This is a genomic window from Pseudomonas sp. NY8896, assembly GCF_039634505.1.
In genome coordinates this window covers 5,377,234-5,431,486 of record NZ_CP132350.1, presented here as the reverse complement: position 1 = coordinate 5,431,486, position 54,253 = coordinate 5,377,234, and the positions used below count along the sequence as shown (strand labels likewise).

Below are 54,253 nucleotides of genomic sequence, written 5' to 3'. Positions count from 1 at the left end.
CTCTAGCCGTGACCCGTACGATGAATGTGTCCAGCCCAGTTCCCTATGTAAAGCAACAGCTGATCTACCTCCTTTATGGCGAGCGCCGGATCTATCAGCTGGAGGCCAAACTCAGCATCCTCACCGCCATGGCGCGTTGCAAACCGGCTGAGCTGCCAGTGATCCGTGTACTTACCGATCAGCCACAGGCTTTTGCTGGCTGGCCGGTGGAAGTGATCACGCTGGACGAGCAGACCTTGCAGGCCTGGACCGGCGACGGCGGCTACACCCACCGGCGCAAGGCCTGCGCCATTGCTCAGGCCGGGCAGTGGGCGGACAAGACCGTGTTCATCGATACCGATACGGTGTTCCTGCAATCGCCGTTGAAGCTGTTCAGCCAGGTCGATGCCGGCCAGTTCCTGGTCGATGAAGTGGAGACGAGCTGGGCCGAGGCGTCGCGCAGCAGTGACTACCTTCGCTTCAGCGCCGGGCTGGCCGAGGCTGGAAATGCGCCGGCCGATGATTTGCGGCTCTGCAACAGCGGCGTCATGGGTTTCACCCGCTGCAATGTCGGCATTGCCGAGCGCGCCATCCCCCGCATCGATGCCTGGACGCCCTACACCGGTGACCTGCACACCATCGAACAGATCGCCTTTTCCTTCGAATTGCACGGGGCGCAGGTCAACGAAGCGCGTGGGGTGATCAGCCACTACTTCGCGATGAAACAGTACGTGCATGCCATCCTGGAAATCTTCTTCGCCAAGCACGGCGAGGGCTTCCATCCGCAGATGCCAAGCCTGGCCCTCAAGGTGCCGGCGTATCGTCCTGTGCCTTCGTGGCTGGCGCGGTTGTCGGTGAAGTGGAGCCTGAAGCGGGTGCCGCGCGAGCTGCGGGGCATCGGCCGCAAGCTGCTGTACGGCAGCGTGATGAGTAATGATGACTATCAGCGCGCGTGCAAAGTGATCTGGTGGCGTTCGGCAATCGAAGACATGCGCAAGCTGGACGGCTTCGACTGGCGCGAGGAGTGGCCTGAAGGGCTGCCGCGCCTCGGTCGGCGCGACGAGCGTGCGTTCAGCGAAATTGCCCGGGACAGCCTGTAGGTTTCCTGAGCCAGGGCCCGACGCGGGGTGATAGGGTAGAGGGCCGTTTACAAGGAGCCCCGACATGGACCCGATCACCACGCTTGCTACCCGCCTGGGTGAACACCTGCGCCGTTTCAATGCGCAGGTGACCACCGCCGAATCCTGCACTGGCGGTGGCATTGCCGAAGCCATTACCCGCGTACCTGGCAGCTCGGCCTGGTTCGAGGTTGGCTACGTGACCTACTCCAACGCCCAGAAAACCCGTCTGCTGAGTGTGCCCGAGGTGTTCTTCGGCCAGGTAGGCGCGGTCAGCCAGGAAGTCGTCGAAGCCATGGTCCGCGGGGCCCAGGTTGCCAGCGGGGCGCGCTTTGCCGTGGCGGTGAGCGGGGTGGCCGGGCCCGACGGCGGCTCGCCAGCCAAACCGGTAGGTACCGTGTGGCTGGCCTGGGGCGATGGCAACCGGGTGTTCAGCGAGCGCCGCCAGTTTGACGGTGACCGCGAAGCGGTGCGCCGACAGACGGTGATCGCCGCGTTAGACGGCTTGTTACAGCTTGGTGCCGAGTAAATCGACGACAGGGGTTTGCGCGGGCGCCGGCCTGTGGAATAATACTGGCTACTTATACAGGTATTCCGGCCGTCAGGGCCAAGTCGAACACGTGAGGATTTCAATGGACGACAACAAGAAGCGCGCCTTGGCTGCGGCCCTGGGTCAGATCGAACGTCAATTCGGTAAAGGCGCGGTCATGCGCATGGGTGACCAGGAGCGTCAAGGCATTCCGGCCATCTCCACCGGCTCGCTGGGCCTGGACATCGCCCTTGGCATCGGCGGCCTGCCAAAAGGCCGTATCGTCGAGATCTACGGCCCGGAATCGTCGGGCAAGACCACGCTGACCCTATCGGTCATCGCCGAAGCTCAGAAAAACGGTGCCACCTGCGCCTTCGTCGACGCCGAACACGCCCTCGACCCTGAGTACGCCGGCAAGCTGGGCGTCAACGTCGACGACCTGCTGGTTTCGCAGCCGGACACTGGCGAACAGGCCCTGGAAATCACCGACATGCTGGTGCGCTCCAACGCCGTTGACGTGATCATCGTCGACTCCGTGGCCGCGTTGGTGCCGAAGGCCGAGATCGAAGGCGAGATGGGTGACATGCACGTCGGCCTGCAGGCTCGCCTGATGTCCCAGGCGCTGCGCAAGATCACTGGTAACATCAAGAACGCTAACTGCCTGGTCATCTTCATCAACCAGATCCGTATGAAGATTGGCGTGATGTTCGGCAGCCCGGAAACCACCACCGGTGGTAACGCCCTGAAGTTCTACGCCTCGGTGCGTCTGGATATCCGTCGTACCGGCGCGGTCAAGGAAGGCGACGAAGTGGTCGGTAGCGAAACCCGCGTCAAGATCGTCAAGAACAAGGTATCGCCTCCGTTCCGTCAGGCCGAGTTCCAGATTCTTTACGGCAAAGGTATCTACCGTAACGGCGAGATCATTGACCTGGGTGTGTCTCAGGGCCTGGTCGAGAAATCCGGTGCCTGGTACGCCTACCAGGGCAACAAGATCGGTCAAGGTAAAGCCAACGCTGCCAAGTATCTGGCGGAAAACCCGGCTATTGGTGCCGAGATCGAGAAGCAGATCCGTGAAAAGCTGTTGAAAGCCGGTGCTGCCGCTGAAGCCGGCAAGGCTGCCGCCGTTGATGCCAGTGCCGACGATGTGGCTGACGCCGAAGCCGGTTATTGATTGCGCGGTAGATAGCCAATATGTCCGCCGTACTCGACACCCCCGTCGCCATCCGGCGGACAGCCATGGACCTGCTCGCGCGACGTGAGCACGGTCGCGTCGAGCTGACGCGCAAGTTGCGTCAGCGCGGCGCTTCGGACGAGTTGATAGAGCCTGAGCTCGACCGGCTCGCCGAAGAAGGGCTGCTGAGTGAAGCCCGTTACCTCGAAAGCTTCATCCGCTATCGTTCAGGCTCTGGCTACGGTCCTTCGCGTATTCGTGAGGAGCTGGGGCAGCGTGGCTTGGCGCGTGCTGATATCGAGCAGGCATTGCGCGAGAGCGAAGTGGATTGGCGCGAGCGTATGCATGACGTATGGCAGCGCAAGTTTGCCGGGCAGCGCCCGCAAGACCCGCGCAGTCGTGCCCAGCAGACCCGGTTTTTGGCATACCGTGGGTTCCCCATGGACATGATCGGCCGCCTGCTCAGTGGGCGTGATCTCGACGATTACTGAGCATTGCTGAAAGGCTGAGGCCGCTTTGCGGCCCCCCTGCAGCAAACACCTATGAACTGACCTTCAACGCCTCCCTGGCCCGCTGCGTGGTATGCATGGGTTGCGGCTTGGCCCAGTTCTCGGGCAAGTTGATGAAATCCACCAACTCGCGCAGCCTGCCCTGGTCGCGGCCATTGAAGGCGAATGACAGGCGGGTCAGGTGATTGAAATTGCCTACTTCATGCTCGGCACTGCTATCAGCTTGCTGGTGATATTTGCCACTCAGGCGCAAGTCGGCAAAGCCTTCTTGGATGTCATACAGCGCGGCCTCGCTGAGCGGGTGATGCATGCGGATAACGAACTGGCTCTTGAGCCAGCGGCTGGAATGGTAGTTGCTGTAGAACTGGTTGATTTCCTCCACTGCCTCGTCGGCACTGTGCACCAGGCGCACCAGCTTCAGATCGCTGGGCAGGATGTAGCGGTTTTCTTCCAACTGGCGGCTGATGAAGTCCAGGCAGTCGCGCCAGAAGCTACCGCCTGGCGAGTCCAGCAGTACCACCGGTACCAGCGGGCTCTTGCCAGTCTGGATCAGGGTCAGGACCTCCAGCGCTTCATCAAGGGTGCCGAAGCCGCCGGGGCACAATACCAAAGCGTCGGCTTCCTTGACGAAGAACAGTTTGCGGATGAAGAAGAAATGGAACGGCAGCAGTTTGTCGGTGCCATCCACCGTGGGGTTGGCATGTTGTTCGAAGGGCAGGGTGATATTGAAGCCCAGGCTGTGGGCACTGCCGGCACCCTCGTGAGCGGCGGCCATGATACCGCCGCCGGCGCCGGTGATGACCATCAAGTCGGAGCGCGCCAGGGTGGCACCCAGCTCGCGGGCCAGGGCGTACATGGGGTGTTCCAGCGGGGTGCGCGCCGAACCGAACACGGTCACCTTGCGTCGGCCTTTGTAGCGCTGCAGGGTGCGGAACGAGTGGTCCAGCTCGCGCAGGGCCTGCAGGGTAATCTTGGCGTTCCAGCGGTCGCTGTCGTCGTGGGCCATGCGCAGGATGGTCAGCATCATGTCGCGGTACAGCGGCAGGTTGGGGCTGTCGGGTGCAACCAGTTGCAGTTGTGCGTCGATGTGGTTCAAGTCGATGTTGTTGTCACGGAAGTGGCTGAACAGCAGTTCATTCGATTGGTAAGGCATGCAACGTCTCCTTCTGCACCAATACCTCTGACCTCAATCTAGACCCTCGCGACCGATTGTGCCGGGCTGTTTGCCACCGCCGCCCGTCGGCATGCGGCCACCGGCCGCATGGGTTTGGTTAACTGGTAGGGCGAAACGTATCGATGCAGGAGGTGGCGGTATGCATCGCTTGATCATCGAGGTGGACCGGCAGCTCTTTCAGCAGCTGGAGAACGCGGCCCAGGTGCATCACCTGAGCCTTGAGGCCGAGTGCCGCCGCAGGTTGGCGGGGCTGGAGTGTCAGTCGCGCTATTTGCAGGCGTTATTGGCCGAGATGCGCGCCGACGCCGCCGAAGGGCACTGGAGTGCCCGCGAGGACGAGAAGGTATAGCTGGGAGGGCTGCCTTTACTTCTTCTTGTTGCCGGCAACGCAACTGGCACTGTCGAAGGCCTGGTCCATGATTGGCTGGTTGGTCTTGTAAACCGTGAAACGGTAGACCATCACCGCGCCCTTGGACATCAGGTTGCGAAAACCGCTATTGCGGCAGACGCTGTCGCCCAGTTGGCTACGCACCTGTGCAGGGTTGGCCTGCATGCGTTCAGCGTGGCTCTGGCGCACGCTCAGGTGGTTGACCAGCGCCTTGCCTTCAACGGTGTAACCCTGATCGAGGATGTCCTCGTTGATCGCACGCGGGGTGCCGACGCTGCTCTCTTTGGCAACCTTCTCCAGCATCTTGTTCAGGTCGTAATCCTGCTTGGAAGCCGCCTGGGCTGCCAGAGGCAGGGCGAGCAACAAGCTCAGGGCGGGGGCGATAAGGCGCAGCATGAATCTCTCCTGGTTCGATGACTGGCGCTTTGACATGCGCGGGTCGACGGCGTTCCGTGAAATCGCGCGGTGGTGACTACCGGGCGCGATAAAACCCCGATTATAAGGGCCACCTTGCCGCCTGCACAGCAATTGCCCCCTGTTCTGGTAGACTGGCACCCTTGTTTTCTCCGAGTCATCCTTGTGCCCATTTCCAACCTGTCCAGAGGCCTGCCGGCATGAGCCATGCGGTAGCGCGCCTGCGCGCCGAACGCCTGGCCCGCAGCAACAAGCCTTTCATCGCCCGTGGCTCGCGAGCAGAGCGTTGCCCGGATTGCCGGGTCATCGCTACCCATTGCCTGTGTGCCTGGAAGCCCCGGGTGAAGGCTGACGCCGGTGTATGCCTGCTGATGCATGACACCGAGCCGCTGAAGCCCACCAACACCGGCTGGCTGATTGCCGACCTGATCGAAGACACCGCGGCCTTCGGCTGGTTGCGCACCTCGGTTGACGAGCGCCTGCTGGCCTTGCTCGACGACCCGCGCTGGCAGCCCTATATCGTTTTCCCGGGCGAGTTCGTTGCTCAGGAGCGGGTGGTCAGCGAGGTGGTGCGCGAGCCTGGCAAGCGCCCGCTGTTCATCCTGTTGGATGCCACCTGGACCGAAGCACGCAAGATGTTCCGCAAAAGCCCGTACCTGGACCGTTTTCCGGTGCTGAGCCTGCAGGCCGAACAGATGTCGCGCTACCGCTTGCGTCGCTCCAAGCGCGACGATCATTTCTGCACGGCGGAAGTCGCGGCCATGTGCCTGGACCTGGCCGGCGACAGCCAGGCCTCCCAGGCGCTGGATGCGTACCTGGATGTGTTCAGCCTGCATTACCTGAGCGGCAAGCAGCGCCTGCCGCTGGACGAGCAGGACGACACCCACCAACGTTTGCATACCTTCCTATAGTCCAAGGGGCACAACCCCTGCTTTGGTTCATAATGACGGAGCTGGCAGCCAGGGTGGGCGAGACGGCAGGGCGATTGGCTTGACCACCCTTGACCGTGCTCGGCATCCTTGGCGCCGATTCCCCGCCGGGCGCCTCCTTTACCCCCAAGCGCCTGGCACAGAACAGGATCCTTAGATCGATGGCCACTTACGAAATCCTGATTGCCGATGACCACCCACTGTTCCGTGGCGCCCTGCGCCAGGCCGTTACCCTTGGCCTGGGCCCGGATGTACGCCTGGTCGAAGTCGCGAGCATTGCCGAACTGGAAACCCGCCTGAGCGAAAAAGCCGACTGGGACCTGGTGCTGCTGGACTTGAACATGCCGGGTGCCTACGGTTTTTCCGGGCTGGTGCTGTTGCGTGGGCAATACCCGCAGATCCCCGTGGTTATGGTTTCGGCGCAGGAAGAGGCCGCCGTGGTGGTCAAGTCCCGCGAGTTTGGCGCCAGTGGTTTCATTCCCAAATCCAGCCCCCTGGAAGTGATCCAGGATGCGGTGCGCAAGGTGCTCGATGGCGAGGTCTGGTGGCCGCCGCAGGCGTTCGAGAAGGTGGATGTCTCGGCCGAGGCCAAGGCCGCCAGCGAGGGCTTGGCCAGCCTCACGCCGCAGCAGTTCCGCGTACTGACCATGGTCTGCGAAGGCCTGCTGAACAAGCAGATCGCCTATGAGCTGAGCGTGTCGGAAGCGACCATCAAGGCCCACGTTACCGCGATCTTCCGCAAGCTGGGCGTGCGTACCCGGACCCAGGCCGCGCTGCTGCTGCAACAACTTGAATCGGTTGCCAGCAACTGACTGCGCGTGGCTTCACGCTTTTTTGACCCGAGCCGGTCTAGTCTGCTGGCCTTTCTGTTGTGAAGTGACTCACATGACATCGCCATTCAAAGGCCAGACCGGCCTCAAACGCATCTTCAACGCCGCCGGCTACTCGCTGGACGGCCTGCGCGCCGCCTTCAAGGGCGAGGCCGCATTCCGCCAGCTGGTGCTGCTCAACGTGCTGCTGATCCCGATAGCCTTCTGGCTGCCGGTCAGCCGTGCCGAGCGGGCAATCATGATCGCGGTGTGCCTGCTGGGGCTGATCGTCGAGCTGTTCAATTCGGCGGTAGAGGCGGCCATCGACCGCATTTCGCTGGAGCGCCACCCACTGTCGAAAAATGCCAAGGACATGGGCAGCGCCGCACAACTGGTGGCACTGACCATGGTGGCGCTGGTGTGGGGCGTGATCCTGCTTTAAGCGATTGGCGGCAACACAATTTCGTCACTGCGGGTAAAGCCCGCAGTGAAGTTGCGGCATAGCTCGAGAAACTCACGCATGGCCGACGTCTGGTATTTCTGTTTGTGCCAGATGAAGTAGAACTGGCGCATCAGGTCCAGTTCCGGGGTTTCCACGGGTACCAGGCTGCCACGGCGGAAGGCGTCACGCAGGGCCAGGCGTGAAATGCAACCGATACCCAGGCCCGACTCCACTGCGCGCTTGATCGCTTCGGTGTGCTCCAACTCCAGGCGGATATTGAGGTTGGCGCGGTGATGGCGCATGGCCTGATCGAAGGTCAGGCGTGTGCCTGAGCCTTGCTCGCGCAGGATCCACGCCTCTTGCGAAAGGTTGTCTATATCGGCACGGCCCAGCTTGGCCAGCGGATGCTGCGGCGCGCAGAACACCACCAGTTCGTCCTCGACCCACGGCTGCACTTCCAGGTCCGGGTGGTTGCAGTCGCCTTCGATTAGACCTAGATCAATTTCGTAGTGCGCTACCTGTTGCACGATATGCACAGTGTTCTGTACGTGCAGCTTTACCTGGCTTTCCGGGTGGGTCTGCATGAAGCTGCCAATCAGCAGGGTGGCCAGGTAGTTGCCGATGGTCAGCGTGGCGCCGACCGCCAGCGAACCGAAACCGGACTTGCCGTTGAGCAGGTCTTCGATTTCCTTGGCCTGGTCGAGCAGGGCCACCGCTTGTGGCAGCAGTTGATGGCCCAGGGCATTGAGGGCCAGGCGTTTGCCGGCACGGTCGAACAGTTGGCAGCTCGATTGCCGCTCCAGTTCGGTGATGGAGGTGCTGGCGGCCGACTGCGACAGCGACAGCAGGCTAGCGGCCCGAGAGACGCTTTGGTGCTGAGCGACGGCGACGAAGACTTGCAGTTGACGAAGTGTGAATCGCATATCGATATAACCGATAACACATATCTTGATAATCCAGTTAACAGATATTGTCGCTGCCCCTAAACTATCGCGCAACTGCGCGTTTTGCGCGCCGCGTTTTTCTTCAGGAGCCCCATCGATGAGCAACATGAACCACGAACGTGTCCTCAGTGTGCACCACTGGAACGACACCCTGTTCAGCTTCAAGTGCACCCGCGACCCGGGGCTGCGCTTCGAGAACGGTCAGTTCGTGATGATCGGCCTGCAGCAGGAAAGCGGCCGCCCGCTCATGCGTGCCTATTCCATCGCCTCGCCAAACTGGGAAGAGCACCTGGAATTCTTCAGCATCAAGGTGCCGGACGGCCCGCTGACCTCGCAGTTGCAGCACTTGAAGGAAGGCGATGAGATCATCATCAGCAAGAAGCCTACCGGTACCCTGGTGCTCGACGACCTGAACCCAGGCAAGCACCTGTACCTGCTGAGCACCGGTACTGGCCTGGCGCCGTTCATGAGCGTCATCCAGGACCCGGAAACCTACGAGCGCTTCGAAAAAGTCATCCTGGTGCACGGCGTGCGCTACGTGAACGAAGTGGCCTACCGCGAGTTCATCACCGAGCACCTGCCGCAGAACGAGTTCTTCGGTGAGTCGGTCCGCGAAAAGCTGATCTACTACCCGACCGTGACCCGCGAGCCGTTCGAAAACCAGGGCCGCCTGACCGACCTGATGCGCAGCGGCAAGCTGTTCAGTGACATCGGCCTGCCACCGATCAATCCGCAGGACGACCGCGCGATGATCTGCGGCAGCCCGAGCATGCTCGACGAGACCAGCGAAGTGCTGGACAGCTTCGGCCTGAAAGTCTCTGCCCGCATGCGCGAGCCGGGTGATTACCTGATCGAACGAGCCTTCGTCGAGAAGTAAGGCGCAGGCTGGTACAAGAAGGCGACCCTGGGGTCGCCTTTTTTATTGCTTCTGAGAAATGCGCTGTTTGTGGGGCGGTCGGTGTGCCTATTCGACGCGCGTCTCGCCGCTGTACACCAGAATCGCCCGGCACCGCTTGCACAGGTAGCGCCGCCCCTGGCGCACCAGCTTGTGCCGCTGCGCGGTAAACGGGAAATCACCCTGCGGGCACGGGCAACGGTAGATGTAGCGGGTCGTCGCGCGCCGTTGCACCTCATAGTTGTGGCAACGGTTGGGTGGCAGCTCGTACACCCCACGCATGATCAGTTGCCACTCCTCGCCATGGGCCTGGATGCTATCGCCGAACAGTTGGTGGGCCACCAGATGCGCCACTTCATGGGCCACGGTCTGGCGCAGGAAGTCTTCCTGGTTTTCACGGTAGAGCTGCAGGTTGAAGCGCAGCAGGTTTTCGTGCAGGTGGGCGACACCTGCTTTCTGCCCGCGCAGCTTGAAGCTGACTTCCGGGCGCGGGAAGGGGCGTTTGAAAAAGGTTTCGGCTTGCTGGTAACAGGTTTCGACGCGTTCTTTGAGCAGCTCGGGCATGGTGGGGCGGTTCTCCTGACCGGGCATTATGCCGCAAGCATCGGCGGCCTGCCGAGCCACCGGTCAGCGCACAGCCAGAGGCCGCCTTGCGGCGGCCCCTGGTTGATGCCCCAGTGTTGGTTGAGTCTGTTCTAGTTGGTGTAGACGGGCCCCACGCCCAGTCCCCAGATAATCACCGTGGCGGCCATGATCGCCACCAATACCACAAGGCCCACCGCCAGCACCGAGCTGGAGAACAGGAAGCCTTCGTCGGACGGTATGTTCATGAACGTCGGCAAGCCGACATACAGCAAATACACCGTGTAGCAGATGGCGGCAGTGCCGATCAGCATGCCCAGCCACAGGTGCGGGTACAGTGCCGCGAGGCCACCGATGAACAAGGGGGTGGCAGTGTAGGTGGCAAAGGCGATGCACTGAGCCATGGAAGGGTTGGCGTCGTAGGTGCGAGCCATCCAATGGATGAACGCGCCCATTACCGCCACCCCGGCGAGCATGGCCAGGTACGACATGATGCTCATCCAGATGGCGCTTTCCATGGTCAGCATCACTGCCGGCCGGTCGCCGATCACCCAGCCCACCTGGGTTGTGCCAATAAAGGCTGAAATGGCAGGGATTGCCGCCAGGATCAGGGTGTGCGTCAGGTACATGTGGCTGATGGTTTCTTCTTCGCCACGAATTTCCCGCCATTCCTGATCGGGATGGGTAAACAGCCCCACAACGTGATGAATCATGCCGATCACTCCTCTCAATGTTGCCAAACGCCCCCCAGATGGAGCGCAAGCGGCCCGAGGCCCGAACACCGATGCAAGCGGTAATGTGGCCTTATGTCGCAGTATAGGAAGCGGTTACCGGCACAAACCGTGCTTTTTAGAGCAAATTGCGCTGTAAGGCGTGCTGTTGATTACATTGAAGTCTTTATCGGAATGCCTACAGCGATGCCGCGTTTGTGCGTAAAATAGCCGGCTTTTGTCACACCTCGCGGATCCAAGCGCTATGGGCACCCTCTCGGTCAACCAGAACAAACTGCAAAAACGCCTGCGTCGTCTCGCCGGCGAAGCCATCACCGACTACAACATGATCGAGGATGGCGACAAGGTCATGGTCTGCCTGTCCGGCGGCAAGGACAGCTACACCATGCTCGACGTTCTGTTGCACCTGCAGAAGGTGGCGCCGATCAAGTTCGAGATCGTCGCGGTGAACATGGACCAGAAGCAGCCGGGCTTCCCCGAGCATGTGCTGCCGGCCTACCTCAAGGAGCTGGGCGTCGAGTACCACATCGTCGAGAAGGATACCTACTCGGTAGTCAAGGAGCTGGTGCCCGAGGGCAAGACCACCTGCTCGCTGTGTTCGCGCCTGCGCCGTGGCACCCTGTACACCTTCGCCGACGAAATCGGCGCGACCAAGATGGCGTTGGGGCACCACCGCGACGACATCGTCGAAACCTTCTTCCTCAACATGTTCTTCAACGGCGCGCTCAAGGGCATGCCGCCGAAGCTGCGCGCCGACGACGGCCGCAACGTGGTGATCCGGCCGCTGGCCTACTGCAGCGAGAAGGACATCCAGGCTTACTCGGACATGAAGGAATTCCCGATCATCCCGTGCAACCTGTGCGGCTCGCAGGAAAACCTGCAGCGCCAGGTGGTCAAGGACATGCTGGTGGAGTGGGAGCGCAAGCACCCGGGCCGTACCGAGAGTATCTTCCGGGCGCTGCAGAACGTGGCGCCATCGCAACTGGCCGACCGCAACCTGTTCGATTTCACCAGCCTGAAGATCGACGAAAACGCCACCCCGCGTTTTCTCGATGTGCTGAACATCTGAGCCTATGCGCGATTACCAGTGGCTGCACGAGTACTGCCTGAACCGCTTTGGCTCGGCCCAGGCCTTGGAGGCCTTTCTGCCGCAGCCGCGCACCCCGGCGCAATTGCGCGACATCAGTGACGACCGCTACCTGTCGACCCTGGCTTTGCGCGTGTTCCGCGCCGGGCTCAAGCACAGCCTGGTAGATGCCAAGTGGCCGGCGTTCGAGCAGGTGTTCTTCGGCTTCGACCCGGAAAAGGTAGTGCTGATGGGCGCCGAGCACCTGGAGCGGCTGATGCATGACGAGCGCATCATCCGCCACCTGGGCAAGCTCAAGAGCGTGCCGCGCAATGCGCAGATGATTCTCGACGTGGCCAAGGAAAAGGGCAGTTTCGGCGCGTTCATCGCCGACTGGCCGGTGACCGATATCGTCGGCTTGTGGAAGTACCTGGCCAAGCATGGCAACCAGTTGGGCGGGTTGTCGGCGCCGCGTTTTCTGCGCATGGTTGGCAAGGACACCTTCATCCCTACCGATGACATGGCGGCGGCGTTGATCGCGCAGAAGGTGATAGACAAGCAACCGACCAGCCAGCGTGACCTGGCCTTGGTGCAGCAGGCATTCAACCAGTGGCACGCAGAGAGCGGTCGGCCGCTGTGCCAGTTGTCGGTGATGCTGGCGCATACCGTCAACCATTGACGGGTGTGTTGGTTTCTTCGCGGGCAAGCCCGCGAAGCGTCTAACTGCCTTCGCCCGCCAGGCGCCGCTCATGCTGGAACTTCCAGCGCACATAGAGCAGCCCGGCAATGAACAGCCCCAGGCTCACCAGCACTTCAACCCAGCCAAATACCGCTCGCGCCGGGTCGAATGCCGCCAGCACGCCCTTGATGAAATAGATATTCACCACGAAGCAGGTCCAGGCATGTGCCCGGGCGCTGCCTGTCAGCATGCCTGGCAGCAGCAACAGCAACGGCACCAGTTCGATCGCCAGGATCACCTCGACCCGCGCACCATGCAGGTTGGCGAACCACAGGTTGTTCACCACCAGCAGGGCGATCAGGCCGAAGAAGAACGCCAGGCTCAACGCCCGCGTCAGGCGCAGGCGAGGTGCCAGCCATTCCAGCGGCGGCAACACCTTGGGCTTTTTAGCCACGCGCGGCCTCCAGGGCCTTGGCCGTGGTCGCCAGGCGTTGGCCCAAGGCGCGGCACAGGGCAATCTCGTGTTGGTCGAGTTCACGTTTGCCATCGGCACCGGCGTGGTGGCTGGCGCCGTAAGGGGTGCCGCCGCCACGGGTTTCGAGCAGCGCCGACTCGCTGTAGGGCAGCCCCATTACCAGCATGCCGTGGTGCATCAGTGGCAGCATCATCGACAGCAGGGTGGTTTCCTGGCCGCCGTGCAGGCTGGCGGTGGAGGTGAACACGCCCGCTGGCTTGCCGACCAGCTCACCGCCCAGCCACAGGCTGCTGGTGCCATCCAGGAAGTACTTCAGCGGCGCCGCCATGTTGCCGAAGCGGGTCGGGCTGCCCAGTACCAGGCCGGCGCAATGGCGCAGGTCGTCGAGGGTGGCGTACAGCGCGCCACTGGTTGGGATATCCGGGGCCACCGCTTCGCATTCGGTGGAAATCGCCGGCACCGTGCGCAAGCGTGCCTCCATGCCGGCCAGCTCGATGCCGCGAGCGATGTGCCGGGCCATTTCGCTGGTGGAACCATGGCGGCTGTAATACAGCACCAGGATGTAGGGCACGCTCACGGCAGGATCTCCAGCACTTTTTCCGGTGGGCGACCGACCACGGCCTTGTCACCGGCGACCAGAATCGGCCGTTCGATCAGCTTGGGGTGCTGGGCCATGGCTTCGATCAGTTGCGCGTCGGTCAGTGCCGGGTCGGCCAGGTTGAGCGCTTTGTATTCGTCCTCGCCGGTACGCAGCAATTGGCGTGGGGCGATGCCCAGCTTGCCGAGCAGGGCCTTGAGGGTGGCTGCGTCGGGCGGGGTTTCGAGGTAGCGCACGATGGTCGGTGCCAGGCCGCGGGCTTCGAGCAGTTCCAGCGCGCCGCGGGATTTCGAGCAGCGCGGGTTATGATAGAGCGTGAGGTCAGTCATGTCGGGTCGCATCCAGCTGGGTGTGGCGGCTATTCTAACCGCAGCGACTGACCAATTTGCTTTAAAACTCGAGAAGGATTGACCCATGGCAAGGCGTCTGGCAGCAGTACTGGCCATCACCGCGAGCCTGTTGCTCGGTGGTTGCGGTGCCGATTATGGCGTGGACCAACACGGTAATACGGTTAAGGCCGAACAGATCGAAGGGCACTGGCTGGTGCTCAATTACTGGGCTGAATGGTGCGGGCCGTGCCGTACCGAGATCCCGGAACTGAACGCAGCGGCCAAGCAGTGGGCGGCTGATGGCATCAAGGTGGTGGGGGTGAACTTCGATGGTTTGCAGGGGCAGGACTTGAAGCAGGCCGCTGAAACCCTGGGTATCGGTTTCACCGTGCTGGCCCAGGACCCGGCCGAGCGCTATGACCTGCCGCGCAGCGAGGCGCTGCCGGTGACCTACATCATCGATGACAAGGGCAAGGTGCGTGAGCAGTTGCTGGGCGAGCAGACGCTGGAAGGGCTGCAAGCCAAGATCAAGGCGCTGAAAGGCGCCTGATGCAGTTGGGGCCGCAAAGCGGCCCCATTGATTATCAGCCTTCTTCAGGCCAGAAGCGCAGCGGCTTGCCCTCGGCCGGCCAGAAGCGCATCTGCTCCACCGGCGATACGTCCCAACGCTCTACCGTTTCCAGCGCCTGCAGGAAGCGCTTTTCTTGCTCCATCAGCGCCGGTGCGCACAGCTTGCGGGTCTTGCCGACCTTGCCGAAGCTCAGGTGCTCGCCATCGAGCGTGTACGGTGCAAACCAGTGGTTGCAGCCGCCGTTGCCGTAGGCACGGCCGTCGCTGGCCAGGGTCAGGGTCAGGTGGCTGTAGTCCATCAGTGGTCGTTCGCCAATCCACTCCAACACATAGCTGCGCTCCTGCTGCAGCTTGGACGGTTCGGCGGCGCAGCCGAGCAGGCCGGTGGCAATCAGCGCGCCGGTCAGCAGGTTTTTCACGCGGCGCTCTCCTGGCAATGGGGGCACAGGTGTTTTTCGCCACGGCTGACCCAGCCCAGCTCGGCAATGCGCGCGCTGGCGGCAGGCTGGCGGGCTTTCTTGCCCAGTTTGGCATCTACCGCGAACTCGAAGTCCAGCACGGCGTCGCAGTTGTCGCACTCGACCTGCCAGGTGAGGATTTCCAGCTCGTTGAACACCGGGCCAGTAGCCACGGCAACCCATTGGCCGCGTGGGTTGATCAGGTGGCGTACGCTCTCCACGGTCAGGCGCATGGACAAGTCCTTGCTGCCCTTCAGGGTGACCAGCAGGGTGTCGCCTTTGTGCATCGAGCCGCCGTTGCCAGTGACCTGGTAGCGGCCCGGCACCAAGGCACGGCACTCGATCAGGGTGTGTTGCGGGTTGAAAAGGGTGTAGCGGAAATCGTGCTCGACCATGGGTCCTCCAGAAATGCCGCGTATCCTAGCACTAACCCATCACCAGATTCTGTGGATTGCCTGCCGCCCAGCGGTTGATGTTGTCCAGCGTGGTCTGGGCAATGGCATCCAGCGCCTCGCGGGTGAGGAAGGCCTGGTGGGCGGTGATGATCACGTTGGGGAAGGTCAGCAGGCGGGCCAGCACATCGTCCTGCAGTGGCAGGTCGGAGCGGTCCTCGAAGAACAGCTGGGCTTCTTCTTCGTAGACGTCCAGGCCCAGGTAGCCAAGCTGGCCGCTTTTCAGCGCGTCAATCAGCGCAGGGGTATCGACCAGCGCGCCGCGACCGGTGTTGACCAGCATGGCGCCGGGCTGCAACTGGGCCAGGCTTTGCGCATTGATCAGGTGGCGGGTGTGTTCGGTCAGCGGGCAGTGCAGGCTGATGATGCGGGCTTCGCGCAGCAGCTCGGGCAGGGGCAGGTAACGCGCGCCAAGGGCCAGCAGCTCTGGGTTGGGGTAGGGGTCGTAGGCCAGCAATTGGCAACCGAACCCTGCCATGATGCGGGCGAAGGCGGCGCCGATCTGGCCGGTGCCGACCACGCCCACGGTTTTGCCGTGCAGGTCGAAGCCGGTTAGCCCGTGCAGGGTGAAGTCACCTTCGCGGGTACGGTTGTAGGCTCTGTGCAGGCGCCGGTTGAGCGCCAGGATCAGCGCCACGGCGTGCTCGGCCACGGCGTGTGGCGAGTAGGCCGGCACGCGTACCACGGCCAGGCCCAGGCGCTGGGCGGCAGCCAGGTCTACGTGGTTGTAGCCGGCCGAGCGCAGGGCGATCAGCCGTGTGCCACCTGCGGCCAGGCGCTGCAGCACCGTGGCGTCGAGTTCGTCATTGATGAAGGCGCACACCACCTCAAAACCATCGGCCAGTGCGGCGGTGTCCAGGGTCAGGCGGGCGGGCTGGAAATGCAGCTCCAGCGACGTGCCGTTGGCAGCCTCGGTGAAGCTTTCTTGGTCGTAGTGCTGGCTGCTGAACAACAGGGCGCGCATGGTGGGGTTTCCTTTGTGGTGCATGTCTTGGGGTGGTGGTTGCCTGTATCAAGCCAGGCACTCAGGCGCTCAGCCGCGCCTGCGCAGCCAGCCGGCCGATCGCACTGTCCAGTTCATCCAGGGCCTGCTGCGCCTGCGGATTGTCCTGCTTCAACAACGTCTCGCTGCGCTGGCACGCTGCCCGCAACTGCGGCACGCCGCAATAGCGCGAGGCGCCGTTCAGACGGTGCACCTGCTCGATCAGCCCTTCGCGGTCATTGGCCTCGCGGGCAGCGCGTATGGCTTCGCGGTCGGCATCCAGCGAGGCCAGCAGCATGCTCAGCATGTCGGCCGCCAGGTCTGCCTTGCCAGCGGCCAGGCGCAGGCCCTCTTCCGGGTCGAGCACCTTCAGTTCATCGCCGTTGGCCGGCAACTCGGCCTGCGCCTGGTGCGGTGCACCGAGGCTCAGGCCGGTCCATTTCATCACCACCTGGGCCAGTTGCCGTTCGCTGATCGGTTTGGTCAGGTAGTCATCCATGCCGCCGTGCAGCAACGCGCGCTTTTCGTTGGCCATGGCATGGGCCGTGAGGGCGACGATCGGCAGCGGGTTGCCGCTTTGGGTGTTTTCCCACAGGCGGATCTGTTCGGTGCAGGCGCGGCCGTCCATGCCAGGCATCTGCACGTCCATCAGCACCAGGTCGAACGGCTCATCCTGCACGGCCTGTACCGCAGCATAACCATTGTCGACGGCCAGCACCTCAGCACCCAGGTCTTCGAGCAGGGTCTGCACCAGCAGCAGGTTGGCGGCATTGTCGTCGACGCAGAGTATTTTCGGCTGGCGCTGGCCGTTGACGTTGTTCACCTCGGCCAGCGGTCGACGCGGCTGCACCAGCTCCAGCAATAGGCGCCGCAGCTTGCGGGTGCAGGTGGGCTTGGACAGCAACTGGCCATGGCCGTTGGGCAGGTACGGGTGGTACAGCGCCTGCTCGGTGGTCGGGCACAGCACCACGCATTGGCAATGGTAACGCTCAAGCTGCTGGTGATAGTGGCCCAGTTGCTCGGGCGACAGGTTGCCCAGGTTGGCCCCGAGCACGGCGAACTCGAACGGCAGGCCGGCTTGGCTGGCGGCCTGCACCCCATGCAGCAATTGGTCGTAGGAGGCGAACAGGCTCACGCTGAGGCCGCAGTCTTCCAGCTGGTGCTCCAGCGCCTGGCGCGCCAGTTCGTGGCCATCGACAATGGCTGCGCGGCGGCCCAGTAGTGGCTGCAGCGGAAGCTCCTCGACATCGTCGTGAGCCTTGGGCAGGTTGAGGCTGATCCAGAACTGCGAACCTTCACCCGGAGTGCTGTCGACACCGATTTCGCCGCCCATCTGCTCGATCAGGCGCTTGGAAATCACCAGCCCCAGGCCAGTGCCACCCGGCTGCCGGGCCAGCGAGTTGTCGGCCTGGCTGAAGGCCTGGAACAGTGTGCGCACATCCTGCGGCGACAGGCCGATGCCGGTGTCCTGCACACTGATGCGCAGTTGCGCGTGGTCTTCGTGCTCGTCGTCGAGCATGGCGCGCACCACGATCGTGCCTTCGCGGGTGAACTTGATGGCGTTGCTGACCAGGTTGGTGAGGATCTGCTTGAGCCGCAACGGGTCGCCGATCAGCGAGGACGGCGTGTCGCGGTAGATCAGGCTGAGCAATTCCAACTGCTTGGCGTGGGCGGCCGGGGCAAGGATGGTCAGGGTGTCCTGGATCAGGTCGCGCAGGTTGAACGGAATGCTGTCGAGCACCAGCTTGCCGGCCTCGATCTTGGAGAAGTCGAGGATCTCGTTGATGATCCCCAGCAGGTTGTCGGCGGACTTCTCGATGGTGCTCAAGTAGTCCAGCTGGCGCGGCGTCATCTCGCTTTTTTGCAGCAAGTGGGTGAAGCCGAGGATGCCGTTGAGCGGGGTACGGATCTCGTGGCTCATGTTGGCCAGGAATTCTGACTTGATACGGCTGGCTTCAAGGGCTTCCTTGCGCGCCATATCAAGCTCGATGTTCTGGATTTCGATGGTTTCCAGGTTCTGGCGCACGTCCTCGGTGGCCTGATCGATGCTGTGCTGCAGTTCTTCGTGGGCGTTTTGCAGGGTTTCGGCCATGCGGTTGATACCGCGAGCCAGCTCGTCCAGCTCATGGCTGCCCATGGCCGGCAGGCGTTCTTCGAGGTGGCCGTCCTTGAGCTGGTTGACCGCGTGCTTGATGCGTTCGATGGGGTCGTTGATGGTGCGGCTCATGCGCAGCGCCAGCAGGCCGCTGAGGACCAGGCAGGCGAAGATCAGCAACAGGCTGGTGAACAGGTTGCGGTAGCCGCGCAGCAGCGTGCCGTCGTGCGACAGCTCGATCTCTACCCAGCCCAGCAGGCGCTCGGCTTCGGCCGGCACGGCATCGGTGGCCAGGTCGCGGTGGTGGCCGAACACCGGCATCAGGTAGCGGGTGGCGTCATTGCCACTGCGCTGCAGCAGTTGCGTGCCGGTCCCGCCGCTGGGTGGCAGGTTGAGCATGCTCGGGCCGGCGTGGGCCAGGCGCGTGCGGTCCGGGGCCAGGAAGGCGACGGCGCGCACATCGGCCTGCTCCAGGGTTTGTGCGGCAATGCGTTCCAGTTGCGCAGGCGCAAGCCGGGCCATGGCAGGTGCTGCCAGTGGCGCCAGTTGTTCGGCGATCATCTTGCCGCGCTGCAGCAACTGGGTGCGCAGGTCGTTCTGTTGCAGCCAGGTGAAGTAACTGCCCAGCACCAGGGCCATCAAGCCGGCCGGCAGCAGTGCCAGCAGCAGTACCCGGCTGCGAATTCCCAAACGATCGAGCACACTCGCCTCCTGTGATGTGCCTGGTAGCCGTCAGGTGGTGACGGTCAAGCCGCGAAGTTACTCCGCCTGCCGCACCATTGCACCTCTTTCAATAGCTGATTTGCAGCATTGCCGGGGCATTGGTCGCAGGGCGGTTGCCTGGCAGGCGGTGGATGCTCAATAATTGCACAATTGAGAATGCATGGCAGTTGCCAATGAATCCTGTAGCTATTCACAACTCCAATATCCTCGCCATCGAGGACGACCCGGTCCTGGGTGCCTATCTGCACGAAGAGCTGCAACGGGGTGGTTTTCAGGTCACCTGGTGCCGTAATGGCCTGGAGGGTTTGGAAACAGCGGGTCGCCAAATCTTCGATGTGGTGCTCATGGACATCCTGCTGCCGGGGCTCAATGGCCTGGATGCCCTGGCGCAATTGCGCAAGCGTAGCGCCACACCGGTGATCCTGATGTCGGCGCTGGGGGCCGAGGCCGACCGTATCAGCGGCTTTCAGCGAGGGGCCGACGATTACCTGCCCAAGCCGTTCAGCATGGCCGAGTTGCAGGTGCGCATCGAGGCGATTCTGCGCCGCGTGGCCCTTGAGCGGCGCTATCAAGCTCCATTGGAGCAGGCTGGCTGCGGTGAGCTGGAGTTCGATGAGGGGCTATGCGATGTGCGCCTGGATGGCCATCTGGCAGGCTTGACCCCCAGCGAGTTCCGGTTGTTGGACATCCTTAACCGCAACCTCGAAGAGGTCCTGAGCAAACCGTTTCTGTACCAGCAGGTGTTGCAGCGCGGCTATTCGCGGCATGACCGCAGCCTGGACATGCACGTCAGCCAGATCCGTCGCAAGCTCAAGGGTATCGGCTACCACGAACGACAGATACGCACCGTGTGGGGCAAGGGTTATGTGCTCAGCGCCAGCGAGGCGGAGTGAGCCATGCTGGATCGCCACTCGCTGTTCTGGAAACTCGCCATTTTGCTGGTGGGTTTCTGCCTGCTGATGATCGGCCTCAGTTACACCTGGGGCCGGCACATGGAAACCCAGAATGCCTTCCTATCGGAGCCGGCCCGGCAGGCATTGCGGGGCTACGCCGGCGAGGCTGAACAGGCCTGGCGCAGCGGTGGGCGGGCGGGGCTGGACCAGTGGGTGGCGGCGATGCATCAGCGTGAACGGGGCTGGGTGGGCGTGCTCGACATCAACCTGCGGCCGCTCGACAGCGCTACCCTCAACCCGCAGATCATGCAGCGGCTGACCCGCCTGCGCGGTGTCGACTGGCCGATGAGCCGGCGCAGCGTCGACCAGCCGTGGGTGCGCATACCCTTCCCGGGGGCGCCGGAGCAGGGCATGCTGGTGATCGAGCTGCCACAGCGGTTCAACCCGGACCAGTACCGCTTGCTGTGGCGCATTGTCACCAACGGCATCATCCCCGGTCTGTTCACCTTGTTGCTGTGCGTGGGCCTGTACCGGATGTTGATCGTGCCGCTGAACCAGCTGCGCGAGCAGGCCAATGCCTGGCGCGCCGATCAGCTGTCGGCACGCCTGGACTCGCGCACCATCGCCCGGCACGACGAGCTGGGCGAGCTGGCCCGTGCCTTCGACCAGATGGCCGAGCGGCTACAGGGCACGGTGGCCATGCAGCAGCAGTTGCTGCGCGACTTGTCCCACGAAATGCGCACGCCGCTGAGCCGGTTGCGGGTCGCTTGCGACGGCGAAACCGACCTGCAACGCCTGCGTGAGCGCCTGACCCGTGAGGTGGACTGCATGCAGCAGCTGGTGGAGGGCACCCTGCAGTTGGCCTGGCAGGACGCCGAACGTGCGCCGATGAACCTGGAACCGATCGAAGTGCACGCGCTTTGGGAGCTGCTGGCTGAGAATGCCTGCTATGAAAGCGGCTGGTCGCCTGCCCGCTTGCGCTGCGAAGTGCCGGCCGACTGCTGGGTGCAGGGCAACCTCAACCACCTGGCCCAGGCGCTGGAGAACATGCTGCGCAATGCCATCCGCCATTCACCGGCCGAGGGTGTCGTGCGGTTGGGCGGGCAGCGTGAGGGTAGCTATTGGTGGTTGTGGCTGGAGGATGAGGGCGGCGGGGTGGCCGAAGAAGACCTGGAGAGGATCTTCGCGCCGTTCTCGCGGCTGGATGGCTCGCGACCGGGGGATGGTGGTTTTGGCCTGGGGCTGAGCATTGCCCGCAGCGCCATCCAGCGCCAGGGTGGGACCTTGTGGGCGCAGAATGGCAAGCATGGGTTGCGGCTGTGGATGCGTTTGCCGTCACATGTATCGGCCTCTTCGCGGGTACCACATTTCACCTGAAGGCAGCCCAATCCCTGTGGGCGCGGGTTTACCCGCGAAAAGGCTGGCACAGGTCGCAGCTTATAGCTTATAGCTTGTAGCTATATGCACCACAGATTGCGTGATATGGCCACGGAGGGTTTGCCGGTATGATAGGCGCCCCTGCCGTCCGGATTGTGAAATACGCCATGACCTTGCAGTACCCAACCATCGCCGATTGCGTCGGCAATACGCCCCTGGTTCGCCTGCAGCGCATTGCTGGTGAAACCAGCAACACCCTCCTGCTCAAGCTCGAAGGTAACAATCCTGCCGGCTCGGTGAAGGACCGCCCGGCGCTGTCGATGATCACCCGCGCCGAACTGCGTGGGCAGATCAAGCCTGGCGACACCCTGATCGAAGCCACATCCGGTAACACCGGCATCGCCCTGGCGATGGCGGCGGCGATCAAGGGCTACAAGATGATCCTGATCATGCCCGACAACTCCACTGCCGAGCGCAAGGCCGCCATGACCGCCTATGGCGCCGAGCTGATCCTGGTGACCAAGGAGGAGGGCATGGAAGGCGCCCGCGACCTGGCCGAGAAGCTGCAGGCCGAAGGTCGTGGCCTGGTGCTCGATCAGTTCGCCAACGGCGACAACCCAATTGCCCACTACAACAGCACCGGGCCCGAGATCTGGCAGCAGACCCAGGGCAGCATTACCCATTTCGTCAGCTCCATGGGCACCACCGGCACCATCATGGGCTGCTCGCAGTACCTCAAGGAGCAAAACCCGGCGGTGCAGATCATCGGCCTGCAACCGATGGAAGGCTCGGCCATTCCAGGTATCCGCCGCTGGCCCGAGGAATACCTGCCAAAGATCTTCGACGCCACCCGCGTCGACCGTGTGGTCGACATGTCGCAGCAGGAAGCCGAAGACACCACCCGTCGCCTTGCCCGTGAAGAGGGCATTTTCTGCGGTGTGTCCTCCGGTGGTGCGGTCGCTGCCATGCTGCGCCTGTCCCGCGAAGTGGAAAATGCCGTGATGGTCGCGATCATCTGCGACCGTGGCGACCGTTACCTGTCCACCGGCCTGTTTGACCCGAGCTAAATGTCCAAGAAAAAAACCAACAGTGGCCTGCGCTTCCAGCCGACCGGCGGCAACCGCAGCGCCCAGATTCCCGTAGGCAAGAAACAACGCCTGGACATCGAGCGCCTGGCCGGTGACGGCCGTGGCATCGCGTTCCACGAAGGGCGCACTTGGTTCGTCAGTGGTGCCCTGGCCGGCGAGGCCGTGGAGGCGCGCGTGCTCAATGCCCGTGGCAAAGTGGTCGAGGCCCGCCTCGAGCGTTTGCTGCAGGCAAGCCCCGAGCGCCGTGAGGCGCCGTGCCGCTACTACGACCGCTGTGGTGGCTGCAACCTGCAGCATCTGCCGCACCAAGCGCAGCTGGCGCTCAAGCAGCGCACCCTGGCTGAGCAACTGCAGCGGGTAGCCGGCGTGCAGCCCGAGGAATGGGCCGCCCCCTTGAGCGGGCCGGAATTCGGCTACCGGCGCCGGGCTCGCGTGGCCGTACGCTGGGACATCAAGGCGCGTCAACTGGAGGTAGGCTTCCGTGCCGAAGCCAGCCAGGACATCATTGCCATCGATGATTGCGCTGTGCTGGTACAGCCCTTGCAGTCGATTCTGCGGCACTTGCCGACGGTGCTGCGCTCGTTGAACAAACCGCAGGCGCTAGGCCATGTGGAGCTATTCAGCGGCACTGCCGAGGCGGTGCTGGTGCGCCACGTGGCGCCGCTACCGGCCGAGGACCTGGCCAGGCTGCAGGCGTTCTGCGAGCAGGCCAATGCCCAGCTGTGGTTGCAAGGCGAAGGTGAGCCGGCACCCGTGGACCCGGCCGCGCAACTGGGCTTTGCCCTGGCGCCCTGGCAGCTGGAACTGGCCTGGCGCCCTGGCGACTTCGTGCAAGTGAATGCCCAGGTCAACACGGCCATGATCGAGCAGGCCTTGGCCTGGCTCGCACCACAGGCCGACGAGCGCGTGCTGGACCTGTTCTGTGGCCTGGGCAACTTCGCCCTGCCGCTGGCCCGCCAGGCGCGCGAGGTGGTGGCAGTAGAAGGTGTGCAGGCCATGGTCGATCGGGCAGCAGCCAATGCCCGGAACAACAATGTGCATAACGCACGGTTTTTTCAGGCCGATTTATCGCAGCCTTTGGCAGGCACCGGATGGGCCGCCGAGGGCTTTTCTGCGGTACTCTTGGATCCACCGCGCGACGGTGCTTTCGAGGTGGTGCAAGGCATCGCCCGCCTCAAGGCCAGCAGGCTGGTCTATGTATCGTGCAACCCGGCCACGCTGGCGCGAGACGCCCAGGTGCTGGTCGGTCAGGGGTACCGGTTAAAAAGGGCCGGGATTCTCGACATGTTTCCTCAGACGGCGCATGTCGAGGCCATGGCGTTATTCGAAGCGGGCTAGCTGACTGGCCCCTTGGTGCGGTTGCCATGGAATGGCGGCCGCACGGTGATCGCCAGCGCACCCGCGTGGTGCGCTGTATGGAAAGGTATAACAAAGATGGTACAGGTGAGAGTGCACCAGCCGGTCAACACTGACGGCAGTATCAATCTCGAAGCATGGTTGGACCATGTGGTAAGCGTCGATTCGGCACTGGATCGCGCAGCGCTGAAAGAAGCCTGCGAGTTTGCTCATGAAGTAGAGAAAAAGGGCAACCCGGCCAAGCATTCCTGGGCGGACGGTACGTCGAGCTTCCAGGCGGGCCTGGAAATCGCCGAAATTCTCGCCGATCTCAAGCTCGACCAGGATTCCCTGGTGGCAGCGGTCATCTACCGCTCGGTGCGCGAGGGCAAAGTTACCCTGGCCGAAGTCAGCCAGCGTTTTGGCCCGGTCGTGTCCAAGCTGATCGACGGCGTGCTGCGCATGGCCGCTATCAGTGCCAGCCTCAGCCCACGCCAGTCGCTGGTACTGGGCTCGCAGGCGCAGGTCGAGAACCTGCGCAAGATGCTCGTGGCCATGGTCGACGACGTGCGGGTGGCATTGATCAAGCTGGCCGAACGCACCTGCGCAATCCGTGCGGTCAAGGCCGCCGACGACGAAAAACGCCTGCGCGTCGCGCGTGAGGTGTTCGACATCTATGCACCGCTTGCGCACCGCCTGGGTATCGGCCACATCAAGTGGGAGCTGGAAGACCTGTCCTTCCGCTACCTCGAACCCGACCAGTACAAACAGATCGCCAAGCTGTTGCACGAGCGCCGGTTGGACCGCGAGCGCTTCATCAGCGACGTGATGAACCAACTGCAGAACGAGCTGCTGGCCACCGGTGTGAACGCCGACATCAGCGGCCGGGCGAAACATATCTATTCGATCTGGCGCAAGATGCAGCGCAAAGGCCTGGAATTCAGCCAGATCTACGACGTGCGTGCAGTGCGTGTGCTGGTGCCGGAAATTCGCGACTGCTACACCGCGTTGGGTATCGTGCATACCTTGTGGCGGCACATTCCCAAGGAGTTCGACGACTACATCGCCAACCCCAAGGAGAACGGCTACCGCTCGCTGCACACAGCGGTAATCGGCCCCGAGGGCAAGGTGCTGGAGGTGCAGATCCGTACCCACGGCATGCACGAAGAAGCCGAGCTTGGGGTGTGCGCCCACTGGCGCTACAAGGGCACCGACGTCAAGCCCAGCTCCAACCACTATGAAGAGAAGATCTCCTGGCTGCGTCAGGTGCTGGAATGGCATGAAGAGCTGGGCGACATCGGTGGCCTGGCCGAGCAGTTGCGGGTCGACATCGAGCCCGACCGGGTCTATGTGTTCACCCCTGACGGCCACGCCATCGACCTGCCCAAGGGCGCCACGCCACTGGACTTCGCCTACCGCGTGCATACCGAGATCGGCCACAACTGCCGGGGCGCGAAGATCAACGGCCGTATCGTGCCGCTGAACTACAGCCTGCAAACCGGCGAGCAGGTGGAGATCATCACCAGCAAGCATGGCAACCCCAGCCGTGACTGGTTGAACTCCAACCTGGGCTACGTCACCACCTCGCGAGCGCGGGCCAAGATCGTCCACTGGTTCAAGCTGCAGGCGCGCGACCAGAACGTCGCTGCCGGCAAGACCTTGCTCGAGCGCGAGCTCAGCCGCCTGGGCCTGCCGCAAGTGGACTTCGAACGCCTGGCCGAGAAGACCAACGTCAAGACCGCCGAGGACATGTTCGCCTCGCTCGGTGCTGGCGACCTGCGCCTGGCGCACCTGGTCAATGCCGCCCAGCAGTTGCTGGAGCCCGAGCGCATCGAGCAGATCGAGCTGGTGCCGCGCAAGCCAACCGGGCCTCGTACCGGCAAGCGTGGCGACATCCAGATCCAGGGTGTCGGCAACCTGCTGACGCAGATGGCTGGTTGCTGCCAGCCGCTGCCGGGCGATGCCATCGTCGGCTACATCACCCAGGGCCGTGGCGTGAGCATTCACCGCCAGGACTGCGCCTCGGTGCTGCAACTGGCAGGCAAGGAGCCGGAGCGCATGATCCAAGTGAGCTGGGGGCCGATCCCGGTGCAGACCTACCCGGTCGACATCGTCATCCGTGCCTACGACCGCCCGGGCCTGCTGCGCGACGTGTCGCAGGTGCTGTTGAACGAAAAGATCAACGTATTGGCGGTGAACACCCGCTCGAACAAGGAAGACAACACCGCGCTGATGTCGCTGACCATCGAGATTCCAGGCCTGGACGCGCTGGGTCGCCTGCTGGGGCGGATCTCGCAGCTGCCGAACATCATCGAGACGCGGCGTAATCGTACCCCTTGAGACTGCGTCGCCTGCTTCGCGGGTTCGCCCGCGAAGAAGCCACCGCCGAAGGACCTGTTTACATGACCTACACCCTCGAAGACCTGCTGCACCTCATGGCCCGTCTGCGCGACCCGCAGTACGGCTGCCCATGGGACCTGAAGCAGAACTACGCGAGTATTGTCCCGCACACCATCGAAGAAGCCTACGAGGTCGCTGACACCATCGAGCGGGGCGATTTCGAGCACCTGCAAGGTGAGCTGGGCGACTTGCTGTTCCAGGTGGTCTATTACAGCCAGCTGGCCCGGGAGGAGGGGCGTTTTGAGTTCGCGGGCGTGGTCGACAGCATCACCCGCAAGCTCATCCGCCGCCACCCGCATGTATTCCCCACCGGCGAGCTGTACGCGCCGGTGGATACCCCCAGCTTGAGCGAGGCCCAGGTCAAGTCGCGTTGGGAAGAAATCAAGGCCGAAGAGCGCGCGGAAAAAGCCCAGCCCGAACAGCTGTCGCTGCTCGACGACGTGCCGGCAGCCTTGCCGGCGCTGTCGCGGGCAGCCAAACTGCAAAAACGCGCGGCCACGGTCGGTTTCGATTGGCCGGCGGCATTGCCGGTGCTGGACAAAGTCCGTGAAGAGCTGGATGAGGTGCTGCAGGCCATGGCTGATGGCGATGCCGATGCCCTGGAAGATGAAGTGGGTGACTTGCTGTTCGCCGCGGTCAACCTGGCTCGCCACCTCAAGCACGACCCGGAAAACGCCCTGCGCCGCGCCAATCGCAAGTTCGAGCGACGCTTCCGTTTTATCGAACAGGCATTGCGCGACAGTGGCCGCCCCATTGAAGATTGTAACCTTGACGAGCTGGACGCCCTTTGGGGTGAGGCCAAACGTCAGGAAAAGAACCTGCCCAGCTGCGGCTGAGCTGTTGCATAAGTGAGTGAACATTCATGAGCCTTTCCCTTCGCGACCAATTGCTCAAAGCCGGTCTGGTCAACCAGAAACAGGTCTCGCAGACCAACAAAGCTGAAAAGAAACAGAAGCGCATGGAGCACAAAGGCCAGGTCGAAGTCGACGACAGCCAGCAGCGCATAGCCAAGGAAGCCATGGCCGAAAAGGTCAAGCGCGACCAGGAGCTGAATCGCCAGCAGCAGGAAAAGGCCGAGCAGAAGGCCCGTGCCGCGCAGGTCAAGCAACTGATCGAAGCCACCCGCCTGCCCAAGCTGAACACTGAGGACTACTACAACTTCGTCGACGACAAGAAGGTCAAGCGTATTGCGGTCAACGCCTTGATGCGAACCAAGCTGAGCAACGGCGCGCTTGCCGTGGTCGCCCATGCCGGCGGTTACGAGATCATTCCTCGTGAGGCGGCGGTGAAAATCCAGGAGCGCGACCCAAGCCGTATCCTGTTGCTCAATACCCATGTCGAGGAAGCGGACGAAGATGACCCGTACGCGGCCTACAAGATCCCTGATGATCTGATGTGGTAAAAACGAAAAACCCCGCCTTGGCGGGGTTTTCCATTTGAAGACTGGGTCATTGCGTGGTGCGCTGGTTTTCCAGGTCTTCCAGCTCTACACGGTATTGGTGTGCTTCATGCTCATTATGGAACATGCCCACCAGCTGGCCTTGTTGGTGCACATCCCAGATCCGCACGCCAGCGGCCAGGCCTTCGTGGGACATTTTCGATTCGTCGCGTTCGGTTACTTGGACAGTCATCGGTAAACTCCACTTCTTCAGATGGCTGCGACAGTGTGTCGCACACCCTCTTTATAGAGTTTGTTAGCAGGCTAAGTAAATAAAACGGGCATGAAACAAGTTTCATGAAAGCCAGAGCGCTCCCACAAGGGTTGCTTTCGGCCGGGCATGAAAAAGCCCCGCACTGGGCGGGGCTTCGGGTACAGCAGGCGGCGCTGGCTCAGTTACCCTTCACCGACTTGCCATCCACCGTGCCATCTTGCAGCACGATCACATATTCCTTGCCATCGGTTTCTACCTGGCGCAGTTGCACCAGCAGGTAGTCCCAGTTCTTGGCGAACCACAGCTCGGTGATGCGCTTGCTCTGGCTTGGATCACGCACACGCTCGACCTTGACCGCATCGACCTGGCCGGTCTTGGTTGTGACCTTTTCGGTGCCCAGCACGCGGAAGTCGTAGGTGTCGATCTCGTCACCGTCAACCACCTGGTAAGTCATGCTCTTCTTGCCGGCGGCCACGTCATGCTGCAGGGCCAGCTGGTAGGACGACTTGTCCAGCACGCCGCGGTTCAGCGGCAGGCTCACGGCATCGCCACGGTCGCTGCCGGTGACCTTCTTGGCGCTCCAGTCGAAGTTCAGGTCGACCTTCTTGGCCTTGCCCAGGCCGCCGCGCTCGAAGTGATACTTCTGCGGCAGTAGGGTGTCGTTTTCCAGGCGCAGGGTGCTTTGCTCGGTCAGGCTGGCGATCATCATGGAGGCCTTGAAATTAAGGTCCCAGGTACCGTTGGCATTTTTGACCAGGCTGCGCTCGGCGGTACCGCTCATGGGCAGCTGCTTCCAGTCGGCGGTGTAGCTGGCCGAGAAGGGCTTCAGATCAGCTGCCTGGAGGGGCAGGGCGAGCACGGCGAGAGCCAAGAGCAGGGCGCGACGCATAAATTCTCCTAGGATCGAATCAAGTGACCGCTGGCCGCCAGTGGCTGGCCGTCCAGTAATGCGCCCTGTTCGCCAAGACGCAAGCGCCCTTCAGCGAACCAGCGCACCGCCAGCGGGTAGATCAGGTGTTCCTGACGGTGTACCCGTTGGGCCAGGCTTTCGACGGTGTCGTCAGACGCCACCGGTACCACAGCCTGTACGACCAGTGGGCCGCCATCGAGTTCCTCAGTCACGAAGTGTACGCTGCAGCCATGCTCGGCGTCGCCTGCTTCCAGCGCCCGGCGGTGGGTATGCAGGCCCTTGTACTTGGGCAGCAACGACGGGTGGATGTTGAGCAGGCGGCCCTGATAGTGGCGCACGAAGCCGCCGCTGAGGATGCGCATGAAGCCGGCCAGCACCACCAGGTCCGGCGCAAAGCCGTCGATGCGCGCCATCAAGGCGGCATCGAAAGCTTCACGGCCGTCGAACTGGGTGTGGTCAAGCACGGCACCTTCGATGCCCGCTGCCGTGGCGCGTTGCAGGCCGTAGGCATCGGCGCGGTTGGAAACCACCGCACGGATGCGCACCGGGCTGTCCTGGCCTTGGCAGCTGTCGATCAGGGCTTGCAGGTTGCTGCCGGAGCCCGACAGCAGTACCACTACATTGCAGGTCTTGCTCGGCATCAGTGTGCCTTGAGGTTCTGCAGCTCGACCTGGGCGGCGCCTTCGGCGGCTTCGGCGATGTGGCCGATCACCCATGGCTGTTCACCGGCGGCGCGCAGTTCGTTCAGGGCCGCTTCGACCTGGTCCTGGGCGACGCAGATGACCATGCCCACGCCGCAGTTCAGCACACGGTGCATTTCGTGCTCGTCGACGTTGCCTTTTTCCTGCAGGAAGTCGAATACCGCAGGGCGCTGCCAGCTGGCCACGTCAACCACGGCCTGGGCGTTTTTCGGCAGCACGCGCGGGATGTTGTCCAACAGGCCGCCACCGGTGATGTGGGCCATGGCCTTGACTGCGCCAGTGTTCTTGATCAGTTGCAGCAGCGGCTTGACGTAGATGCGGGTCGGCGCCATCAGCAGGTCGGTCAGCGGCTTGCCGTCCAGCTGGGTGTTTTCGATGTCGGTAGCCGACACTTCGAGGATCTTGCGGATCAGCGAGTAGCCGTTGGAGTGCGGGCCCGAGGACGGCAGAGCGATCAGTGCGTCGCCAGTGGCAACCTTGGAGCCATCGATGATTTCGGCCTTTTCCACCACGCCGACGCAGAAACCGGCCAGGTCGTAGTCTTCGCCTTCGTACATGCCAGGCATTTCGGCGGTTTCACCACCGACCAGCGAGCAGCCGGCCAGTTCGCAACCGGCGCCAATGCCGGTGACCACGGTGGCAGCCACGTCAACGTTCAGCTTGCCAGTGGCGTAGTAGTCCAGGAAGAACAGCGGCTCGGCGCCGCATACCACCAGGTCGTTGACGCACATGGCGACCAGGTCCTGGCCAATGCTGTCGTGCTTGTTCAGGTTCAATGCCAGGCGCAGCTTGGTGCCGACGCCGTCGGTGCCGGAGACCAGCACCGGCTGCTTGTAGCCAGCCGGGATCTCGCAAAGGGCGCCGAAGCCACCCAGGCCACCCATGACTTCAGGGCGTGCGGTGCGTTTTGCCACGCCCTTGATGCGTTCGACCAGTGCTTCGCCGGCGTCGATGTCTACACCGGCGTCCTTGTAGCTCAGGGAGGGTTGCTTGCTCATTGATCCAGGCCTTTAGGAGGGAGGGATTCTTAAAAACGACCATGACGGCCAAGGCCGGCGGGTAAGCGGCGGCTGCCTGAAACGTCAGTGGTCTGTGAAGGCGCGCGATTTTATCAGGGTTGCCGGGCAGCGGCCATCCTCAGGCCGACGGGCAGGGCGGTAAATTGTTGAAAAAGGGCCGAGGGTGGTTGATGCGGTTGCATGTGTATAAGCTGCAAGTAGCGAGCTTCATGCTCGACTGGACAGGAATCCTCCATGCGTTTGTTCAATATTCTGGCAGCCGGTTGCCTGGCGCTGATCTCGGCCACAGCCGTGGCTGAAAATGTCTCAGGCCTTTATCAGGTACGCGAGCCGGTGACCGGGCAGGGTGCCGAAGCCCGTACAGCAGCCACCGTCAACGCCCTCGACACGCTGGTGCTACGCCTGACCGGCGATCCAAAGGCCGTACAAAGCCCGGCATTGGCCGAGCTGCGTAAGGACCCACAGCAAATCATCAATCAAGTGGGCAGCGAAGCCGGCCCGCCCGAGTCGGTGGTGGTCGAGTTCGACCCCGGCAGCACCGAGCGTGCTTTGCGCAAGGCTGGCCTGGCCCTGTGGGGCAGTAACCGGCCCTCGATCCTGGGGTGGTGGCTGAACGACAGCGTCGAAGGCAGCAACCTGGTCGGTGATGGCCAGGCGACTGCCCAGCCCCTGCGTCGCGCCGCCCAGCACCGTGGCCTGCCGTTGCGCTTGCCGCTGGGCGACCTGCAGGAGCAACTGGTCGCCAATGCCAAGCAGATCGAAGGCAGCGATCCGGCGCCGCTGCGCGAAGCCTCAGAACGCTATGGCGCCGATGCATTGCTGGCGGTACATGCCCAGGAGGCCGACGGCAAGTGGCAGGCTAAGTGGCGGCTGTGGCTGGGCGACCAGCGTGAGCAGGGGAGTGCCGAGGGCGCGGACCAGGCAGCTCTTGCCGATGCGGTGATGCTGGCGGTAAGCAGCCGCCTGGCGCCGCGCTACGTCACCCGGCCGGGCGCCAGCAGCCAAATGCAAGTGCAAGTGCAGGGCATGAACCTGCATCGCTACGCCGAGCTGGCCCGTGTACTGGAGCCGTATGGCCCTCGTTTGCAAATGGCCGAAGGCACTACCCTGACCTACGGGGTGACTGGCAATCGTGAGCAGCTGCGCGCCCAGCTTGGCCTGGCCAAGCTGCAGGAAATGCCGGCAGAGCAGGCGCCGGTAGTGCCTGCTACGCCAGCGCCAGCCGCCGATGCCGTCGCCGGGCAGCCCGCGCCCGCGCAGCCTGCGCCCAAGCCGTTCGACGGCCTGCGTTTTCGCTGGTAAGGGGAGCACACCGTGACCGACATGCGTCGCTGGATCTGGCTGGGTGCCGCCCTGCTTATCGCTGTGCTGCTTTATAGCCTGCACAATATTCTTACCCCGTTCCTGGTCGGCATTCTGCTGGCCTACCTGGCCGACCCTCTGGTCGATCGCCTCGAACGCCTGGGCCTGTCGCGCACTTGGGGCGTGGTGGTGGTGTTCGGCCTGTTCACCCTGGTGCTGCTGGCCTTGCTGCTGGTGCTGGTGCCGATGCTTGCCAAGCAGTTGGTGCGTCTGTACGAGTTGGCGCCGCAGATGCTCGACTGGCTCGAACAGGTGGCGCTGCCTTGGGCGCAGAGCCGTCTGGGCCTGGCCGATGGCTTCTGGAAGTTCGACAAGATCAAGGCCGCCATCGGTGCGCACATGGGCCAGACCACCGATATCGTTGGCATGTTGTTGTCCCACGCGACCGCTTCGAGCCTGGCGTTGATGGCCTGGCTGGCCAATATGGTGCTGATCCCGGTAGTGGGCTTCTATCTGCTGCGCGATTGGGACCTGATGATGGGCAAGCTGCGCGGCCTGCTGCCGCGCCAGCGTGAGCCGCAAGTGATGGGCCTGGCGGGCGAGTGTCATGAAGTGCTGGGGGCATTCGTGCGCGGGCAACTGATGGTAATGCTGGCCCTGGGCATCATCTATTCGGCCGGGCTTATGCTGGTGGGGCTCGAACTGGGCCTACTGATCGGCATGCTCGCCGGCCTTGCTGCCATCGTGCCGTACATGGGCTTCATCATTGGCATTGGTGCCGCGCTGGTGGCTGGCCTGTTCCAGTTCGGCGGCGACCTGTACCCGATGCTGGGCATCGTTGCGGTGTTCATGGTCGGGCAGGCGCTGGAGGGCATGGTGCTGACCCCGCTACTGGTGGGGGACCGCATTGGCCTGCACCCGGTAGCCGTTATCTTCGCCATCCTGGCCGGTGGTGAGCTGTTCGGCTTTACCGGGGTGCTGCTGGCCTTGCCGGTGGCGGCGGTGATCATGGTGTTGCTGCGGCATATGCATGACCTGTACAAGGAGTCGGACATGTACGCGGGAGATATCGATCCTGACTTGTAACGGTGGGGCTGCCGTGCTGCCCGCCCGGTACATGGCAGCCTCTGCAACGGTTGAAAGTAGTGCAACTTGTTGATTTTGCTTGCGCTATCTGCAGCCGAGATTGTGCGCCCCGCGTTGCAGGTATAGACTTTGCACATTGTTCACCAAAGGCCCCCTGCGGTCCTGTAGACCGCCCGCGAGCATGAAACCACCGATCCAGTTGCCCCTGGGTGTGCGCCTGCGCGATGACGCCACCTTCATCAACTACTATCCGGGCGCCAATGCTGCGGCATTGGGTTACGTCGAGCGGCTATGCGAAGCCGACGCCGGCTGGACCGAGAGCCTTATCTACCTGTGGGGCAAGCAGGGTGTTGGCCGTTCCCACCTGTTGCAGGCCGCCACTCATCGCTTCCAGCAACGGGGCGAACCCGCTGTCTACCTGCCACTGGCGCAACTGCTCGATCGTGGCGTAGGTTTGCTCGACTACCTGGCCCAATACGAACTGGTGTGCATCGACGATCTGCACGTGATCGCCGGCAAGGCTGACTGGGAAGAAGCCATGTTCCACCTGTTCAACCGCCTGCGCGACAGTGGCCGGCGCTTGCTGCTGGCTGCCTCGGCATCACCGCGTGAACTGCCGGTGAAGCTGCCGGACCTGAAGTCGCGGCTGACCCTGGCCCTGGTATTCCAGATGCGTGGCCTGTCCGACGAAGACAAGCTGCGGGCCCTGCAACTGCGTGCTTCGCGCCGTGGTCTGCACCTCACCGACGAAGTCGGTCACTTCATCCTCACCCGCGGTGCGCGCAGCATGAGTGCGCTGTTCGACCTGCTCGAACGCCTCGACCAGGCTTCGCTGCAGGCGCAACGCAAGCTCACCATCCCATTCCTGAAAGAAACCCTGGGCTGGTAACCCCTTGAAAACGCTGGGCCAGAGCGGCAAAACAAAAAAGTCACATCTTTTTCGATAAAATTTGCAAATGGCCATGATAGAGGGCATAGTTTCACCCTTCTAAAGGATTACAGACACGGTCGTGCCCATGCTGAAGCGCTTCGCACCCCTCGTGCCACTCGCACTCGTGACCCTGCTTTTTGGCTGCGCGGCCCAAGGCCCAGCGTCTCATTCAGAGCCTCAGGATCACACCCCGATCGCCGCACAATCGGCAATCAAGGCCAAAGCCTCGTCCTCGTCGGTATTCGGCGAGCCGGAGGAGCTGGCCACTGAAGATGACCTGGAGTCGTTCTCCAGCAGCAAGCCTTACCAGCTGCCAGTGCTGGCTGACAGCATTCTCGAGCGCGGCATGTCGCTGATCGGCACCCGCTACCGCTTCGGTGGTACCTCGGAAAAGTCCGGCTTCGACTGCAGTGGCTTCATCGGCTACCTGTTCCGCGAAGAGGCGGGCATGACCCTGCCGCGCTCCACGCGTGAAATGATCAACGTCGATGCCCCGAAAGTGGCCCGCAACAAGCTCAAGCCAGGTGACCTGCTGTTCTTCAGCACCAATGGCCGCGGTCGCGTAAGCCATGCTGGCATCTACTTGGGTGACAACCAGTTCATCCACTCCAGCAGCCGCCGCAGCGGCGGTGTGCGCATCGACAGCCTCGGTGACCGCTACTGGAGCAAGACCTTCATCGAAGCCAAGCGAGCCTTGGCCATGGCGCCGACCAACATCGCGCGCAACTGATGGCAAAATGATGTACCCTGCCGCGGCGGCGATGCTTTGAAAAAAGCTCGCCGCCGTGCGCATTTACAGAAAGCGTCTAATCTAAATTCTCAACTCTTTTCGGCTGCGGCGCAGCGGTCTCAGACAGGATGTTCTGGCCATGGTAAAGATGGCGCGCTTCGCATTTCTCTCCCTGGCGGCATTACTCGCTGCCTGCTCCAGCCGTGCGCCTGCGCCGGCCCCTGTGGTACAGCCGCAGGTCACCTACAGCCAACCCAACCCTTCGCCGATTGCCGATGACGTGTTGATTCGCGCCATTGGGCTGGTGGGTACGCCTTATCGTTGGGGTGGCAATACACCGGATTCCGGTTTCGACTGCAGCGGCCTGATCAAATATGTGTACCGTGATGCTGCCGGCATCAGCCTGCCGCGTTCCACGCGAGAAATGATCGTCATGCGCGCGCCGACGGTTGACGCCAAGTCGCTGCAGTCCGGTGATCTGGTGTTCTTCGCCACCAGTGGTGGCTCGCAGGTCAGCCATGCCGGCATTTATGTTGGGGAAGGGCGCTTCGTGCATGCCCCTTCCACCGGCGGTACCGTGCGCCTGGACTACCTGTCCAACAGCTACTGGGCCAAAGCCTACCTGCAGGCCAAGCGTGTGATCCCGCAAGGGCACCTCGCACAGAACCCCTGACAGCGCTTGGGGTGTGGCGTTGCAGGAGCCGCTGAGCGCGGTTCCTGCAGCGCAGGTTTTGTCCAGCCTTGCAGGTCTGGCCACCGCGTCACGCTTCGTGGCAGTGCACACCTACCGCTGATTCATGCCATGGCAAGACGATGATGCCTTCTTTGGGTGTCATCTGGAGTGGGCCATGAGCAAGATCGAAGAACAAACCCGTCATAGCCTTGAATTGGCTGATGCCGTGATCCCCTTGATCCGGCTGGTCGATGAAGTGCTGCACGCTTACCCTGATCCCTACCTGCTAGCGAGCAGGCACGCAGAGCAGATTGTGTTCAAACACACTGGCAAGCGTGTGGATCCGCGGTTCGTCTGGTGGCACCAGTTCAATACCGAGAGTTCCAGCAGCCGCAGTTTCACGGGGTGGCAGCACAGAGGGCCGCCACAGAAGTCGCTGGTGCTTACCGAGCTGGTAGTAGAGCGGTTCGATGACTACTTTCAGGATGCTGTAGATGAGCTGGACCTGCGCGGCGGCTTCTATTGGCAGGGGCCTCACGCGGCTTTTTACGACGAGCGTAATGAAGTCCGCATGCTGGGTAGCGCGGTGCAGCAGGACTTGTGGGCACTGGATTTCGCATCACTCTACCGCGGAGAGGTCGAGCGTTTTTGGGCGGCTCACGAGAAGAGTTTTCGAGTACTGGCCAAAGTCAACCTGCTGGGTGAAGGAAGGCTTGCGCTGACTTGCCAGCGGATCTCGCAGTCGGACTGGCGACATCTGTGCGCCATGGTAAGCGAGACGCTTTCGGGCGTAGAGCTGCCCACCCTGCAGAAGTTGCGTCAGGACAATGACGAGCCTCCGCTCACGGTCGTTCGCTACGTGTTTGGCGAGGGAGACAGGGGCTGCCTGTTCACCTTCCACGCACAGGGTGGAAGGGTATTGGCGTACTTGCCTTGGCACGCTGAGGCGCTCAGGGCATTCGATTCCGAGCTGGAAATGGTCCGCTGGCTTGTGACGCGATGGCAAACGCCGCAGGCATTGGACAGCTTTATCGCGCAAGGGCATGGCAACCGGCACGATGCCGCCAGGCAGCAGTTGATCAAGGTGCACCTAAAAGGCATCGCTGACAGCCGTTCGGATGAGGCGGCGTTGATCGCGCTCAAGCTGTTCGAGCGTCCGCTCAATGGCAACTTCTTCACCTGCATCATAGAGCAGGCGCTCGACGAGATGCGCCGTAATGCGCAACTGATGCGTGATAACACAAGTTTGCGCAAGGCAATGCTCAGCGGTTATCTGTCAGCATTCATCGGCGTCTTCGGCGGCTTCGTTCCTTTGGGGTGGCCGATATCCCTGATGTTGCTCGGGGCGGGTGTGGCGAAGGTCGCCCTGGATATTGATGAAGCCCTTAACGCGACAGACGCGCAATCGCGCATGAGTGCACTGCGTTCTGCAGTGCTCGACAGCGTGTTCGCAAGTTTCAACTTGTTGGATGTAACGACACAGCCAAGTCTGGGGAGTGTTTTGCGCCAGGCACCACCCCATGAAGTTGGTGTCGAGCTAGAGGTCTGGCAAGCCGATAGCAGTGCCACACGCTTAGTGGAGGGCGAGGAGACCAACGCGCTGGTGAGTGGTGAGTTGGGCGCGAGTGGACGCCTGCGTGGTGTTCGCATGACTGACGATGGCAAGTGCTGGATTACATTGAATGGTCTCACTTACCGGGTGCGATACAGTCATGAACTGGCCGTCTGGTTAGTGGTGCCCGTAAACAATCCCTATGCCTTCGTCCCGCTTAGGCCCGTGCGCTTGAACGCGGCGGGTGAGTGGGAGCTGCTGGGGCCTCCTCGGTTGCTGGGCGGCAGCCCTCCGGCGGTGGAAGGCATGCCAAGTGTTCCCTCGCCGTTCTGGGATACCTACACAGCCATTGATGACGCGTCGAGCACGCGGCTGGCCGAGCAGTCTCTACAGCGCCAGAAAGCATTGCTGGAGAAGTGGCCTGTCGCCGAGCTGCCTAATGGGCGGGCACCAGACCTGGACGAGCGTGGGCTGGATTGCGTCAAGGTTGATGGCTTGCCTCGCTATTCCTACCGCTACGGCCATGAGTACTTCAATTCGCTGGTCGAGTGGTACACCAGCAACGAGTCCACCGTGAACGATGTCATGCGCACCGGACGGTACCAGTACGGCGATGAAGACAGTTATATCAATGATCTGGCCGATAGCCTGGGGCGGCTACCCAAGAGCAACGAGGTCACGTTGTATCGCGGTGGGCACCGCTCGCGTGGTACCGGTGGCGAGTTCTATCGAAACGGCCATTTGCGGGTGGGTGATGTGCTGGTCAATACCGACCTGACTTCGTTCACCGAAAACCCGTACAAGGTTACCGAGTTCGCCTGCTTGCCCTTCGCCGGGGCGCCGGGCAGTTTGCCTGGGCTGTTCGACGACAGTTCGGTGGTGTTCGAGCTGGTGGCTGGGCGATATAGGGGGGCAACACCGATCAGCGCGTTTTCTATCTTCTGGCAGGAGGGTGAATCACTGATGCTACCGGGTAACTACTTGCGCATCGAGGGCCTGGAGCAGGTGTATGGTGAGCATTATCGCTTTATCAAGGTGACGTTGGCCCAAACCGGCAAGCCTGTTTCCGGCCCGGTGTATGACTTGCGTACGGGGCTACTGTTCGATGTGGCCGCTTATCGGGCGCAGTTCCGTACGCCTGCGCTGGCGCAACGTTTTTTCCCAGCCTGATATCGGGTTTGTCATTCGGGACTGCTGTTTGGCCTGGTTTGAGCAGCAGTGCCCTGGTTCAATCGGGCCCTGGCGGTCATGCTTACTCGCCAGACTACATTGCCGACATCGTCGGCCACCAGTACACCACTGCGGCCATCATTGATCACGCCCACCGGTCGCCCCATCGCATTGTCCTCTCTATCCAGAAACCCGGTCAGCAGGTCGATGGGGGGGGCTGCAGGTTTGCCTGAGTGGTCGAATGGCACGAATATCACCTTGTAGCCACTGTGTGGTTTGCGGTTCCACGAACCATGCTGGCCTATCAGTGCGCCTTGTTCAAAGGGTGCTGGCAGTACGCCAGGCTCTATGAATGCCAGCCCTAGCGATGCGGTGTGCGGGCCGACGGCATAATCCGGTGTCAGTGCCTGGGCTACCTTCTGCGGGGCCTGTGGCTGCACTCGCTCGTCTACGTGTTGCCCGTAGTAGCTGTAGGGCCAGCCATAGAAACCACCTTCTTTGACGGATGTGATGTAGTCCGGCACCAGATCGCTGCCGATTTCGTCCCGTTCGTTGACCGCCGTCCACAAGGCGCCGCTGCGAGGCTCCCAGGCCATTCCGTTGGGGTTGCGCAGGCCGGTGGCGAACAGCCGATGATTGCCGCTTGCCGGGTCCACTTCCCAGATCGCGGCACGCGACTGTTCTTTGTCCAGGCCGTTTTCACCCACATTGCTGTTCGAGCCAACCGTCACATAAAGCTTTTGGCCGTTGGGGCTAGCGATTACATTCTTGGTCCAGTGATGGTTCAGCGGCCCGCCGGGCAACTCGGTAACCAGGTAACCCTTTTCGGTGATCTGCATGGCGCCTGGTTCATAGTGAAAGCGCAGCAGCCTGTCGGTGTCGGCAACATATAGATTCTTGCCTACCAGCGTCATGCCGAAGGGGGAGTTGAGCCCCTCGATGAACGGGGTGCGGATTTCTGCCACACCATCATGGTCTGCATCGCGCAGCAGGGTGATGCGGTTGGCGCTGGGGGCGGTCGCACCGGCGCGCTTCATCGCCTTGCCCATGGCCCAGCCGCGAATACCCTTGCCATCTTCGGGCTTTGGGGGCGCGTTGGTTTCGGCTACCAGCACATCGCCGTTGGGCAGCAAGTAGAGCCAGCGTGGGTGGTCGAGGCCGCTGGCGAAAGCGGTGACCTGAGTGCCTGGTGCTGCGGTGGGCTTGCCGCCCTTTGGCCAGCCGACTGCGGGGGCGATGTTCACGGTGGGGATCAATGTCGTGACGGGGGCAGGCAACTCGGGTGTTGGCCCGCTGCCCTCGCTTACGTTCAACAGGGCCGTTTCGCCGCAGCCTGCCAGGCTGGCGGCGACTAACCAAGGCAACAGGCGGTTCATGGGCAGCGTCCTCTGAAGCAGGCCTATGGGATTGAGAGGGCGCGCAGGGTTCCGTCCCTTGGTCTTGCTCTTGCTTCGGCTTTTGCTTCAAAGCGCGCGATAGTCCAGGCGACGCAGATTGCGACTTCAGCGTTCAGCCTCCTGAAGTCGCGAAGATCAAGATAAAGATCAAGAGCATAAATAGCTGCAACACCCGCTTCGATTGACGCTCCCGGTGCAACCCTCTAACCTTCGCGCGTGTTTCAGGTGCCCTGCCAGCTTCGACTGGGCAGGGTGAAACTGGGAAGCCGGTGGGCGCCTGCATGGCGCGAATCCGGCGCTGCCCCCGCAACGGTAAGTGAGCAGAAGGCCGCGCAAGGCCACTGGATGCCAGCATCCGGGAAGGCGCGCAGGCCAGGGCCTAACGCCCACTCACAAGCCCGGAGACCGGCCTGTTACTGCCAACGGCATCACGGAGGGTGATGCGCGGTGCACCGTGGCGCCCTGCCATGGCCCCTGCGCGTTCTCCGTTTGCCTGCCTATTACCTGCCGCCGCGCGTTGCCGTGGTGCCAGCCAGCGGAGAACCCCATGAGCGAATCCACCGAACGCGACGAACGCCACCTGGCGCGCATGCAGCGCAAGAAGGCGGTCATCGACGAACGCATCGCCAATTCCCCCAACGAATGCGGCCTGCTGCTGGTGCTGACCGGCAACGGCAAAGGCAAGAGCAGCTCGGCCTTCGGCATGCTCGCACGCGCCCTGGGCCATGGCATGCAGTGCGGTGTGGTGCAGTTCATCAAAGGCCGCAACAGCACCGGCGAAGAACTGTTCTTCCGCCGCTTCCCCGAGCAAGTGCGCTACCACGTCATGGGCGAAGGCTTTACCTGGGAAACCCAGGACCGCCAGCGCGACATTGCTGCCGCTGAAGCCGCCTGGGCGGTGTCGCGCCAGTTGCTGCAAGACCCAAGTGTGCAGTTCGTGGTACTGGATGAGCTCAACATCGCCCTCAAGCATGGCTATCTCGACCTGGACCAGGTGCTGTCCGACATTCAGGCCCGCCCGCCGATGCAGCATGTGATCGTCACTGGCCGTGCGGCCAAGGATGAAATGATCGAACTGGCCGACACCGTGACCGAGATGGGCATGCTCAAGCACGCTTTCCAGGCCGGTATCCGCGCACAGAAGGGCGTCGAGCTGTGAGTCGATCGCGCCACTGCCCCGCCGTGCTGATCGCGGCACCAGCCTCTGGCCAGGGCAAGACCACTGTCACTGCTGCTCTGGCACGCTTGCACCGTAACCTCGGGCGTAAGGTGCGGGTGTTCAAGTGCGGGCCCGACTTTCTGGACCCGATGATTCTCGAGCGGGCCAGTGGCGCGCCGGTGTACCAGCTGGACCTGTGGATGATCGGTGCAGATGAAAGCCGTCGCCTGTTGTGGGACGCTGCCGGCGAGGCCGACCTGATCCTGATCGAAGGGGTGATGGGGCTGTTCGACGGCACCCCGTCCAGCGCCGACCTGGCCCGCCATTTCGGCGTACCGGTGCTGGCGGTGATCGACGGCACGGCCATGGCTCAGACATTCGGCGCCCTGGCTCTGGGCCTGGCGCGCTATCAGGCCGACCTGCCGTTCGCCGGCGTGCTGGCCAACCGGGTGGGCAGCCTGCGCCATGCGCAACTGCTGGAAGGCAGCCTGACCCAAGGGTTGCGCTGGTATGGCGGCTTGTCCCGCGAGCGTGGCATCGAGCTGCCTAGCCGCCACCTGGGGCTGGTGCAGGCCAGCGAGCTGAATGATCTGGAGGCCCGCCTGGATGCTGCTGCCGAGGCGCTGGGCGCCAGTTGCGACGCGGCTTTGCCGCCGCCGGTAACCTTTGCCGAGCCCGAACCGCAGGCCTGCTCTACCTCGTTGGCAGGTGTACGCATTGGTGTGGCGCGGGACGAGGCGTTTGCCTTCACCTATGGCGCCAACCTCGACCTGCTGCGCAACCTTGGCGCACAGCTGGCGTTTTTCTCGCCGCTGCACGACCGCGAGCTGCCACCGGTAGACAGCCTGTACCTGCCGGGCGGCTACCCCGAACTGCATCACCACGCATTGGCCGCAAACGCACCGATGTGCGCAGCGATTCGCGCCCATCATGCGCAGGGCAAGCCGTTGCTGGCCGAGTGCGGCGGCATGCTGTACCTGCTCGATGCCCTGACTGACGTGGCAGGCGAACGTGCCGAGCTGCTGGGGCTGCTGCCGGGTGAGGCGACCATGCAGAAGCGCCTGGCGGCCCTGGCGCTGCAGGCGGTGGAACTGCCGGAGGGTACCTTGCGCGGGCACACCTATCACCACTCGCTGACCAGCACTGCGCTGGAACCGATCGCTCGTGGCCTGAGCCCCAACGGCGGGCGGGGCAACGAAGCGGTGTATCGCCTGGGTCGGTTGACCGCTTCCTACGTGCACTTCTACTTCCCGTCCAACCCCGATGCGGCGGCGGCGCTGTTGCGGCCATGAGCGAACACGCTTACAGCGACGCTGAACGCGCCGCGATCTACCGGGCCATCGGTGAGCGCCGCGACATGCGCCATTTTGCCGGTGGCCAGGTGGCGCCGGAGCTGCTTGCCCGCTTGCTTGCCGCCGCGCACCAGGCGCCCAGTGTCGGGCTCATGCAGCCGTGGCGCTTCATCCGGATTACCCAGCGAGACCTGCGCAGCCGCATCCAGGCCTTGGTAGAAGCGGAGCGTGTACGCACGGCTGAGGCATTGGGCGAGCGAGCCGATGACTTCATGAAACTGAAGGTAGAAGGCATCAACGACTGTGCCGAGCTGCTGGTGGCAGCCTTGATGGACAACCGCGAGCCGCACATTTTCGGCCGCCGTACCCTGCCGGAAATGGACCTGGCCTCGCTGGCCTGTGCCATCCAGAACCTATGGCTGGCTGCGCGTGGCGAAGGACTGGGGATGGGCTGGGTGTCGCTGTTCGACCCGCTTGCGCTGGCAGCGTTGCTGGGCATGCCGGCCGGGGCCAAGCCCGTTGCGGTGTTGTGCCTGGGGCCGGTCACCGAGTTCTACCCGGTGCCCATGCTGGTGCAGGAAAACTGGGCCCAAGAGCGGCCCTTGAGTGAAATGCTTTACGAAAACCAATGGGGAGAGCGTCAATGAGCGTGGCCTTGCTGACCGTGGCTGGGGTTGCCCTGGACGCCTTGCTGGGCGAACCGCAGCGGCGCCACCCTTTGGTGGCCTTCGGCAATATGGCCAGTAACCTTGAGCGTCGCCTGAATGCCGGCGGACGTGGCTGGCGCAGCCACGGCGTAAGTGCTTGGTTTCTGGCGGTGGTGCCGCTGACGTTGGTGGCACTGGTGCTGTCGTGGCTGCCGTACATCGGCTGGCTGGTGGACGTGCTGGCGCTGTATTGCGCCGTGGGGCTGCGCAGCCTGGGCGAGCATGTACTGCCGGTGGCCAACGCCTTGCGCCAGGGCGACCTGGAAGAGGCGAGGCGCCGGGTCGGTTACCTGGTCAGCCGCGAAACCCGCGAACTGGACGAGCCGGCGGTAGCTCGAGCAGCCACCGAGTCAGTGCTGGAGAACGGCAGCGACGCGGTGTTCGCCGCGTTGTTCTGGTTTGTGGTGGCGGGTGCGCCGGGTGTGGTGCTGTACCGCTTGAGCAATACGCTGGATGCCATGTGGGGCTACCGCAATGAACGCTTCGAACGTTTTGGCTGGTGCGCGGCGCGCATCGACGATGTGCTCAACTATGTACCCGCAAGGCTGGTGGCGCTGACCTACGCGCTACTGGGCAAGACCCGCCTGGCCCTGGCCTGCTGGCGCAAGCAAGGCCCGCTGTGGGACAGCCCCAATGCCGGCCCGGTGATGGCTGCCGGTGCCGGTGCGTTGGGCGTGGAGTTGGGTGGCCCGGCGGTGTACCACGGCGAGCTGCATGAGCGCCCACGCCTGGGCGAGGGGCCGATGGCCGATGCCGACGCCATCGAACGCGGCTGGGGCCTGGTGCAGCGCGGTGTGTGGCTGTGGCTGCTGGTGATCTGCCTGGGGGCTTATATCAATGCTTGAACACGGTGGTCGCCTGCTGCGCGCGGTGCGGCAATACGGTATCGCCCGTGAGCAGTGGCTCGACTTGTCCAGTGGCATTGCGCCCTGGCCGTTCCCGATTCCGTCGATTCCCGTCGATGCCTGGGCCCGCCTGCCGGAGACCGAGGACGGCCTGGAAGACGCCGCGCGCGCGTTTTACGGCACCCGCCAGCTGCTGCCGGTAGCCGGCTCGCAGGCCGCGATCCAGGCCTTGCCGCTGCTGCGCACAGCGGGCCGGGTAGGCGTGCTGACGCCGTGCTATGCCGAGCACCCGTATGCCTGGCAACGGGCGGGCCACCAACTGCTTGAGCTGGATGAAGCGCAGGTCGAGGCGACGCTCGACAGCCTCGATGTGCTGGTGTTGGTCAACCCCAACAACCCGACCGGCCGCCGGGTATCGCGCGAACGCCTGCTGGCTTGGCATGCTCGCCTGGCTGCTCGTGGTGGCTGGCTGCTGGTCGACGAAGCCTTCATGGACAACACCCCGGCAGACAGCGTGGTGGATTGCGCCGAACGGCCGGGCCTGATCGTGCTGCGCTCGTTCGGCAAGTTCTTCGGCCTGGCCGGGGTGCGCCTGGGCTTTGTCGTGGCTGAGCACAGCCTGCTGCTACGCCTGGCCGAGTTGCTCGGCCCGTGGACCGTCAACGGCCCGACCCGGGTGCTGGCCCAGGCTAGCCTGGCTGACCAAGCCGCCCAGCGCCAGCAGACCGAGCGCTGTGCTGCCGCCAGCCAGCGGCTTGCGGCAATATTGTGCAGTGCCGGCCTGGTGCCCAGCGGTGGCTGCGACCTGTTCCAGTACGTGCGCAGCGAGCATGCGGCACAACTGCACGACTTTCTCGCCCGTCGCGGCATTCTGGTGCGCCTGTTCGAACAACCAGCGGCGGTGCGCCTGGGGCTGCCGGCTTGCGCGGCGGACGAACAGCGCCTGGCCCAGGCCCTGGCGGCTTATCAAAAGGAAACGGCATGACCACTCTCATGGTGCAAGGCACCACCTCCGATGCCGGCAAGAGCACGCTGGTGACCGCGCTGTGCCGCTGGCTGCTGCGCCAGGGTGTCGGTGTGGTGCCCTTCAAGCCGCAGAACATGGCGCTCAATAGCGCAGTGACCGCCGATGGCGGTGAAATCGGCCGTGCTCAAGCAGTGCAAGCTCAGGCTTGCCGGCTGGCACCCCATACCGACATGAACCCTGTATTGCTCAAGCCCAATAGCGATACCGGTGCCCAGGTGATCATTCATGGCCGCGCAGTCACCAGCATGAATGCAGTGGCCTACCACGACTACAAGGCCACGGCCATGCAGGCAGTGCTGGCATCGCACCAGCGCCTGAGCGCCGCGTACCCGGTGGTCATGGTCGAGGGCGCAGGCTCGCCGGCAGAGATCAACTTGCGTGCCGGCGACATCGCCAACATGGGTTTTGCCGAAGCGGTGGACTGCCCGGTGATCCTGGTCGCCGACATCAACCGTGGCGGTGTGTTCGCCCATCTTGTGGGCACGCTGGAATTGCTGTCGCCCAGTGAGCAGGCGCGGGTCAAAGGTTTTGTGATCAACCGCTTCCGTGGCGATATCGCCTTGCTGCAACCGGGGCTGGACTGGCTGGAGCAACGCACCGGCAAGCCGGTACTGGGCGTACTGCCCTACGTCACCGACCTGCATCTGGAAGCCGAAGACGGTATCGATGTGCGCCAGGGCGCCAAGCTCGCGCGTGTACTCAAGGTGATCGTGCCGGTACTGCCGCGCATCAGCAACCACACCGACTTCGACCCGCTGCGCCTGCACCCGCAGGTAGACCTGCAGTTCATCGGCCCAGGCCAGCCGATTCCGGCTGCCGACCTGATCATCCTGCCGGGCTCCAAGAGTGTGCGCGGTGACCTGGCACAGCTGCGCGAGCGCGGTTGGGACAAGGCCATCGAGCGGCACCTGCGCTATGGTGGCAAGCTGATCGGTATCTGCGGTGGCTTGCAGATGCTCGGGCGCCAAGTGCATGACCCACTGGGGCTGGAAGGGGCCGCCGGCTCAAGCCAGGGGCTCGGCTTGCTTGACTATGCCACGGTGCTTGAAGCCGAGAAGCAACTGCGCAACGTTGCCGGCACACTGAACCTTGAAGCTGCAGCGGTTGCCGGTTATGAAATTCATGCCGGGGTCACCTCGGGTCCAGCCCTTGAGCGACCTGCCGTGCAACTGGCCGATGGCCGCTGTGATGGCGCTGTCAGCGCGGATGGCCAGATCCTCGCCACCTACCTGCACGGTTTGTTCGAAGGCAGCCAGTCGTGTGCCGCGCTGCTGCGCTGGGCCGGGCTGGAGGATGTGCAGGCGATCGACTACGAAGCGTTGCGCGAACGCGACATCGAGCGCCTGGCCGACCTGGTGGAAAAGCACCTGGACACCGCGCTGCTGCGCCAACTGTGCGGGGTGGCCTGACATGCGCAACCTTATCCTCGGCGGCGCCCGGTCCGGCAAGAGCCGGCTGGCCGAACAGCTGGCCAGCGCCAGTGGCCTGCCAGTGACCTACATCGCCACCAGCCAACCGCTGGATGGTGAAATGAACGAACGCGTGTTGCTGCATCGCCAGCGCCGCCCCGATGACTGGGGGCTGATCGAAGAACCCCTGGCCTTGGCCGCGGTGCTGCGCGCCGAAGCGGCCGAAGGGCGATGCCTGCTGGTGGATTGCCTGACCCTGTGGTTGACCAACCTGCTGATGCTGGAAGACGACCAGCGCCTGGCCGAGGAGCGTGATGCCCTGCTGGCCTGCCTGGAGCAGTTGCCTGGCACCCTTGTCCTGGTCAGTAACGAAACCGGCCTGGGCGTCGTGCCCATGGGCGAGCTGACCCGGCGCTATGTCGACCTGGCCGGCTGGCTGCACCAAGCCGTGGCCGAACGCTGTCAGCGCGTGGTGCTGACGGTGGCCGGCCTGCCCCTAATGCTCAAAGGACCTGCACTATGACCCAAGCCTGGTGGCGTGACGCCTGCCATCCCCTCGACAACGATGCCATGGACCAGGCCCACGCCCGTCAGCAGCAACTGACCAAACCTGCCGGCTCACTCGGCCAGCTGGAGGGCTTGGCTATCCAGTTGGCAGGCCTGCAAGGGTGTGAGCGGCCGATCCTGGATCAGGTCGCAATTACCATTTTTGCCGGCGACCACGGGGTGGTCGAAGAAGGCATCTCGGCCTACCCGCAGGCGGTGACCGGGCAGATGCTGCGTAACTTCGTCGGCGGCGGTGCGGCGATCAGTGTACTGGCGCGGCAACTGCAAGCCAGCCTGGAAGTGGTCGACCTGGGCACCATCGACGCGCAGTTGGAGCTGCCCGGTGTGCGCCATCTGCGCCTGGGCGCCGGCACCGCCAACTTTGCCTGCCAGCCCGCGATGACCGAGAACCAGTTGCAAGCAGCCTTGCAGGCCGGCCGCGACAGCGCCCTGCGCGCCGCTGAACAGGGTGCTCAGCTGTTCATCGGTGGCGAGATGGGCATCGGCAACACCACGGCCGCCGCAGCCCTGGCCAGCGTCCTGCTGAGCTGCCCGGCGGCACAGCTGAGCGGCCCAGGCACTGGGCTGGACAATGCCGGCGTGCGGCACAAGGCCGAGGTCATCGAGCGGGCGCTGCGCCTGCACGGCCTGCGTGCTGAAAACCCGTTGCAGGCGCTGGGCTGTGTTGGCGGATTCGAGATAGCGGCGTTGGCTGGCGCCTACATCGGCTGCGCGCAGGCGGGTGTTGCGGTGCTGGTGGATGGTTTCATCTGCAGTGTCGCCGCGTTGGTGGCAGTGCATCTTAACCCGCAGTGCCGGGCCTGGCTGCTGTTCGCCCACCAGGGTGCCGAGCCTGGGCACAAGGCCTTGCTGGCTGCGCTGCAGGCCGAGCCGTTGCTGGCCCTGGGCCTGCGCCTGGGCGAGGGCAGTGGTGCTGCCCTGGCGGTGCCGCTGCTGCGCCTGGCCTGTGCGCTGCATGGGCAAATGGCGACCTTTGCCGAGGCCGCGGTGGCGGACCGCCCGGCATGATCCTCGACCTGCTGCGCCATGGTGAAACGGAACAGGGCGGCCTGCGCGGCAGCCTTGACGATGCCCTGACCGACAAGGGGTGGGCGCAAATGCGCAGTGCCGTGGCCGAGGCCGGCCCGTGGCAGGTTTTGGTCAGCTCGCCGCTGCAGCGCTGTGCGCGGTTCGCCGATGAGCTGGGCGCGCGGTTGAACGTGCCGGTGCAGCGTGAGCCTGCCCTGCAAGAGCTGCATTTCGGCGATTGGGAGGGGCGTAGCGCCGCGCAGATCATGGAGCACCAGGCCGACGCGCTTGGGCGGTTCTGGGCGGACCCTTACGCCTTCACACCGCCCAACGGCGAGCCGGTCGAGGCGTTTGCCGAACGGGTGCTGGCAGCTGTCGAGCGTTTGCACCTTCAACATGCCGGCAAGCGCGTGCTGTTGGTCACCCATGGCGGGGTAATGCGGTTGTTGCTGGCGCGTGCCCGGGGTTTGCCGAGGGAACAATTGCTGCAGGTCGAAGTCGGGCATGGCGCGTTGATGCGCCTGGTGCCGGGTGTTGACGGGCAGTTGGTCGAGGCCCGCTGAGATGCTGCCTTTCTTGATCGCCTTGCAGTTTCTCAGCAGCCTGCCGGTGAGCTTGCCGGGCATGCCGGCAGCGCGTGAGGTGGGGCGTTCGCTGCTGTACTACCCGCTGGTCGGGCTATTGTTCGGGCTGCTGTTGTGGTTGGCCAGCCATCTGCTGCAAGGTACACCGGCGCCGCTGCATGCGGCGTTGCTGCTGACAGCGTGGGTGCTGCTCAGTGGCGCCTTGCACCTGGATGGCCTGGCGGACAGCGCAGACGCCTGGTTGGGTGGCTTCGGCGACCGTGAACGCACCCTGCAGATCATGAAGGACCCGCGCAGCGGGCCGATTGCCGTGGTCACCCTGGTGCTGGTGCTGTTGTTGAAGTTTTGCGCCTTATGGGTGCTGGTCGAGCAGGGTGTCGGGGCGCAATTGCTGCTGGCGCCGTTGATCGGGCGAACGGCAATGTTGGGGTTGTTCCTTTGCACGCCGTATGTGCGCCCCGGTGGGTTGGGGCAGGCGCTGGCCGAACATCTGCCCCGGCGTGCTGCCGGGTGGGTGTTGCTGTGTTGTGCGCTTTTCTGCCTGCTCTTGGGCGGATGGGTAGTGCTGCTGGCGGTGGCGGTGTTTGCCTGGCTGCGACATCTGATGTACCGACGGCTGGGTGGGGCCACTGGGGATACTGCCGGCGCGCTGCTCGAGTTACTCGAATTGGCGGTGGTGCTGGGGTTGGCCTTGGGCCTCTGAAGTCTTTTCAGGCCTACGCAGATATGAAATTTCTTGCAACATCTAAGGTGCGGGTATATACACGTATCCATGCTGACCAGTGAATGCATCTGTACCCATCTGCGTCGTGCCGCCCGTGGGGTGAGCCGGCATTACGACGAGGCCCTCTCCGGCTTCGGGGTCAATGTTGCGCAGTTTTCCTTGCTGAGACACCTGCAACGGCTCGACCGCCCCAGTATCACCACCTTGGCCGAGGCCATGGGCCTGGAGCGCAGTACCCTAGGCCGCAACCTGCGGGTGCTGGAGGCGGAAGGGCTGGTGGCCCTGGCTGATGGCGACGACCAGCGTAACCGTGTGGTGCTGTTGACCGAGGCCGGTACGCAGCTGCTGCGTGCTGCGTATCCGGCCTGGGAACAAGCCCAGATCAAGCTGGTGGAGCGGTTGGGCGAAGGGCCGCGGGATGAACTGGTGCGTTTGCTGGACCAACTGGCGTGAATTGATACGACTATAAGCGGGTATATACCCGCAAAAACCTTGCGATGTGCTGGAGAAAACGACAATGACTTCGGTGTGGCGAACCAGCGGGTGGGTATTGGTGGGGGCGGCCTTGATCCTGGCGCTGTCCCTGGGTGTGCGGCACGGCTTTGGTTTGTTCCTGGCGCCGATGAGCGCCGATTTTGGTTGGGGGCGGGAGGTGTTCGCCTTTGCCATTGCCTTGCAGAACCTGGTCTGGGGGCTGGCGCAACCATTCGCCGGTGCCTTGGCCGACCGTATGGGCGCAGCGCGGGTGGTGATCATCGGTGGCATTCTCTACGCCATCGGCTTGGTCTTCATGGGCATGGCCGACTCCGCCTGGTCGTTGTCGCTCAGTGCCGGCTTGCTGATTGGCATCGGCCTGTCTGGCACATCGTTTTCGGTCATCCTCGGCGTGGTCGGGCGTGCCGTACCGGCAGAGAAGCGCAGCATGGCCATGGGCATTGCCAGCGCCGCCGGTTCGTTTGGCCAGTTCGCCATGCTGCCGGGCACCCTCGGCCTGATCCAGTGGCTGGGGTGGTCCGCAGCCTTGCTGGTGCTGGGCCTGATGGTGGCGTTTATCGTGCCCTTCGTCGGCCTGCTGCGCGACCGCCCGTTGCCCAGCCATGGTGCCGAGCAGACCCTGGGCCAGGCGCTGCGCGAAGCATGTTCCCATCCTGGGTTCTGGTTGCTGGCACTGGGCTTCTTCGTTTGCGGCTTCCAGGTGGTGTTCATCGGGGTGCACCTGCCGGCCTACCTGGTTGATCAGCACCTGGCTGCGACCACCGGTACCACGGTGCTGGCGTTGGTTGGCCTGTTCAATATCGTCGGAACCTTCACTGCTGGCTGGTTGGGCGGGCGCATGTCCAAGCCGCGCCTGCTGACCGGGCTGTACCTGCTGCGAGCGGTGGTGATCGTGCTATTCCTGTGGGCGCCGGTAAGCGAGTTCAGTGCTTACCTGTTCGGCATCGCCATGGGCCTGTTGTGGCTGTCCACGGTGCCGCTGACCAATGGCACCGTGGCCACGGTATTCGGGGTGCGTAACCTGTCCATGCTCGGCGGTATCGTGTTCTTGTTCCACCAGTTAGGTGCGTTCTTGGGCGGCTGGTTGGGTGGGGTGGTGTATGACCGCACCGGCAGCTACGACCTGGTTTGGCAGATTTCCATCCTGCTCAGCCTGCTGGCCGCAGCCCTCAACTGGCCGGTGCGCGAACGCCCGGTCGCCCGCCTGCAGGCCCAGGCCGCATGAACCGCTACCTGGCCCGTGGGCTGCTGGCCATCGCCGCCCTGCTGCTGCTGGCACTGGTGTGGTGGGGCTGGCATCAAGGTGGGATGGCGCTGATGCAACTGGGCATGAGTGTTTGTTAGGCGCTACCCTGCAAGCTCAAGGATTGTCATGCGGGAGAAACGAGTCATGCGTGCACATTGGTTGACGGTGCCGGTGCTGGCCCTGCTTGCCAGCACATCAAGCTGGGCTGCCGATTGCCCGGCATTGTTGCAGGGTAGCCTGCCAGAGTTGCGCGGCAAGGGGCAGGTCGAGCTGTGCGAGCGCTTTGCCGGCAAGCCGCTGGTGGTGGTGAACACCGCCAGCTATTGCGGTTTTGCCCCGCAATTCGAGGGGCTTGAGGCGACGTACAAGGAATATCACGGGCAGGGCCTGGAAATGCTGGGCGTGCCGTCCAATGACTTCAAGCAGGAAGACGCCGATAGCGAAAAGACCGCCAAGGTTTGCTATGCCAACTATGGCGTTACCTTCACCATGACCAAGACGCAAGCTGTGCGGGGCAAGGATGCGATACCGCTGTTTGCGGAGCTGGCCAGCCAGAGCAGTGCGCCGAAGTGGAATTTCTACAAGTATGTTGTCGATCGTAAGGGGAAGGTGATTGGTAACTTCTCCAGCCTGACCAAACCGGATGATCCTGCGTTCCGTGCAGCCATCGAAAAGGCCATCGCTTCACAGCCGTAGCTGAAGTGCGTGGTGGTTGGGTACATGACAACCTCCAAGATAGCGATGTAGGTATCGCTTCTTGGCGTCTGTTGTCACGGGGCAGGCCCACCAAAAAACGCTGCGCTCCCCTCATCCGGCCCAGCGCTTGACGGGCATCCATGCCCGTCACCTCCCTCCGCAAGGCCTGCGTTCGGCCTCCTGAAGTCGCGAAGATCAAGATCAAGAGCCGGGCCGTGGTTGGGTGGGTTACTGTGCGTGCACCGTTATCGCCACCAATCGCACCACCACCGGCCTGACCACCAGCACACACAAAAACGCTACTGGCATCGCCAACTGATAAGCCTTGAGCACATTGCCCAGATACTCCGGTGTCACCCCGGCATTAGCCGCGGTGATCACGAAGCACATCAACAGCGCCATGATCGATGACATGTAGAACGCGAAAACATAGGGCGTGGCGACCGGGTGCAATTTGCGTCGGCTGCGCGACTGGGACAGGTTGCTCATGCGAACTCCTGAAAGTTGAATGGAGGCGCAGGTTAGCAATGCTCCGGCACGTAACTGTAGACCCGCGCTATTGAGTTCTTTATAAAGAAATTCTTACGAATCAAAGAGCGTTTCATGGACCTGCTCAACGCCATCCGCTGTTTCATCAAGGTGGTCGAGGCTGGCAGCATCGCCGCTGGTGCGCGTAATCTCGGCCTTAGCCCGGCAGCCGTCAGCCAGAACCTGGCGCGACTCGAAGGCCACCTGCGGGTACGCCTGCTCAGCCGCACCACACGCAGCATGGCCTTGACGCCTGCAGGCACCCAGTATTACGAGCGCGTGAAGCACATCGACCGTGACCTGGCCTTGGCCGAACAGGCGGTTACAACCCCAGACAGCGAGCCCCAGGGGCGGCTGTGCATCGCCTCGACGTCCGCCTTTGGCCGACACGTGCTGGCGCCGCTGATACCCGCATTCAGTGCCCGATATCCCCTACTTTCGATAGAGTTGATAACGACTGATCGCCGGGTAAACCATGCCCGTGAAGACATCGACGTAAGCCTGCGCATTGCCCCGCAACTGGAAGACCAACTGCTGGCCCGGCACATTGCCCGCATCCCGTTCATTTGCTGTGCCTCACCCGGATACCTGCACAGCGCAGGTGTACCCGCTACGCCCGAGTCATTGCTCACTCACCGGTGTCTGGTGTTTCGCTACCCGGTGGATGGGCGGTTTCTGCGCTGGGGCTTCGTGCGCGACGGGCTGCGTTTTGACGCGGAGTTCGGCAGCGTATTGATCAGTGACGATATCGATGCCCTGACCCAAATGGCACTGCATGATGGTGGCATCGCCCGCCTGGCCGAGTTCATTGTCCGGCCTCATCTTGCCTCCGGTGCGCTCGTACCGCTTTTCGAATTCAGCGACAGCGGCCAGGCCTATGCCCAGACCGAGCCGATGGATATCTACCTGTGCCTGGCCGACCGCTTTGCCATGACCACCAAAGTGCGGGTGTTCATGGACTACCTGCGCGACTGTCTGGGGGCTCGCTGGCAGGTGCAGGCATGAAAAAACCGCCACGAGGGCGGTTTTTCATGTGACGCGTACGAATCAGAAGCGGTAGGTGAGGGATGCACCGATACCGTGAGCGCTGTTCTCGTACTTGGCCTGGTAGCTGCCCTTGGTCGCGCTGACCTGGTTGACCTTGGTGTCCTCCTCCCACAGGTAGGAGTAGGCAACGTCGATGGTCATGTCGTCGCTCGGGCTCCAGCCAGCACCCACGCTGAACACTTTACGGTCGCCAGTCGGGATGCGTGGCGAGCGGTCGTGGTTGTTGGTTGGCGACTGGTCGACGGTGAAGCCGGTGCGCAGCACCCACTCCTTGTTGACCTTGTACGATGCACCAATGGCGTGAGCCCAGGTGTCATGCCAGTTCTGTTCCTCGGTAATGGTCTGGAACGCCGAGCCTGCCAGCGGTGCGGGGACATCGTTCTGCACGGTGATGTCTTTCAGGCGGCTCCAGCGCGTCCAGGTGCTACCTGCGTACAGGGTCCACTGGTCGTCCAGCTCATGGGTAACCGAGAGGTCGACGGACTCAGGCGTTTTGATCTTCAAGCTGGCGTCGAACTTGTTGCCGTTGAATGGCCCGATCAGCGGGGTGCTGACGCGGGTCTTGCCCTCGAGCTTGTAGTCCACCATCGAGTGATAGGTCAGGCCGACGCGGGTACGGTCGGTGGCCTGTACCAGAACGCCGATGTTGTAGCCAACGGCGGTATCGTCACCCTTGATCTTTACTTCGCCGTCGTTGCGGCCTGGGGTGAACGGGTTGATCAGGCTCGAGCCCAGCTCACCCTTGATGCGGTTGATGGTAGGACCGAAACCGATAGATACCTTGTCGTTGAAGGCGTAGCTGACGGTCGGCTGGAAGGTGACTACCTCGACGTGGCTCTTCTTGCCCCAGTAACGTGCGGCATCATCGCTGCCGTAGTCGGTTACCAGGCCGAAGGGTACATAGACACCGAAGCCGACGCTCCAGTGGTCATCGATTGGCTTGACGTAGTAACCCATGGGTACGCCAACGAAAGGCACCATGTCACCATCGGTTTCCCCCCCGAGGTTGCTGCCCGGGCCCGAGATATCGGACTTGGCGATGACGGCAGCGCCGCCCACGGTGAATTGTTCGCGTTTGAGGCGGGACATGCCTGCAGGGTTGCCAAACACGGTGCTGGCATCATCGGCAGAAGAAGAACGTCCCGCGAAACCTGTCCCCATGCTGCTGATGCTCTGTTCGTTGAGCGCAAAGCCGCTGGCGAGCAGTTGGCTGGATGCAAGAGCAACGGCAACGCCGAGGGAGGTTTTGAGCATTACTTTTTTCATTATTAGAAAACTCCTTGGGATCTCCGGGGCGAAAAGCTACCAACAAATCACGCGCCGCGCTATAGGCTCAATCGCAGGAGTTAGAGCGGTTTTGTAGGACAATCCGACCAAAATTCCCTTTTTTCCGGTTCAGTTGTAGGACGTGTCTCAAGATGCCTGTGGCAATTTCTGATCTATGCAGGCATGCCAGGCATGGGTGAAGTCGCGCAGGCGGCCTTGAGGGTTGAAAATTTGGCGCCAGATCCGCGCCAGTGCAAGCAAGTCGTCAGCGGCAGGGAGTGGGGTGGCCTGCTCTTCGATGAGCATCCAGGCAATCGCAGTGGAATAGCGCAGGTTGACGGTGAGCTCCAAGTGCGGGCCACCCAGGAAGGCGTGTTGGCTGGCCAGGCCGCGGAT

The 54,253-nt window shown here is 63.0% G+C and carries 60 protein-coding genes and 1 riboswitch (1 of these 61 cut by a window edge); of the genes, 40 read left to right on the top strand and 20 right to left on the bottom strand.

Annotation, left to right across the window (positions count from 1 at the left end; translation table 11 throughout):
• Positions 1–20: 20 nt before the first annotated feature.
• From Q9451_RS24485 to recX, 4 genes are all read left to right on the top strand, one after another.
• A complete protein-coding gene (locus Q9451_RS24485) occupies positions 21–1,079 on the top strand; it encodes a hypothetical protein (RefSeq protein WP_012270913.1) in 1,059 nt (352 codons plus the stop codon).
• Positions 1,080–1,143: 64 nt separating this feature from the next.
• Entirely contained in the window at positions 1,144–1,626 is a 483-nt protein-coding gene (locus Q9451_RS24480; RefSeq protein WP_012270914.1) for a CinA family protein, read from the top strand.
• A 103-nt stretch (positions 1,627–1,729) separates the two neighbouring features.
• Positions 1,730–2,797: a recombinase RecA gene (gene recA, locus Q9451_RS24475; RefSeq protein WP_012270915.1), complete on the top strand. Its 1,068-nt coding sequence runs from the start codon at positions 1,730–1,732 to the stop codon at positions 2,795–2,797.
• A gap of 20 nt (positions 2,798–2,817) precedes the next feature.
• Complete coding sequence (gene recX / locus Q9451_RS24470; protein WP_012270916.1) at positions 2,818–3,288, top strand: recombination regulator RecX; 471 nt, start codon at positions 2,818–2,820, stop codon at positions 3,286–3,288.
• A 49-nt stretch (positions 3,289–3,337) separates the two neighbouring features.
• Here recX and Q9451_RS24465 read toward each other — a convergent pair whose 3' ends face one another.
• Complete coding sequence (locus Q9451_RS24465; RefSeq protein WP_012270917.1) at positions 3,338–4,459, bottom strand: LOG family protein; 1,122 nt, start codon at positions 4,457–4,459, stop codon at positions 3,338–3,340.
• Positions 4,460–4,619: 160 nt separating this feature from the next.
• Between Q9451_RS24465 and Q9451_RS24460 the strand changes: the two genes are divergently transcribed.
• Entirely contained in the window at positions 4,620–4,829 is a 210-nt protein-coding gene (locus Q9451_RS24460; protein ID WP_012270918.1) for a hypothetical protein, read from the top strand.
• Between the two features lie 15 nt (positions 4,830–4,844).
• On the opposite strand, the gene Q9451_RS24455 is transcribed toward Q9451_RS24460, so the two are convergent.
• Positions 4,845–5,264 (bottom strand): quorum-sensing-regulated virulence factor family protein, encoded by a 420-nt coding sequence (locus Q9451_RS24455; protein WP_012270919.1) that lies wholly within the window; start codon positions 5,262–5,264, stop codon positions 4,845–4,847.
• 218 nt (positions 5,265–5,482) lie between these two features.
• Between Q9451_RS24455 and Q9451_RS24450 the strand changes: the two genes are divergently transcribed.
• The 3 genes from Q9451_RS24450 to Q9451_RS24440 all read left to right on the top strand — a co-directional run bounded on the left by Q9451_RS24450 (position 5,483) and on the right by Q9451_RS24440 (position 7,462).
• A complete protein-coding gene (locus Q9451_RS24450; RefSeq protein WP_012270920.1) occupies positions 5,483–6,193 on the top strand; it encodes a tRNA-uridine aminocarboxypropyltransferase in 711 nt (236 codons plus the stop codon).
• Between the two features lie 179 nt (positions 6,194–6,372).
• Positions 6,373–7,023, top strand: coding sequence for a response regulator transcription factor ErdR (erdR, locus tag Q9451_RS24445; RefSeq protein WP_012270921.1), 651 nt, complete (start codon positions 6,373–6,375; stop codon positions 7,021–7,023).
• Positions 7,024–7,096: 73 nt separating this feature from the next.
• Complete coding sequence (locus Q9451_RS24440) at positions 7,097–7,462, top strand: diacylglycerol kinase (RefSeq protein WP_010952700.1); 366 nt, start codon at positions 7,097–7,099, stop codon at positions 7,460–7,462.
• Here the strand turns inward: Q9451_RS24440 and finR are convergent.
• Positions 7,459–8,385 carry a LysR family transcriptional regulator FinR gene (gene finR, locus Q9451_RS24435; RefSeq protein ID WP_012270922.1) on the bottom strand — a complete coding sequence of 309 codons (927 nt, stop codon included), beginning with the start codon at positions 8,383–8,385 and terminating at the stop codon, positions 7,459–7,461. The genes Q9451_RS24440 and finR overlap by 4 nt on opposite strands.
• Positions 8,386–8,503: 118 nt before the next feature.
• Here finR and fpr point away from each other — a divergent pair, with 118 nt between their 5' ends.
• Positions 8,504–9,283 carry a ferredoxin-NADP reductase gene (fpr, locus tag Q9451_RS24430; RefSeq protein ID WP_012270923.1) on the top strand — a complete coding sequence of 260 codons (780 nt, stop codon included), beginning with the start codon at positions 8,504–8,506 and terminating at the stop codon, positions 9,281–9,283.
• An 87-nt stretch (positions 9,284–9,370) separates the two neighbouring features.
• Here fpr and Q9451_RS24425 read toward each other — a convergent pair whose 3' ends face one another.
• Both Q9451_RS24425 and Q9451_RS24420 read right to left on the bottom strand, forming a co-directional pair.
• Positions 9,371–9,865, bottom strand: coding sequence for a SprT family zinc-dependent metalloprotease (locus tag Q9451_RS24425; protein WP_012270924.1), 495 nt, complete (start codon positions 9,863–9,865; stop codon positions 9,371–9,373).
• Between the two features lie 131 nt (positions 9,866–9,996).
• Complete coding sequence (locus Q9451_RS24420; RefSeq protein ID WP_012270925.1) at positions 9,997–10,596, bottom strand: Yip1 family protein; 600 nt, start codon at positions 10,594–10,596, stop codon at positions 9,997–9,999.
• 262 nt (positions 10,597–10,858) lie between these two features.
• Between Q9451_RS24420 and ttcA the strand changes: the two genes are divergently transcribed.
• Together ttcA and Q9451_RS24410 are read left to right on the top strand one after the other, a co-directional pair.
• The gene (gene ttcA / locus Q9451_RS24415; RefSeq protein WP_012270926.1) at positions 10,859–11,683 is read left to right on the top strand and encodes a tRNA 2-thiocytidine(32) synthetase TtcA; all 825 of its coding nucleotides are present in this window, start codon (positions 10,859–10,861) and stop codon (positions 11,681–11,683) included.
• A gap of 4 nt (positions 11,684–11,687) precedes the next feature.
• Positions 11,688–12,359, top strand: a complete 672-nt coding sequence (locus tag Q9451_RS24410; protein WP_012270927.1) for a DNA-3-methyladenine glycosylase I — start codon at positions 11,688–11,690, stop codon at positions 12,357–12,359.
• A gap of 40 nt (positions 12,360–12,399) precedes the next feature.
• On the opposite strand, the gene Q9451_RS24405 is transcribed toward Q9451_RS24410, so the two are convergent.
• Genes Q9451_RS24405 through arsC form a run of 3 tightly spaced genes read right to left on the bottom strand, consistent with a single transcriptional unit; the run spans position 12,400 to position 13,761 of the window.
• Positions 12,400–12,813 carry a DUF2069 domain-containing protein gene (locus Q9451_RS24405; protein WP_041166404.1) on the bottom strand — a complete coding sequence of 138 codons (414 nt, stop codon included), beginning with the start codon at positions 12,811–12,813 and terminating at the stop codon, positions 12,400–12,402.
• A complete protein-coding gene (wrbA, locus tag Q9451_RS24400) occupies positions 12,806–13,411 on the bottom strand; it encodes an NAD(P)H:quinone oxidoreductase (protein WP_012270929.1) in 606 nt (201 codons plus the stop codon). The genes Q9451_RS24405 and wrbA overlap by 8 nt, the downstream gene beginning before the upstream one ends.
• Positions 13,408–13,761 carry an arsenate reductase (glutaredoxin) gene (gene arsC, locus Q9451_RS24395; RefSeq protein ID WP_041166405.1) on the bottom strand — a complete coding sequence of 118 codons (354 nt, stop codon included), beginning with the start codon at positions 13,759–13,761 and terminating at the stop codon, positions 13,408–13,410. The genes wrbA and arsC overlap by 4 nt, the downstream gene beginning before the upstream one ends.
• Before the next feature lie 85 nt (positions 13,762–13,846).
• On the opposite strand from arsC, the gene Q9451_RS24390 reads away from it, so the two are divergent.
• The gene (locus Q9451_RS24390) at positions 13,847–14,311 is read left to right on the top strand and encodes a TlpA disulfide reductase family protein (RefSeq protein ID WP_012270931.1); all 465 of its coding nucleotides are present in this window, start codon (positions 13,847–13,849) and stop codon (positions 14,309–14,311) included.
• 34 nt (positions 14,312–14,345) lie between these two features.
• On the opposite strand, the gene Q9451_RS24385 is transcribed toward Q9451_RS24390, so the two are convergent.
• From Q9451_RS24385 to Q9451_RS24370, 4 genes are all read right to left on the bottom strand, one after another.
• A complete protein-coding gene (locus Q9451_RS24385) occupies positions 14,346–14,750 on the bottom strand; it encodes an META domain-containing protein (RefSeq protein WP_012270932.1) in 405 nt (134 codons plus the stop codon).
• Positions 14,747–15,184, bottom strand: a complete 438-nt coding sequence (locus tag Q9451_RS24380) for a hypothetical protein (RefSeq protein WP_012270933.1) — start codon at positions 15,182–15,184, stop codon at positions 14,747–14,749. Before Q9451_RS24380 ends, Q9451_RS24385 begins: the two co-directional genes overlap by 4 nt.
• Before the next feature lie 31 nt (positions 15,185–15,215).
• Complete coding sequence (locus tag Q9451_RS24375; protein ID WP_012270934.1) at positions 15,216–16,205, bottom strand: 2-hydroxyacid dehydrogenase; 990 nt, start codon at positions 16,203–16,205, stop codon at positions 15,216–15,218.
• A gap of 61 nt (positions 16,206–16,266) precedes the next feature.
• Positions 16,267–19,020, bottom strand: a complete 2,754-nt coding sequence (locus tag Q9451_RS24370; RefSeq protein ID WP_012270935.1) for a response regulator — start codon at positions 19,018–19,020, stop codon at positions 16,267–16,269.
• A gap of 194 nt (positions 19,021–19,214) precedes the next feature.
• Here Q9451_RS24370 and Q9451_RS24365 point away from each other — a divergent pair, with 194 nt between their 5' ends.
• From Q9451_RS24365 to Q9451_RS24335, 7 genes are all read left to right on the top strand, one after another.
• Entirely contained in the window at positions 19,215–19,934 is a 720-nt protein-coding gene (locus Q9451_RS24365) for a response regulator transcription factor (RefSeq protein WP_041166406.1), read from the top strand.
• Between the two features lie 3 nt (positions 19,935–19,937).
• The gene (locus Q9451_RS24360; protein WP_012270937.1) at positions 19,938–21,311 is read left to right on the top strand and encodes a sensor histidine kinase; all 1,374 of its coding nucleotides are present in this window, start codon (positions 19,938–19,940) and stop codon (positions 21,309–21,311) included.
• A 167-nt stretch (positions 21,312–21,478) separates the two neighbouring features.
• A complete protein-coding gene (gene cysM, locus Q9451_RS24355; RefSeq protein ID WP_024717686.1) occupies positions 21,479–22,378 on the top strand; it encodes a cysteine synthase CysM in 900 nt (299 codons plus the stop codon).
• The gene (gene rlmD, locus Q9451_RS24350; RefSeq protein WP_012270939.1) at positions 22,379–23,737 is read left to right on the top strand and encodes a 23S rRNA (uracil(1939)-C(5))-methyltransferase RlmD; all 1,359 of its coding nucleotides are present in this window, start codon (positions 22,379–22,381) and stop codon (positions 23,735–23,737) included.
• Between the two features lie 96 nt (positions 23,738–23,833).
• Positions 23,834–26,074, top strand: coding sequence for a GTP diphosphokinase (relA, locus tag Q9451_RS24345; RefSeq protein ID WP_012270940.1), 2,241 nt, complete (start codon positions 23,834–23,836; stop codon positions 26,072–26,074).
• A gap of 62 nt (positions 26,075–26,136) precedes the next feature.
• Positions 26,137–26,970 carry a nucleoside triphosphate pyrophosphohydrolase gene (mazG, locus tag Q9451_RS24340; protein ID WP_012270941.1) on the top strand — a complete coding sequence of 278 codons (834 nt, stop codon included), beginning with the start codon at positions 26,137–26,139 and terminating at the stop codon, positions 26,968–26,970.
• 26 nt (positions 26,971–26,996) lie between these two features.
• Positions 26,997–27,536: a DUF2058 domain-containing protein gene (locus tag Q9451_RS24335; RefSeq protein ID WP_012270942.1), complete on the top strand. Its 540-nt coding sequence runs from the start codon at positions 26,997–26,999 to the stop codon at positions 27,534–27,536.
• Positions 27,537–27,582: 46 nt separating this feature from the next.
• Here the strand turns inward: Q9451_RS24335 and Q9451_RS24330 are convergent, their stop codons facing one another.
• From Q9451_RS24330 to purM, 4 genes are all read right to left on the bottom strand, one after another.
• Positions 27,583–27,765, bottom strand: coding sequence for a hypothetical protein (locus tag Q9451_RS24330; RefSeq protein WP_012270943.1), 183 nt, complete (start codon positions 27,763–27,765; stop codon positions 27,583–27,585).
• A gap of 199 nt (positions 27,766–27,964) precedes the next feature.
• Positions 27,965–28,675, bottom strand: a complete 711-nt coding sequence (locus tag Q9451_RS24325; RefSeq protein ID WP_012270944.1) for a DUF3108 domain-containing protein — start codon at positions 28,673–28,675, stop codon at positions 27,965–27,967.
• An 8-nt stretch (positions 28,676–28,683) separates the two neighbouring features.
• Positions 28,684–29,337, bottom strand: a complete 654-nt coding sequence (gene purN, locus Q9451_RS24320) for a phosphoribosylglycinamide formyltransferase (RefSeq protein ID WP_012270945.1) — start codon at positions 29,335–29,337, stop codon at positions 28,684–28,686.
• Positions 29,337–30,395, bottom strand: a complete 1,059-nt coding sequence (gene purM / locus Q9451_RS24315; RefSeq protein ID WP_003252437.1) for a phosphoribosylformylglycinamidine cyclo-ligase — start codon at positions 30,393–30,395, stop codon at positions 29,337–29,339. The genes purN and purM overlap by 1 nt, the downstream gene beginning before the upstream one ends.
• A gap of 255 nt (positions 30,396–30,650) precedes the next feature.
• On the opposite strand from purM, the gene Q9451_RS24310 reads away from it, so the two are divergent.
• The 6 genes from Q9451_RS24310 to Q9451_RS24285 all read left to right on the top strand — a co-directional run bounded on the left by Q9451_RS24310 (position 30,651) and on the right by Q9451_RS24285 (position 37,860).
• On the top strand, positions 30,651–31,718 hold the full coding sequence (locus tag Q9451_RS24310) for a DUF2066 domain-containing protein (RefSeq protein WP_012270946.1): 1,068 nt from the start codon (positions 30,651–30,653) through the stop codon (positions 31,716–31,718).
• Positions 31,719–31,730: 12 nt separating this feature from the next.
• Positions 31,731–32,804, top strand: coding sequence for an AI-2E family transporter (locus Q9451_RS24305; protein ID WP_012270947.1), 1,074 nt, complete (start codon positions 31,731–31,733; stop codon positions 32,802–32,804).
• Between the two features lie 181 nt (positions 32,805–32,985).
• Positions 32,986–33,693: a DnaA regulatory inactivator Hda gene (hda, locus tag Q9451_RS24300; protein ID WP_012270948.1), complete on the top strand. Its 708-nt coding sequence runs from the start codon at positions 32,986–32,988 to the stop codon at positions 33,691–33,693.
• Positions 33,694–33,820: 127 nt separating this feature from the next.
• Positions 33,821–34,465: an NlpC/P60 family protein gene (locus tag Q9451_RS24295; protein ID WP_012270949.1), complete on the top strand. Its 645-nt coding sequence runs from the start codon at positions 33,821–33,823 to the stop codon at positions 34,463–34,465.
• A gap of 139 nt (positions 34,466–34,604) precedes the next feature.
• Positions 34,605–35,138 carry a C40 family peptidase gene (locus tag Q9451_RS24290; RefSeq protein WP_012270950.1) on the top strand — a complete coding sequence of 178 codons (534 nt, stop codon included), beginning with the start codon at positions 34,605–34,607 and terminating at the stop codon, positions 35,136–35,138.
• A 175-nt stretch (positions 35,139–35,313) separates the two neighbouring features.
• On the top strand, positions 35,314–37,860 hold the full coding sequence (locus Q9451_RS24285; RefSeq protein WP_012270951.1) for a DUF6543 domain-containing protein: 2,547 nt from the start codon (positions 35,314–35,316) through the stop codon (positions 37,858–37,860).
• A gap of 11 nt (positions 37,861–37,871) precedes the next feature.
• On the opposite strand, the gene Q9451_RS24280 is transcribed toward Q9451_RS24285, so the two are convergent.
• On the bottom strand, positions 37,872–39,236 hold the full coding sequence (locus Q9451_RS24280) for a sorbosone dehydrogenase family protein (RefSeq protein ID WP_012270952.1): 1,365 nt from the start codon (positions 39,234–39,236) through the stop codon (positions 37,872–37,874).
• A gap of 227 nt (positions 39,237–39,463) precedes the next feature.
• Positions 39,464–39,686: riboswitch (cobalamin riboswitch) on the top strand.
• A gap of 118 nt (positions 39,687–39,804) precedes the next feature.
• Between Q9451_RS24280 and cobO the strand changes: the two genes are divergently transcribed.
• The 14 genes from cobO to Q9451_RS24210 all read left to right on the top strand — a co-directional run bounded on the left by cobO (position 39,805) and on the right by Q9451_RS24210 (position 51,016).
• Complete coding sequence (gene cobO, locus Q9451_RS24275; protein WP_012270953.1) at positions 39,805–40,416, top strand: cob(I)yrinic acid a,c-diamide adenosyltransferase; 612 nt, start codon at positions 39,805–39,807, stop codon at positions 40,414–40,416.
• Positions 40,413–41,708, top strand: a complete 1,296-nt coding sequence (locus Q9451_RS24270) for a cobyrinate a,c-diamide synthase (protein WP_012270954.1) — start codon at positions 40,413–40,415, stop codon at positions 41,706–41,708. The genes cobO and Q9451_RS24270 overlap by 4 nt, the downstream gene beginning before the upstream one ends.
• Positions 41,705–42,355: a 5,6-dimethylbenzimidazole synthase gene (bluB, locus tag Q9451_RS24265; protein WP_012270955.1), complete on the top strand. Its 651-nt coding sequence runs from the start codon at positions 41,705–41,707 to the stop codon at positions 42,353–42,355. The genes Q9451_RS24270 and bluB overlap by 4 nt, the downstream gene beginning before the upstream one ends.
• Positions 42,352–43,260 (top strand): adenosylcobinamide-phosphate synthase CbiB, encoded by a 909-nt coding sequence (gene cbiB / locus Q9451_RS24260; protein WP_012270956.1) that lies wholly within the window; start codon positions 42,352–42,354, stop codon positions 43,258–43,260. The genes bluB and cbiB overlap by 4 nt, the downstream gene beginning before the upstream one ends.
• Complete coding sequence (gene cobD, locus Q9451_RS24255) at positions 43,253–44,245, top strand: threonine-phosphate decarboxylase CobD (protein WP_012270957.1); 993 nt, start codon at positions 43,253–43,255, stop codon at positions 44,243–44,245. Before cbiB ends, cobD begins: the two co-directional genes overlap by 8 nt.
• Entirely contained in the window at positions 44,242–45,696 is a 1,455-nt protein-coding gene (locus Q9451_RS24250; RefSeq protein ID WP_012270958.1) for a cobyric acid synthase, read from the top strand. The genes cobD and Q9451_RS24250 overlap by 4 nt, the downstream gene beginning before the upstream one ends.
• A 1-nt stretch (position 45,697) precedes the next feature.
• Positions 45,698–46,219 (top strand): bifunctional adenosylcobinamide kinase/adenosylcobinamide-phosphate guanylyltransferase, encoded by a 522-nt coding sequence (gene cobU, locus Q9451_RS24245; RefSeq protein ID WP_012270959.1) that lies wholly within the window; start codon positions 45,698–45,700, stop codon positions 46,217–46,219.
• Positions 46,216–47,271, top strand: coding sequence for a nicotinate-nucleotide--dimethylbenzimidazole phosphoribosyltransferase (cobT, locus tag Q9451_RS24240; protein ID WP_012270960.1), 1,056 nt, complete (start codon positions 46,216–46,218; stop codon positions 47,269–47,271). Before cobU ends, cobT begins: the two co-directional genes overlap by 4 nt.
• Entirely contained in the window at positions 47,268–47,834 is a 567-nt protein-coding gene (gene cobC / locus Q9451_RS24235; RefSeq protein ID WP_012270961.1) for an alpha-ribazole phosphatase family protein, read from the top strand. Before cobT ends, cobC begins: the two co-directional genes overlap by 4 nt.
• 1 nt (position 47,835) lies before the next feature.
• A complete protein-coding gene (locus tag Q9451_RS24230; protein WP_012270962.1) occupies positions 47,836–48,558 on the top strand; it encodes an adenosylcobinamide-GDP ribazoletransferase in 723 nt (240 codons plus the stop codon).
• Positions 48,559–48,627: 69 nt separating this feature from the next.
• Complete coding sequence (locus Q9451_RS24225) at positions 48,628–49,032, top strand: MarR family winged helix-turn-helix transcriptional regulator (protein WP_012270963.1); 405 nt, start codon at positions 48,628–48,630, stop codon at positions 49,030–49,032.
• Positions 49,033–49,105: 73 nt separating this feature from the next.
• Positions 49,106–50,299 (top strand): MFS transporter, encoded by a 1,194-nt coding sequence (locus Q9451_RS24220; RefSeq protein ID WP_171577276.1) that lies wholly within the window; start codon positions 49,106–49,108, stop codon positions 50,297–50,299.
• A complete protein-coding gene (locus tag Q9451_RS24215) occupies positions 50,296–50,418 on the top strand; it encodes a hypothetical protein (RefSeq protein ID WP_012270965.1) in 123 nt (40 codons plus the stop codon). Before Q9451_RS24220 ends, Q9451_RS24215 begins: the two co-directional genes overlap by 4 nt.
• A gap of 46 nt (positions 50,419–50,464) precedes the next feature.
• Positions 50,465–51,016, top strand: coding sequence for a glutathione peroxidase (locus Q9451_RS24210; protein WP_012270966.1), 552 nt, complete (start codon positions 50,465–50,467; stop codon positions 51,014–51,016).
• A 228-nt stretch (positions 51,017–51,244) separates the two neighbouring features.
• Here Q9451_RS24210 and Q9451_RS24205 read toward each other — a convergent pair whose 3' ends face one another.
• The gene (locus Q9451_RS24205; protein ID WP_012270967.1) at positions 51,245–51,505 is read right to left on the bottom strand and encodes a DUF2798 domain-containing protein; all 261 of its coding nucleotides are present in this window, start codon (positions 51,503–51,505) and stop codon (positions 51,245–51,247) included.
• Between the two features lie 114 nt (positions 51,506–51,619).
• On the opposite strand from Q9451_RS24205, the gene Q9451_RS24200 reads away from it, so the two are divergent.
• The gene (locus Q9451_RS24200) at positions 51,620–52,549 is read left to right on the top strand and encodes a LysR family transcriptional regulator (RefSeq protein WP_012270968.1); all 930 of its coding nucleotides are present in this window, start codon (positions 51,620–51,622) and stop codon (positions 52,547–52,549) included.
• A 42-nt stretch (positions 52,550–52,591) separates the two neighbouring features.
• Here Q9451_RS24200 and Q9451_RS24195 read toward each other — a convergent pair whose 3' ends face one another.
• Positions 52,592–53,857: an outer membrane protein transport protein gene (locus tag Q9451_RS24195; protein ID WP_012270969.1), complete on the bottom strand. Its 1,266-nt coding sequence runs from the start codon at positions 53,855–53,857 to the stop codon at positions 52,592–52,594.
• Positions 53,858–54,004: 147 nt separating this feature from the next.
• Positions 54,005–54,253, bottom strand: partial view of a hypothetical protein gene (locus Q9451_RS24190; protein WP_012270970.1) — the 3' portion only. The gene runs 234 nt beyond the window's last position; 249 of the gene's 483 nt are visible here — the last part of the coding sequence; the start codon falls outside the window, past its right edge; it ends in the stop codon at positions 54,005–54,007.

Bases quoted from the DNA above. Each gene is read 5' to 3' on its own strand.
- Q9451_RS24485 (WP_012270913.1), top strand. From the start codon at position 21: ATGAATGTGTCCAGCCCAGTTCCCTATGTAAAGCAACAGCTGATCTAC.
- Q9451_RS24480 (WP_012270914.1), top strand. From the start codon at position 1,144: ATGGACCCGATCACCACGCTTGCTACCCGCCTGGGTGAACACCTGCGC.
- recA (WP_012270915.1), top strand. From the start codon at position 1,730: ATGGACGACAACAAGAAGCGCGCCTTGGCTGCGGCCCTGGGTCAGATC.
- recX (WP_012270916.1), top strand. From the start codon at position 2,818: ATGTCCGCCGTACTCGACACCCCCGTCGCCATCCGGCGGACAGCCATG.
- Q9451_RS24465 (WP_012270917.1), bottom strand. From the start codon at position 4,459: ATGCCTTACCAATCGAATGAACTGCTGTTCAGCCACTTCCGTGACAAC.
- Q9451_RS24460 (WP_012270918.1), top strand. From the start codon at position 4,620: ATGCATCGCTTGATCATCGAGGTGGACCGGCAGCTCTTTCAGCAGCTG.
- Q9451_RS24455 (WP_012270919.1), bottom strand. From the start codon at position 5,264: ATGCTGCGCCTTATCGCCCCCGCCCTGAGCTTGTTGCTCGCCCTGCCT.
- Q9451_RS24450 (WP_012270920.1), top strand. From the start codon at position 5,483: ATGAGCCATGCGGTAGCGCGCCTGCGCGCCGAACGCCTGGCCCGCAGC.
- erdR (WP_012270921.1), top strand. From the start codon at position 6,373: ATGGCCACTTACGAAATCCTGATTGCCGATGACCACCCACTGTTCCGT.
- Q9451_RS24440 (WP_010952700.1), top strand. From the start codon at position 7,097: ATGACATCGCCATTCAAAGGCCAGACCGGCCTCAAACGCATCTTCAAC.
- finR (WP_012270922.1), bottom strand. From the start codon at position 8,385: ATGCGATTCACACTTCGTCAACTGCAAGTCTTCGTCGCCGTCGCTCAG.
- fpr (WP_012270923.1), top strand. From the start codon at position 8,504: ATGAGCAACATGAACCACGAACGTGTCCTCAGTGTGCACCACTGGAAC.
- Q9451_RS24425 (WP_012270924.1), bottom strand. From the start codon at position 9,865: ATGCCCGAGCTGCTCAAAGAACGCGTCGAAACCTGTTACCAGCAAGCC.
- Q9451_RS24420 (WP_012270925.1), bottom strand. From the start codon at position 10,596: ATGATTCATCACGTTGTGGGGCTGTTTACCCATCCCGATCAGGAATGG.
- ttcA (WP_012270926.1), top strand. From the start codon at position 10,859: ATGGGCACCCTCTCGGTCAACCAGAACAAACTGCAAAAACGCCTGCGT.
- Q9451_RS24410 (WP_012270927.1), top strand. From the start codon at position 11,688: ATGCGCGATTACCAGTGGCTGCACGAGTACTGCCTGAACCGCTTTGGC.
- arsC (WP_041166405.1), bottom strand. From the start codon at position 13,761: ATGACTGACCTCACGCTCTATCATAACCCGCGCTGCTCGAAATCCCGC.
- Q9451_RS24390 (WP_012270931.1), top strand. From the start codon at position 13,847: ATGGCAAGGCGTCTGGCAGCAGTACTGGCCATCACCGCGAGCCTGTTG.
- Q9451_RS24380 (WP_012270933.1), bottom strand. From the start codon at position 15,184: ATGGTCGAGCACGATTTCCGCTACACCCTTTTCAACCCGCAACACACC.
- Q9451_RS24375 (WP_012270934.1), bottom strand. From the start codon at position 16,205: ATGCGCGCCCTGTTGTTCAGCAGCCAGCACTACGACCAAGAAAGCTTC.
- Q9451_RS24365 (WP_041166406.1), top strand. From the start codon at position 19,215: ATGAATCCTGTAGCTATTCACAACTCCAATATCCTCGCCATCGAGGAC.
- Q9451_RS24360 (WP_012270937.1), top strand. From the start codon at position 19,938: ATGCTGGATCGCCACTCGCTGTTCTGGAAACTCGCCATTTTGCTGGTG.
- cysM (WP_024717686.1), top strand. From the start codon at position 21,479: ATGACCTTGCAGTACCCAACCATCGCCGATTGCGTCGGCAATACGCCC.
- rlmD (WP_012270939.1), top strand. From the start codon at position 22,379: ATGTCCAAGAAAAAAACCAACAGTGGCCTGCGCTTCCAGCCGACCGGC.
- relA (WP_012270940.1), top strand. From the start codon at position 23,834: ATGGTACAGGTGAGAGTGCACCAGCCGGTCAACACTGACGGCAGTATC.
- mazG (WP_012270941.1), top strand. From the start codon at position 26,137: ATGACCTACACCCTCGAAGACCTGCTGCACCTCATGGCCCGTCTGCGC.
- Q9451_RS24335 (WP_012270942.1), top strand. From the start codon at position 26,997: ATGAGCCTTTCCCTTCGCGACCAATTGCTCAAAGCCGGTCTGGTCAAC.
- Q9451_RS24330 (WP_012270943.1), bottom strand. From the start codon at position 27,765: ATGACTGTCCAAGTAACCGAACGCGACGAATCGAAAATGTCCCACGAA.
- Q9451_RS24325 (WP_012270944.1), bottom strand. From the start codon at position 28,675: ATGCGTCGCGCCCTGCTCTTGGCTCTCGCCGTGCTCGCCCTGCCCCTC.
- purN (WP_012270945.1), bottom strand. From the start codon at position 29,337: ATGCCGAGCAAGACCTGCAATGTAGTGGTACTGCTGTCGGGCTCCGGC.
- purM (WP_003252437.1), bottom strand. From the start codon at position 30,395: ATGAGCAAGCAACCCTCCCTGAGCTACAAGGACGCCGGTGTAGACATC.
- Q9451_RS24310 (WP_012270946.1), top strand. From the start codon at position 30,651: ATGCGTTTGTTCAATATTCTGGCAGCCGGTTGCCTGGCGCTGATCTCG.
- hda (WP_012270948.1), top strand. From the start codon at position 32,986: ATGAAACCACCGATCCAGTTGCCCCTGGGTGTGCGCCTGCGCGATGAC.
- Q9451_RS24295 (WP_012270949.1), top strand. From the start codon at position 33,821: ATGCTGAAGCGCTTCGCACCCCTCGTGCCACTCGCACTCGTGACCCTG.
- Q9451_RS24290 (WP_012270950.1), top strand. From the start codon at position 34,605: ATGGTAAAGATGGCGCGCTTCGCATTTCTCTCCCTGGCGGCATTACTC.
- Q9451_RS24285 (WP_012270951.1), top strand. From the start codon at position 35,314: ATGAGCAAGATCGAAGAACAAACCCGTCATAGCCTTGAATTGGCTGAT.
- Q9451_RS24280 (WP_012270952.1), bottom strand. From the start codon at position 39,236: ATGAACCGCCTGTTGCCTTGGTTAGTCGCCGCCAGCCTGGCAGGCTGC.
- cobO (WP_012270953.1), top strand. From the start codon at position 39,805: ATGAGCGAATCCACCGAACGCGACGAACGCCACCTGGCGCGCATGCAG.
- bluB (WP_012270955.1), top strand. From the start codon at position 41,705: ATGAGCGAACACGCTTACAGCGACGCTGAACGCGCCGCGATCTACCGG.
- cbiB (WP_012270956.1), top strand. From the start codon at position 42,352: ATGAGCGTGGCCTTGCTGACCGTGGCTGGGGTTGCCCTGGACGCCTTG.
- cobD (WP_012270957.1), top strand. From the start codon at position 43,253: ATGCTTGAACACGGTGGTCGCCTGCTGCGCGCGGTGCGGCAATACGGT.
- Q9451_RS24250 (WP_012270958.1), top strand. From the start codon at position 44,242: ATGACCACTCTCATGGTGCAAGGCACCACCTCCGATGCCGGCAAGAGC.
- cobU (WP_012270959.1), top strand. From the start codon at position 45,698: ATGCGCAACCTTATCCTCGGCGGCGCCCGGTCCGGCAAGAGCCGGCTG.
- cobT (WP_012270960.1), top strand. From the start codon at position 46,216: ATGACCCAAGCCTGGTGGCGTGACGCCTGCCATCCCCTCGACAACGAT.
- cobC (WP_012270961.1), top strand. From the start codon at position 47,268: ATGATCCTCGACCTGCTGCGCCATGGTGAAACGGAACAGGGCGGCCTG.
- Q9451_RS24230 (WP_012270962.1), top strand. From the start codon at position 47,836: ATGCTGCCTTTCTTGATCGCCTTGCAGTTTCTCAGCAGCCTGCCGGTG.
- Q9451_RS24225 (WP_012270963.1), top strand. From the start codon at position 48,628: ATGCTGACCAGTGAATGCATCTGTACCCATCTGCGTCGTGCCGCCCGT.
- Q9451_RS24215 (WP_012270965.1), top strand. From the start codon at position 50,296: ATGAACCGCTACCTGGCCCGTGGGCTGCTGGCCATCGCCGCCCTGCTG.
- Q9451_RS24210 (WP_012270966.1), top strand. From the start codon at position 50,465: ATGCGTGCACATTGGTTGACGGTGCCGGTGCTGGCCCTGCTTGCCAGC.
- Q9451_RS24205 (WP_012270967.1), bottom strand. From the start codon at position 51,505: ATGAGCAACCTGTCCCAGTCGCGCAGCCGACGCAAATTGCACCCGGTC.
- Q9451_RS24200 (WP_012270968.1), top strand. From the start codon at position 51,620: ATGGACCTGCTCAACGCCATCCGCTGTTTCATCAAGGTGGTCGAGGCT.
- Q9451_RS24195 (WP_012270969.1), bottom strand. From the start codon at position 53,857: ATGAAAAAAGTAATGCTCAAAACCTCCCTCGGCGTTGCCGTTGCTCTT.